General features: G+C 64.9%; 46 protein-coding genes and 2 riboswitches (2 of these 48 cut by a window edge). Of the genes, 29 read left to right on the top strand and 17 right to left on the bottom strand.

Going from position 1 to position 57,671, the window contains the following annotated elements:
* The 12 genes from AC19YR_RS03235 to AC19YR_RS03180 form a co-directional block, all read left to right on the top strand.
* Positions 1 to 131, top strand: the 3' portion of a protein-coding gene (locus AC19YR_RS03235) for an ABC-F family ATPase (RefSeq protein ID WP_095108530.1). 1,459 nt of this gene lie to the left of the window's left edge; 131 of the gene's 1,590 nt are visible here — the last part of the coding sequence; its start codon lies off the left edge, out of view; its stop codon occupies positions 129 to 131.
* A gap of 336 nt (positions 132 to 467) precedes the next feature.
* Positions 468 to 2,723, top strand: a complete 2,256-nt coding sequence (locus AC19YR_RS03230; RefSeq protein WP_500597113.1) for a TonB-dependent receptor — start codon at positions 468 to 470, stop codon at positions 2,721 to 2,723.
* A gap of 254 nt (positions 2,724 to 2,977) precedes the next feature.
* Positions 2,978 to 3,745 (top strand): ABC transporter permease, encoded by a 768-nt coding sequence (locus tag AC19YR_RS03225; RefSeq protein ID WP_500597112.1) that lies wholly within the window; start codon positions 2,978 to 2,980, stop codon positions 3,743 to 3,745.
* A gap of 9 nt (positions 3,746 to 3,754) precedes the next feature.
* Positions 3,755 to 4,516 carry an ABC transporter permease gene (locus AC19YR_RS03220; protein WP_095108533.1) on the top strand — a complete coding sequence of 254 codons (762 nt, stop codon included), beginning with the start codon at positions 3,755 to 3,757 and terminating at the stop codon, positions 4,514 to 4,516.
* An 11-nt stretch (positions 4,517 to 4,527) separates the two neighbouring features.
* The gene (locus AC19YR_RS03215; RefSeq protein ID WP_095108534.1) at positions 4,528 to 5,334 is read left to right on the top strand and encodes an ABC transporter ATP-binding protein; all 807 of its coding nucleotides are present in this window, start codon (positions 4,528 to 4,530) and stop codon (positions 5,332 to 5,334) included.
* Positions 5,335 to 5,945: 611 nt separating this feature from the next.
* Positions 5,946 to 8,996 (top strand): formate dehydrogenase-N subunit alpha, encoded by a 3,051-nt coding sequence (gene fdnG, locus AC19YR_RS03210; RefSeq protein WP_095108535.1) that lies wholly within the window; start codon positions 5,946 to 5,948, stop codon positions 8,994 to 8,996.
* A 12-nt stretch (positions 8,997 to 9,008) separates the two neighbouring features.
* Entirely contained in the window at positions 9,009 to 9,902 is an 894-nt protein-coding gene (fdxH, locus tag AC19YR_RS03205; RefSeq protein WP_095108536.1) for a formate dehydrogenase subunit beta, read from the top strand.
* Positions 9,899 to 10,546, top strand: coding sequence for a formate dehydrogenase subunit gamma (locus AC19YR_RS03200; RefSeq protein WP_500597107.1), 648 nt, complete (start codon positions 9,899 to 9,901; stop codon positions 10,544 to 10,546). The genes fdxH and AC19YR_RS03200 overlap by 4 nt, the downstream gene beginning before the upstream one ends.
* Positions 10,543 to 11,454: a formate dehydrogenase accessory protein FdhE gene (fdhE, locus tag AC19YR_RS03195; protein ID WP_500597106.1), complete on the top strand. Its 912-nt coding sequence runs from the start codon at positions 10,543 to 10,545 to the stop codon at positions 11,452 to 11,454. The genes AC19YR_RS03200 and fdhE overlap by 4 nt, the downstream gene beginning before the upstream one ends.
* 194 nt (positions 11,455 to 11,648) lie before the next feature.
* Positions 11,649 to 12,455 carry an ABC transporter substrate-binding protein gene (locus AC19YR_RS03190; RefSeq protein ID WP_095108539.1) on the top strand — a complete coding sequence of 269 codons (807 nt, stop codon included), beginning with the start codon at positions 11,649 to 11,651 and terminating at the stop codon, positions 12,453 to 12,455.
* Positions 12,456 to 12,536: 81 nt separating this feature from the next.
* Positions 12,537 to 13,265, top strand: a complete 729-nt coding sequence (locus AC19YR_RS03185; protein WP_095108540.1) for an amino acid ABC transporter permease — start codon at positions 12,537 to 12,539, stop codon at positions 13,263 to 13,265.
* Between the two features lie 3 nt (positions 13,266 to 13,268).
* Entirely contained in the window at positions 13,269 to 13,952 is a 684-nt protein-coding gene (locus AC19YR_RS03180; protein WP_095108541.1) for an amino acid ABC transporter permease, read from the top strand.
* A 635-nt stretch (positions 13,953 to 14,587) separates the two neighbouring features.
* On the opposite strand, the gene AC19YR_RS03175 is transcribed toward AC19YR_RS03180, so the two are convergent.
* The 3 genes from AC19YR_RS03175 to AC19YR_RS03165 all read right to left on the bottom strand — a co-directional run bounded on the left by AC19YR_RS03175 (position 14,588) and on the right by AC19YR_RS03165 (position 18,654).
* Positions 14,588 to 17,074: a TonB-dependent siderophore receptor gene (locus AC19YR_RS03175; protein ID WP_500597104.1), complete on the bottom strand. Its 2,487-nt coding sequence runs from the start codon at positions 17,072 to 17,074 to the stop codon at positions 14,588 to 14,590.
* A 102-nt stretch (positions 17,075 to 17,176) separates the two neighbouring features.
* On the bottom strand, positions 17,177 to 18,136 hold the full coding sequence (locus AC19YR_RS03170) for a FecR domain-containing protein (protein WP_500597103.1): 960 nt from the start codon (positions 18,134 to 18,136) through the stop codon (positions 17,177 to 17,179).
* Positions 18,133 to 18,654, bottom strand: coding sequence for a sigma-70 family RNA polymerase sigma factor (locus AC19YR_RS03165; RefSeq protein ID WP_095108544.1), 522 nt, complete (start codon positions 18,652 to 18,654; stop codon positions 18,133 to 18,135). Before AC19YR_RS03165 ends, AC19YR_RS03170 begins: the two co-directional genes overlap by 4 nt.
* A gap of 201 nt (positions 18,655 to 18,855) precedes the next feature.
* Between AC19YR_RS03165 and AC19YR_RS03160 the strand changes: the two genes are divergently transcribed.
* Positions 18,856 to 20,784, top strand: coding sequence for a DNA topoisomerase III (locus tag AC19YR_RS03160; protein ID WP_500597101.1), 1,929 nt, complete (start codon positions 18,856 to 18,858; stop codon positions 20,782 to 20,784).
* Between the two features lie 20 nt (positions 20,785 to 20,804).
* Here the strand turns inward: AC19YR_RS03160 and AC19YR_RS03155 are convergent, their stop codons facing one another.
* On the bottom strand, positions 20,805 to 21,452 hold the full coding sequence (locus AC19YR_RS03155; RefSeq protein WP_218192048.1) for a helix-turn-helix transcriptional regulator: 648 nt from the start codon (positions 21,450 to 21,452) through the stop codon (positions 20,805 to 20,807).
* A gap of 92 nt (positions 21,453 to 21,544) precedes the next feature.
* Here AC19YR_RS03155 and AC19YR_RS03150 point away from each other — a divergent pair, with 92 nt between their 5' ends.
* Genes AC19YR_RS03150 through AC19YR_RS03140 form a run of 3 tightly spaced genes read left to right on the top strand, consistent with a single transcriptional unit; the run spans position 21,545 to position 23,965 of the window.
* Positions 21,545 to 22,999 carry an MFS transporter gene (locus tag AC19YR_RS03150; RefSeq protein WP_500597099.1) on the top strand — a complete coding sequence of 485 codons (1,455 nt, stop codon included), beginning with the start codon at positions 21,545 to 21,547 and terminating at the stop codon, positions 22,997 to 22,999.
* A gap of 1 nt (position 23,000) precedes the next feature.
* A complete protein-coding gene (locus AC19YR_RS03145; RefSeq protein ID WP_095108548.1) occupies positions 23,001 to 23,486 on the top strand; it encodes a DUF2165 family protein in 486 nt (161 codons plus the stop codon).
* 50 nt (positions 23,487 to 23,536) lie between these two features.
* Entirely contained in the window at positions 23,537 to 23,965 is a 429-nt protein-coding gene (locus AC19YR_RS03140; RefSeq protein WP_095108549.1) for a GNAT family N-acetyltransferase, read from the top strand.
* 182 nt (positions 23,966 to 24,147) lie between these two features.
* Here AC19YR_RS03140 and AC19YR_RS03135 read toward each other — a convergent pair whose 3' ends face one another.
* From AC19YR_RS03135 to AC19YR_RS03125, 3 genes are all read right to left on the bottom strand, one after another.
* Positions 24,148 to 26,508: a DNA polymerase II gene (locus tag AC19YR_RS03135; protein WP_500597097.1), complete on the bottom strand. Its 2,361-nt coding sequence runs from the start codon at positions 26,506 to 26,508 to the stop codon at positions 24,148 to 24,150.
* Positions 26,509 to 26,519: 11 nt separating this feature from the next.
* Positions 26,520 to 27,053, bottom strand: coding sequence for a DUF3087 family protein (locus AC19YR_RS03130; protein ID WP_095108613.1), 534 nt, complete (start codon positions 27,051 to 27,053; stop codon positions 26,520 to 26,522).
* 110 nt (positions 27,054 to 27,163) lie between these two features.
* Positions 27,164 to 28,093, bottom strand: coding sequence for a LysR family transcriptional regulator (locus AC19YR_RS03125; RefSeq protein WP_500597095.1), 930 nt, complete (start codon positions 28,091 to 28,093; stop codon positions 27,164 to 27,166).
* Between the two features lie 52 nt (positions 28,094 to 28,145).
* Between AC19YR_RS03125 and AC19YR_RS03120 the strand changes: the two genes are divergently transcribed.
* A complete protein-coding gene (locus AC19YR_RS03120) occupies positions 28,146 to 29,567 on the top strand; it encodes an MFS transporter (RefSeq protein WP_500597093.1) in 1,422 nt (473 codons plus the stop codon).
* Positions 29,568 to 29,571: 4 nt separating this feature from the next.
* Here AC19YR_RS03120 and AC19YR_RS03115 read toward each other — a convergent pair whose 3' ends face one another.
* Positions 29,572 to 30,906, bottom strand: coding sequence for an MFS transporter (locus tag AC19YR_RS03115; RefSeq protein WP_095108552.1), 1,335 nt, complete (start codon positions 30,904 to 30,906; stop codon positions 29,572 to 29,574).
* 136 nt (positions 30,907 to 31,042) lie between these two features.
* On the opposite strand from AC19YR_RS03115, the gene AC19YR_RS03110 reads away from it, so the two are divergent.
* The 3 genes from AC19YR_RS03110 to AC19YR_RS03100 all read left to right on the top strand — a co-directional run bounded on the left by AC19YR_RS03110 (position 31,043) and on the right by AC19YR_RS03100 (position 34,905).
* A complete protein-coding gene (locus AC19YR_RS03110) occupies positions 31,043 to 31,999 on the top strand; it encodes a LysR family transcriptional regulator (RefSeq protein ID WP_500597091.1) in 957 nt (318 codons plus the stop codon).
* A 177-nt stretch (positions 32,000 to 32,176) separates the two neighbouring features.
* Positions 32,177 to 33,799, top strand: a complete 1,623-nt coding sequence (locus tag AC19YR_RS03105) for a hypothetical protein (RefSeq protein WP_500597089.1) — start codon at positions 32,177 to 32,179, stop codon at positions 33,797 to 33,799.
* The gene (locus tag AC19YR_RS03100) at positions 33,796 to 34,905 is read left to right on the top strand and encodes a hypothetical protein (protein WP_500597087.1); all 1,110 of its coding nucleotides are present in this window, start codon (positions 33,796 to 33,798) and stop codon (positions 34,903 to 34,905) included. Before AC19YR_RS03105 ends, AC19YR_RS03100 begins: the two co-directional genes overlap by 4 nt.
* A 4-nt stretch (positions 34,906 to 34,909) precedes the next feature.
* Here AC19YR_RS03100 and AC19YR_RS03095 read toward each other — a convergent pair whose 3' ends face one another.
* Positions 34,910 to 35,134, bottom strand: coding sequence for a hypothetical protein (locus tag AC19YR_RS03095; RefSeq protein ID WP_095108556.1), 225 nt, complete (start codon positions 35,132 to 35,134; stop codon positions 34,910 to 34,912).
* A gap of 108 nt (positions 35,135 to 35,242) precedes the next feature.
* Between AC19YR_RS03095 and AC19YR_RS03090 the strand changes: the two genes are divergently transcribed.
* The gene (locus AC19YR_RS03090) at positions 35,243 to 36,352 is read left to right on the top strand and encodes a hypothetical protein (RefSeq protein WP_500597086.1); all 1,110 of its coding nucleotides are present in this window, start codon (positions 35,243 to 35,245) and stop codon (positions 36,350 to 36,352) included.
* 149 nt (positions 36,353 to 36,501) lie between these two features.
* Complete coding sequence (ppnN, locus tag AC19YR_RS03085) at positions 36,502 to 37,875, top strand: nucleotide 5'-monophosphate nucleosidase PpnN (protein WP_095108558.1); 1,374 nt, start codon at positions 36,502 to 36,504, stop codon at positions 37,873 to 37,875.
* A gap of 4 nt (positions 37,876 to 37,879) precedes the next feature.
* Here ppnN and AC19YR_RS03080 read toward each other — a convergent pair whose 3' ends face one another.
* The 4 genes from AC19YR_RS03080 to cobW all read right to left on the bottom strand — a co-directional run bounded on the left by AC19YR_RS03080 (position 37,880) and on the right by cobW (position 44,505).
* On the bottom strand, positions 37,880 to 38,482 hold the full coding sequence (locus AC19YR_RS03080) for a vWA domain-containing protein (protein ID WP_500597208.1): 603 nt from the start codon (positions 38,480 to 38,482) through the stop codon (positions 37,880 to 37,882).
* Between the two features lie 53 nt (positions 38,483 to 38,535).
* A complete protein-coding gene (locus AC19YR_RS03075; protein WP_500597084.1) occupies positions 38,536 to 39,540 on the bottom strand; it encodes a magnesium chelatase ATPase subunit I in 1,005 nt (334 codons plus the stop codon).
* Positions 39,541 to 39,660: 120 nt separating this feature from the next.
* Positions 39,661 to 43,434, bottom strand: coding sequence for a cobaltochelatase subunit CobN (gene cobN / locus AC19YR_RS03070; RefSeq protein ID WP_500597083.1), 3,774 nt, complete (start codon positions 43,432 to 43,434; stop codon positions 39,661 to 39,663).
* Positions 43,435 to 43,437: 3 nt separating this feature from the next.
* A complete protein-coding gene (gene cobW / locus AC19YR_RS03065; RefSeq protein ID WP_095108562.1) occupies positions 43,438 to 44,505 on the bottom strand; it encodes a cobalamin biosynthesis protein CobW in 1,068 nt (355 codons plus the stop codon).
* Between the two features lie 101 nt (positions 44,506 to 44,606).
* Positions 44,607 to 44,816, bottom strand: a riboswitch (cobalamin riboswitch).
* A gap of 68 nt (positions 44,817 to 44,884) precedes the next feature.
* Positions 44,885 to 45,108, top strand: a riboswitch (cobalamin riboswitch).
* Positions 45,109 to 45,230: 122 nt separating this feature from the next.
* On the opposite strand from cobW, the gene AC19YR_RS03060 reads away from it, so the two are divergent.
* The 4 genes from AC19YR_RS03060 to cobM all read left to right on the top strand — a co-directional run bounded on the left by AC19YR_RS03060 (position 45,231) and on the right by cobM (position 47,377).
* On the top strand, positions 45,231 to 45,425 hold the full coding sequence (locus tag AC19YR_RS03060; RefSeq protein WP_095108563.1) for a CbtB domain-containing protein: 195 nt from the start codon (positions 45,231 to 45,233) through the stop codon (positions 45,423 to 45,425).
* An 11-nt stretch (positions 45,426 to 45,436) separates the two neighbouring features.
* Positions 45,437 to 46,138, top strand: coding sequence for a CbtA family protein (locus AC19YR_RS03055; protein WP_095108564.1), 702 nt, complete (start codon positions 45,437 to 45,439; stop codon positions 46,136 to 46,138).
* The gene (locus AC19YR_RS03050; protein ID WP_500597082.1) at positions 46,135 to 46,560 is read left to right on the top strand and encodes a cobalamin biosynthesis protein; all 426 of its coding nucleotides are present in this window, start codon (positions 46,135 to 46,137) and stop codon (positions 46,558 to 46,560) included. Before AC19YR_RS03055 ends, AC19YR_RS03050 begins: the two co-directional genes overlap by 4 nt.
* A gap of 70 nt (positions 46,561 to 46,630) precedes the next feature.
* Entirely contained in the window at positions 46,631 to 47,377 is a 747-nt protein-coding gene (cobM, locus tag AC19YR_RS03045) for a precorrin-4 C(11)-methyltransferase (RefSeq protein ID WP_095108566.1), read from the top strand.
* 101 nt (positions 47,378 to 47,478) lie between these two features.
* On the opposite strand, the gene nfuA is transcribed toward cobM, so the two are convergent.
* Positions 47,479 to 48,063: a Fe-S biogenesis protein NfuA gene (gene nfuA, locus AC19YR_RS03040; RefSeq protein WP_095108567.1), complete on the bottom strand. Its 585-nt coding sequence runs from the start codon at positions 48,061 to 48,063 to the stop codon at positions 47,479 to 47,481.
* 136 nt (positions 48,064 to 48,199) lie between these two features.
* Complete coding sequence (locus AC19YR_RS03035; RefSeq protein ID WP_500597080.1) at positions 48,200 to 50,491, bottom strand: fatty acid cis/trans isomerase; 2,292 nt, start codon at positions 50,489 to 50,491, stop codon at positions 48,200 to 48,202.
* A 155-nt stretch (positions 50,492 to 50,646) separates the two neighbouring features.
* Here AC19YR_RS03035 and metH point away from each other — a divergent pair, with 155 nt between their 5' ends.
* On the top strand, positions 50,647 to 54,357 hold the full coding sequence (metH, locus tag AC19YR_RS03030; protein WP_095108569.1) for a methionine synthase: 3,711 nt from the start codon (positions 50,647 to 50,649) through the stop codon (positions 54,355 to 54,357).
* A gap of 97 nt (positions 54,358 to 54,454) precedes the next feature.
* Here the strand turns inward: metH and AC19YR_RS03025 are convergent, their stop codons facing one another.
* Positions 54,455 to 55,738, bottom strand: a complete 1,284-nt coding sequence (locus AC19YR_RS03025) for an arsenic transporter (RefSeq protein WP_095108570.1) — start codon at positions 55,736 to 55,738, stop codon at positions 54,455 to 54,457.
* A gap of 93 nt (positions 55,739 to 55,831) precedes the next feature.
* Positions 55,832 to 56,389: an NADPH-dependent FMN reductase gene (locus AC19YR_RS03020; RefSeq protein ID WP_095108571.1), complete on the bottom strand. Its 558-nt coding sequence runs from the start codon at positions 56,387 to 56,389 to the stop codon at positions 55,832 to 55,834.
* A 184-nt stretch (positions 56,390 to 56,573) separates the two neighbouring features.
* Between AC19YR_RS03020 and AC19YR_RS03015 the strand changes: the two genes are divergently transcribed.
* Positions 56,574 to 56,810 carry a hypothetical protein gene (locus AC19YR_RS03015; protein ID WP_095108572.1) on the top strand — a complete coding sequence of 79 codons (237 nt, stop codon included), beginning with the start codon at positions 56,574 to 56,576 and terminating at the stop codon, positions 56,808 to 56,810.
* 87 nt (positions 56,811 to 56,897) lie between these two features.
* Positions 56,898 to 57,671: the 5' portion of a LysR substrate-binding domain-containing protein gene (locus AC19YR_RS03010; RefSeq protein WP_500597077.1), read on the top strand. The gene runs 120 nt beyond the window's last position; the window shows 774 of its 894 coding nt (coding positions 1–774); the start codon lies at positions 56,898 to 56,900; its stop codon lies beyond the right edge, outside the window.

Here is a 57,671-nt window from a genome sequence, read left to right as displayed (position 1 = left end):
TTTTCGTCAGCCACGACCGCGAGTTCGTTTCGTCCCTGGCCACGCGCATCATCGAGCTGAGCCCAAGCGGCGTGATCGACTTCAGCGGCACCTATGACGACTACCTGCGTAGCCAAGGTGTGCTGATCTAGGCCAGCCACGACAAGCCTTAAGCGGTAAGCTCTTGGCTCGCCGCGCGCAACTTGCAGCTAAAAGCTAGAAGCTTGCGGCTCCACGAAAGCCCTGTCCTGGTGACAGGGCTTTTTGCGTCTGGGGTGGCCGGGTTGTTGCTCCAGCAACAGTGGGCAAGCAGTGGCTGTTGGATTTGCTGAGGGCCAAAGGCTTCGCCACAACGTTTCTAGAAACCAGTAAAAGCATTATTTATCAGTCGCTTATCACCCAATAGCCGGCTCAAAAAACAGCCATTTTTCCCTTGGCACGATCTCTGCTCTAGCCCCTTCAGTGAATTTTTTCCGGGGGAGACAGACATGCACCAACTTAATCCGATTACCAAGGGCCTGTGGCTCAGCCTGTTATTGGCCGGGGGCGCGGCCAGCGATCTGGCGCTGGCCGCCGAGGCGCTGGGCAGTGACGCGGCAAGCAACGAGCCGGCACTCAAAACCGTGACCGTGACCGCCCAGCACCGCGAGCAAACCTTGCAGGAAGTGCCGGTGGCCGTGTCCGCCGTGCAGGGCACCCGTATCACCGCCGACGGCGTGCGCGCCATGGGCGATATCACCACGTTCATTCCCAACGCCTCGGCGAAGAACCCCGACGGCGACGGCCGCCCGCGCTGGTACATCCGTGGCCTGGGCACCGGCGATACCGGCGCGGCCACGGTGTTCCCGGTGGGCATCTATGCCGACGACGTGTACCTCAACGCGCCGATTGCCGGGGGCGGCCCGCTGTTCGACCTGGAACGCATCGAGATCCTGCGCGGGCCCCAAGGCACCCTGTACGGCAAGAACACCACGGCCGGCGCGGTCAATGTGATCTCGAAAAAACCCACCTTCGACACCGACGGCTACGGCACGCTCGGTGTTGGCAGCAAGAACGAACGCATCCTCAGCGGCGCCCTCGGCGGTGCCCTGGTGGACGAACGCCTGGCGGCGCGGGTGGCGTTGTATTCCGAGGAGCGCGACGGCTTCCAGAAGAACCTCGACGACGACCACAGCTACGGCGACGTCAACAAAAAAGCCGTGCGCGTGCAGTTCCTCGCCCAGCTCAACCCGGACTTGCAAGCCCTGCTGAAAATCCACAGCCGCGAACACAAGGGCGACGGCAGCAACGGCTCGCTGCCGGTGGGCCGCTACTACAACGTCGGCTACCAGCGCCCCCATGGCCGCGACAACGACCTGAACGTGGACGAAGACGCCAAGCTCAACCACGACGGCACTTCCCTGACCCTCAACTGGAACCTGGGGGACTACACCCTCACCGCCATCAGCGCCTACGACCACCTCCGCGGGCAGTCGGTGAGCGACGCCGACTACACGCCCTACGAAGTCAACGGCGCCGCCGACAACGACAACCAATACACCCAGTATTCCCAGGAGCTGCGCCTGGCCTCGCCCCAGCAGGAAACCCTGCGCTGGCTGGTGGGCGCCCACTACTTCCACGAAGACCTGGACAGCAGCAGCGTGCGCACCATCACCCCAGGCCCGACGCCCAATGGCAGCGGCTCCAACCAAACAGGCGGCGCCACGGTTTTTCGTGACCTCAACTACGACCACCAAACCGACAGCTACGCGCTGTTCGGCAACCTGACCTACGACTTCACCGACAACTTCACCGTCACCGGTGGTCTGCGCTGGACCCAGGAAAAGAAAGACATCGACCTCAACCTCACCCAACTGACCCGCGCCAGCGCCAACGGCCCGTTGATTCCCCTGAGCGCCGCTGGCAGCAACGGCAGCCGCGAGGACAACAAAACCTGGGAAGCCTGGACCTACGACCTCACGCCCGAATACCGGATCAACGACAACGTGCGGGTGTTTTTGCGCTACGCCCACGGTTTTCGTTCCGGCGGCTTCAACACCGGGCTGTCCACCAGCCTGGCGCAGCTGACCTCGGTGGATCCGGAGCAACTGGACGCCTACGAAATCGGCGTCAAGTCCGAGTGGTTCAACAATCGCCTGAGCGCCAACGCGAACATTTTCTACTACGACTACAGCGACATTCAGGTCAACCTGCTGACCGTCAACAACGGCGTGCTCACCACGGCCCTCACCAACGGCGCCAAGGGCAAGGTCAAGGGCGCGGAGCTGGAACTCGAAGGCCAACCCACCGACTACCTGCACCTGCGCGCGGCGGTGTCGTTCCTGGACACCGAATACACCGATTTCAAGAACACCAACCCCAACACCGGCGACTACAGTGGCAACCGCTTCGTGCGCTCGCCGCGCCATGTGGTGTCCCTGGGCGCCGACTACACCATCCCCCTGCAGGTGAGCGGCAAACTGGTGGCCGGCGGCGACGTCAGCTACCGCGACAAGGAGTTCTTCCTCGCCGACCGCCAGGGTGGCGGTGCCGACAAAACCCTCAACCAACCCCACTACACCTTGGCCAACACGCGCCTGACCTGGTTCAGCCCGGACGAAAAACTCAGCGTCACGGGGTTTGTCAACAACGTCACCGACCGCCGCTACCAGGTGCACGGGCGGCCCAACGGCCCGGTCGGCCAGTACGTCATCACCTACGGCGACCCGCGCACCGTGGGCCTGAGTGTGACGAGCCGGTTCTGATTTCCTGGCTATTTGTAGGTAGCACGCGAGCCTGGTGACGGGCTGCTGATGGGGTGTTGCTCCAGCAGCAGTCGCGGCCCCCTCCCGCTATGTGTGGGAGCGGGCTCGCCCGCGATAGCGGCCGGCCAATTCCCCATTTTGGCCGCTGACACCGTGCAATCGCGGGCGAGCCTGCTCCCACAGGGCCATAGGTACACGGCCCTGGCACAGCTCTTGCGATAGCCCCCCGGTACTTCGCTCATTTAAGGCTGACCATGCCCAATCGCCCTCGCCGTTTACTGCTTGCCCTGACCTGGCTGATCTCGCCCCTGGCCCTGCTTGCCCTGTGGGCGGCGGTGGCGGCCGCCGGTGTGTTCCCGCGCAACCTGTTGGTGCCGCCGCTGGCGGTGGTGCAGACCTTCGCCGAGCTGCTGGCCAGTGGCGAACTGCAAGAACACCTGCACAGCAGCCTGTCGCGCCTGGGCCTGGGCTTTGCCTTTGGCGCCCTCGGTGGCCTGGGGTTGGGGGTGTTGATGGCGCTGTCGAAAACCGTCGACGCCTATTGCGGGCCGCTGTTCCACACCCTGCGCCAGATCCCCAGCATCGCCCTGATCCCGATGTTCGTGTTGCTGTTTGGCATCGACGAAACCTTCAAGATCATCATCGTCGCCAAGGCCGCGTTCTTTCCCGTGGCCCTGGCCGCCAGCGAAGGGGTACGGGCGATCCCGCGCAGCTATTTCGAGGTGGCCCAGGTGTATCGCTTGCCCTGGCCCACGTTCGTCTGGCGCATCGCCCTGCCCGCCGCCACGCCGCCGATCATCACCGGCCTGCGCATCAGCCTGACCCGCGCCTGGGTGGTGCTGGTGGCCACCGAGTTGCTGGCGGCCGACAGCGGCCTGGGGCAGATGATCGAGATGAGCCGGCAGATGCTGCGCATCGACATCGTGATGGTCGGGGTGGTGGTCACCGGCGTCGTCGGTTTTGCCCTGGATTTTTCCTTTCGCACCCTCGAACAGCGCTTGTTGCGCTGGCAAACCCGCTAGGAGGCGCTGATGCCCACATTGCTTGAAAGAACCCGCGGGCTCTTGCTGCCGCTGCTGTTGCTCGGCGCCTGGGAATACGCCTCGCGCCAGGACGCCGCCGGGGCCTACGCCTTTGTACCGCTATCGACCATCGGCGCCGCCCTGTTGGAACTGCTGGGCAACGGCGAGTTGCTGGTCAACCTGCTCGCCAGCCTCGCCCGCACATGCACCGGCCTGGCCGTGGGCATTGTCGCCGGCGTCGCGCTGGGGGTGGCCATGGCCCTGTCGGCACGGGCCAATCGCTTGATCGGGCCGCTGTTTCATGCGATCCGCCAGGTACCGATGCTCGGCTGGATCCCGCTGATCGCCATGTGGTTCGGCAATGGCGAGTTTTCCAAGGTGCTGATCGTCTCCCTCGCCGCGTTCTACCCCATGGCGCTCAACACCTACCAGGGTTTTCATCACGTCGAGCAGCGCTACCGCGAGGTGGGCCAGGTGCTGGTGCTTAGCCGCCGCCAGCAGTTTGTCCATGTGCTGTGGCCCGCCGCACTGCCGAGCCTGTGCACCGGGGTGCTGCATGCACTGGCGTTTGCCTGGGTGACAGCGGTGGGCAGCGAGCTGTTCCTGGCCTCCGGCGCCGGCCTGGGCAACCTGATGATGAACGCCGAGGCCGGCTCGCGCATGGAGGTGATCGTGCTGTGCGTGCTGTGCATCGGCCTGCTCGGTTATGTGATGAACCTGTTGTTTACCCGTTTGAGCCGCCACCTGCTGCGCTGGCGCCCGACCCGTTGAGAGGCCTGCCCATGAACGCCATCGCCCCATTCGCCACACATACCGGCGCACCTGCCGCGCTGGCCGCCGCCAGCGGCGCCGTGCAGGTCCGTGGCCTGAACAAGACCTACCGCCTGCAGGGCAAGGCCCTGCCGGTGCTTGCCGACATCGAGCTGGACGTGCGCCCCGGCGAGTTCGTCAGCATTGTCGGCGCCAGCGGTTGCGGCAAATCCACCCTGCTGCGCCTGATCGTGGGCCTGGAGGCCGAGTACGAGGGGCAGATCCGCCTCGACGGCGCGCTCATTACCGGCACCAGCCTGGAGCGCGGCATCGTGTTCCAGGACCACCGCTTGTTCCCCTGGATGAGCGTGGCCCAGAACATCGCCCTGGCCCTGAAAAACCACGCCCTGCCCCAGGCCGAGAAGGCGCGCCTGGTGGCCGAGCACATTGCCCTGGTCAACCTCGACGGCTTCGCCGACGCCTACCCGCACCAGCTCTCCGGCGGCATGGCGCAGCGCGCGGCCATTGCCCGGGCGCTTATCAACAAACCCAAAGTGCTGCTGCTGGACGAACCCCTGGGCGCCCTCGACGCCCTGACCCGGGTGCACTTGCAGCACGAGTTGCAGCGCATCTGGGTGCAACAGCGCTGCACGGTCATCATGGTCACCCACGACATCGAAGAAGCCCTGTACCTAGGCGACCGGGTGATCGTGATGGACGCCCACCCAGGGCGGATCAAGCGCCAGATCCACGTCGACCTGCCCCACCCCCGCGACCGCGCATCGCCCGTGCTGCAAGGCTACAAGGAGCAATTGCTGGAGGAGTTGGTGGGTCATTGAGCCCGAGAGGGCTGTGGGAGGACTCTCTGTAGCGGGAACTGCCTGTGGGAGCGAGCCTGCTCGCGATAGCGGCCTGTCTGTTACACCGCTATCGCGAACAGGCTCGCTCCCACAACCTCGTCCCCACCGTGAGGCGGTTATTGCCTGAGCAAACTTTGCGACACCCCAAGCACAACTTCTTATATATAAATTGACCCAGATCAACAAAACCAAACTTAATTAACTTTCCAGCCTCAGAAACAGCAAAAACTTGTAGGCCAGCAACTTTCTATCGCCATCATAGACGCTATCGATAATACTATCGACAAGCTTGATTGGCACCCAAAAAACTTCGCACTTACACTGCGCACCTTGTAAACCGGGGCTTGGCGCCCATACCGCTACCACCAAAGTCGTATATACGCCAAATAACTCAGTGTTTTAATGGGTTATCCGCCACTACCAACTACCCTCTGCAAAACGCCCGCCGAATAACTAATAACCTCACGGCGCGCGCTCGGTATTTGTCCGGATTTTGTATTAACCGTGAATAAGAAATCCTTGCGGGGGTTACCTCGTTATATAGGCGCTTGCCTGATGAGTCGTAACGCCGCCTGAACCAGGAGATTTAAATGGACCTTGGCAGAAGACAGTTCTTCAAGCTTTGTACTGTCGGCGTGGCTACGGCTACGACCGCGACCCTGGGCTTTGCCCCTGGCGTGGCGCAGGCAACGCAGTCGCGCCAGTACAAGCTGCTGCGGGCCAAGGAAACCCGCAATAACTGCACCTACTGCTCGGTCGGCTGCGGCATTTTGATGTACAGCCTGGGCGACGGCGCGAAGAACGCCAAGGCGCGGATTTTCCACATCGAAGGCGACCCCGATCACCCGGTCAGCCGTGGCTCGCTGTGCCCCAAGGGCGCGGGCCTGGTGGACTACATCCACAGCGAGCAGCGCCTGCTGTTCCCTGAATACCGCGCGCCGGGTTCCGACACTTGGCAGCGCATCAGTTGGGAGCACGCCATCGAGCGCATCGCGCGCCTGATGAAGGACGACCGCGACGCCAACTTCATCGAGAAAAACGCCAAGGGCACCACGGTCAACCGCTGGCTCAGCACCGGCATGCTTTGCTCCTCGGCGGCCAGCAGCGAAACCGGCTCGCTGGACCAGCGCTTCACCCGCGCCCTGGGCATCCTGGGCACCGACAGCCAGGCCCGGGTGTGCCACGCGCCGACGGTGTCGGCCCTGGCGCCGACCTTTGGCCGTGGCGCCATGACCAACAACTGGGTGGACATCAAGAACGCCAACGTGGTGCTCATCATGGGCGGCAACCCCGCCGAGGCGCACCCCGTGGGCTTTAAGTGGGTGATCGAAGCCAAGATCCGCAACGGCGCCAAGGTGATAGTCGTGGACCCGCGCTTCAACCGCAGCGCAGCGGTGGCCGACATCTACTCGCCGATCCGCGCCGGCTCCGACGTGACCTTCCTCATGGGCATGGTCAACTACCTGATTACCCACGACAAAATCCAGCATGAGTACGTGCGCGCCTACACCAACGCCAGCCTCATCGTGCGCCCCGACTATGCGTTCGACGATGGCCTGTTCAGTGGCTACGACGCGAAAAAACGCAGCTACGACCGCAGCTCCTGGACCTACGAACTCGACGCCCAGGGCTTTGCCAAGCGCGACCCGACCCTGAGCCACCCGCGCTGCGTGTGGAACCTGCTCAAGGCCCACGTCAGCCGCTACACCCCGGAAATGGTCACCAACATCTGCGGCACACCCAAGGACGACTTCCTGAAGATCTGCGCGATCCTGGGCGAAACCAGCGCCCCGGACAAAACCGCGACCTTCCTCTACGCCCTGGGCTGGACCCACCACACCAACGGCGCGCAGATGATCCGCGGCTCGGGCATGCTGCAATTGCTGCTGGGCAACATCGGCATGGCCGGCGGCGGCGTCAACGCCTTGCGCGGCCACTCCAACATCCAGGGCTACACCGACCTGGGCCTGCTGTCGCTGCGCCTGCCCGGTTACATGAACCTGCCCTCGGACGAACAGACCGACCTGGCCACCTACCTCAAGCAAACCACGCCCACCGCGTTGCAGGCCGACCAGGTCAACTACTACAAGAACACGCCGAAATTCTTCGTCAGCATGATGAAGAGCTTCTGGGGCGACAAAGCCACCCAGGCCAACGACTGGGGTTTCGACTGGCTGCCCAAGTGGGATGACAGCTACGACATCATCAACTTCACCAACCGCATGTACGAAGGCAAGGTCAACGGCTACATCGCCCAGGGCTTCAACCCGGTGGCCGCGTTCCCGGACAAGAACAAAGCCTCGGCGGCCCTGGCCAAGCTCAAGTTTCTGGTGATTATCGACCCGCTCGCCACCGAGACCTCCAGCTTCTGGAAAAACCACGGCGAGCAGAACGACGTCGACACCGCCGCCATCCAGACCGAAGTGTTCCGCCTGCCCTCCTCCTGTTTTGCCGAGGAGAACGGCTCGATCGTCAACTCCGGGCGTTGGCTGCAATGGCACTGGGCCGGCGCCGCGCCGCCGGGCGAGGCCTGGCACGACGGCAAGATCCTCGGCCACCTGTTCCTCAAACTGCGTGAGCTGTACGCCAAAGAAGGCGGCGCCAACCCGGCGCCGATCCTCAACATGGCCTGGGACTACAAAGACCCGCTGGACCCGGCCCCCGAAGAAGTGGCCAAGGAATCCAACGGCTATGCCCTGGCCGACCTGTACGACGACAAAGGCGCGCTGATACTGCGCAAGGGCCAGTTGCTCAACGATTTTTCCCAATTGCGCGACGACGGCAGCACGGTGTGCTTCAACTGGATCTTCGCCGGTTCCTGGACCGAGCAAGGCAACCAGATGGCCCGGCGCGACAACGCTGACAGCGGCTTGGGCTGCACCCCGGGCTGGGCCTGGGCCTGGCCGCAGAACCGGCGCATCCTCTACAACCGCGCCTCGGCCGACCCCCAGGGCCAGCCATGGGACCCCAAACGCAAAATCATCGGCTGGGACGGCACCCGCTGGAGCGGCAGCGACGTACCGGACTTCCCCGTCGGCGTGGCACCGGGCACCAGCACCAGCCCCTTCATCATGCTGCCCGAAGGTGTGGGCCGGTTGTTCTCGGTGGGCGCGCTCAACGACGGGCCGTTCCCGGAGCACTACGAACCCACCGAGAGCCCGCTGCTCAACAACCCGCTGCACCCTAACGTCACCTACAGCCCCACGGCGCGCCTGTATGAGCACGACCGTTCGCGCATGGGCAAACGGGACGAGTTCCCCTACGTGGCTACCACCTACTCGATCACCGAGTTGTTCCGCCACTGGACCAAGCACTCGCGCCTCAACGCCATCGTGCAGCCCGAGCAGTTCATCGAGATCGGCGAAAAGCTCGCGGCGGAAAAAGGCATCGTCCAGGGCGACACCGTGCGCGTGAGCACCAAGCGTGGCTACATCAAGGCCAAAGCCGTGGTGACCAAGCGCATCCGGCGCCTGGCCATCGACGGCCAGGACGTGGACACCATCGGCATCCCCTGCCACTGGGGCTACGAAGGGTCGACGCGCAAAGGCTTTTTGGCCAACACCCTGACGCCCGGTATCGGCGACTCCAACACCCACACGCCTGAGTACAAGGCCTTCCTCGTCAACATTGAAAAGGTCTAACGGAGCGCCCTTATGTCCCTGCAATCCCAAGACATCATCAAACGCTCCGCCACCCACGTGCTGACCCCGGCGCCCCACGCCCGCGACCAGCAAATGGAAGTGGCCAAGCTGATCGACGTGAGCATCTGCATCGGCTGTAAGGCCTGCCAGGTGGCGTGCAACGAGTGGAACGACCTGCGCGACGAAGTCGGGCACAACGTCGGTGTCTACGACAACCCGGCCGACCTCTCGGCCGACACCTGGACCCTGATGCGCTTCGACGAAGTCGAGGACGAAAGCGGCAAGCTCGAATGGTTGATCCGCAAGGACGGCTGCATGCACTGCGCCGACCCGGGCTGCCTCAAGGCCTGCCCGCAACCGGGGGCGATCATCCAGTACGCCAACGGCATCGTCGATTTCCAGTCCGAGCACTGCATCGGCTGCGGCTACTGCATCGCCGGGTGCCCGTTCGACGTGCCGCGCATCAACAAGAAGGACAACAAGGCCTACAAGTGCACCCTGTGCGTGGACCGCGTGGCGGTCGGCCAGGAGCCGGCGTGCGTCAAGACCTGCCCCACCGGCGCGATCAACTTCGGCAGCAAGCAAGACATGCAGCACCTGGCCGGCGAGCGCGTGGTGGAGTTGCAGGGCCGCGGCTTTGCCGGCGCCGGCCTGTATGACCCGCAAGGCGTGGGCGGCACCCACGTGATGTACGTGCTGCAACACGCCGACAAGCCGCACCTGTACCACAAGCTGCCCACCGACCCGCGTATCAGCACAGCGATCCAGGGCTGGAAAGGCTGGATGAAACCCCTGGCCGCCGCCGCGTTCTTCGCCACCCTCGGCGCGACGATGTTCCACTACATCGCCACCGGGCCCAACGAAGTGGACGAGCAGGAAGAACACGAAGAGGACACCCTGGTATGAACAAGGACAAAATGATCCTGCGCACGCCGTTCCTGGAACGCGCCTGCCATTGGCTGATGGTGCTGTGCTTCATCGCGGTGGCCCTGTCGGGGCTGTCGTGGTTCTTCCCTTCGTTCAACGGCCTTAACGCCGTGTTCGGCACGCCGCAACTGGCGCGCATCCTCCATCCGTTCTTCGGCGTGGCGGTGTTTTTGGCCCTGGTGTTCCTGTTTATCCGCTTCGTCAACTACAACCTGCCCGAACCCGAAGACAAGGAGTGGTTCACCCACCTCGACCGGGTCATCAGCGCGCGCCACGACAAGCCCCTGCACATCGGCAAGTACAACCCCGGGCAGAAGCTGTTGTTCTGGGGAATCATGGGCCTGATTAGCCTGCTGTTGCTCAGCGGCGTGGTGATCTGGCGGCCGTACTTCGCGCCGCTGTTCAGCATTCCGGTGATCCGCGTCGGCCTGTTCGTGCATGCCCTGGCCGGGTTGTCGCTGATCCTGCTGGTGATCGGCCACGCGTACCTGGCGTTCTGGATCAAAGGCTCGATCCGCGGCATGGTCACCGGCTACGTCACCCGCAACTGGGCCAAGCAGCACCACGACCGCTGGTATCGCCAACTCAACGCCAAACAGCGCAAGGCCCGGGGCCCGAAATGAACAGCATCCACCTGACCCCGGTGCAGGAGCGCAGCCCCGGCATCGGCGAAATCACCGCGCTGCTGCTGCCCGAACTGGGCCGGCGCTATAGCCTGCGGGCCCAGCGCCTGCGCCACTTGGCGGCGGAGCATGCGATGGGCGACTACCTGCGCTTTGTCGCGCGCATCGCCGACGTGCAGCAGCAACTGCTCGACAGCGCACCGCTGCCCGCCGCCCTCAAGGCCTCCCTGGCCGCGCGCCTGGAGCATCCCGGCGCGCCCCTGGCCGGCAACGCCGACCTGAGCGAGCCCTACTGGCAAGAACTGCTGCGCCACCTGTGCGAAGCGCTGTACATCGACAGCTCGCCGACCATCCGCGCCACCCTCGATGCCGTCACCGCGCTGGACGCCGCCGCCCTGCACGCCAAGGCCCAGGCCCTGCTGGCGGGGCGTTTCGCCGAGGTCGACAGCGGCCAGGCACTGTTTATCTGGGCGGCCCTGGCGCTGTACTTCACCCAACTGGCGGCGCATTTGCCGGCCTCGGCCAAGGCCTGTGTCGGCGAGCACCGCCAGCATTGCCCGGTGTGCGCCAGCACCCCGGTGGCCAGCCTGATAATGAGCGGCGCCCAGGCCGGCCTACGCTATTTGCACTGCGGCCTGTGCGAGAGCCGCTGGCACATGGTGCGGGTCAAGTGCAGCAACTGCGAAGCCACCGGCAACCTCGACTACTGGAGCCTGGAGCAGCACAACGCCGCCGCCAAGGCCGAGAGTTGCGGCGACTGCCACAGCTACCTGAAGGTGTTCTACCCCGAGCACGACAGCGCCTTGGAGCTGGTGGCCGACGACCTGGCCAGCCTGGCCCTGGACGGCGAAGTCGAACGCCAGGGCTTTGCCCGCAGCGGCCTCAACCCGTTTTTGTTCCCCGGCTGAAAAAAACCGCTGCGGCGTTTTGCCCCTTGCCCCCACGCAACGCCGCGAGCGCTCTGGCTCGCGGCTTTGGCGCTGAGATCAAAAAGCCACCTTATGCGATTTAGGAATCAGCAAATTCTTTTATATTCCTTTAACGTTTTGCAACAGGCTGCAAGACTCGGCACCAGAATCATCCATTAAGTGTTGAGAACCCCATGAAAAAATTGACTGCCCTCACCGCCCTCACCCTCGCCGTGCTGTCCGGCCTGGCCCACGCCGATCGCCTGGATGACATCAAGAAATCCGGCGTACTGCGCGTGGCTTCGTTCGACAGCAACCCACCGTTCGGCTTTATCGACGCCAAAAGCAAGCAGATCGAAGGCCTGGACGTGGACTACGCCAAGGCCATCGCCGACAAGCTCGGGGTGAAGCTGCAACTGCAACCGACCAACCCGGCCAACCGCGTGCCGTTGCTGGTGGCTAACAAGGTCGACCTGGTGCTGGCCAACTTCACCATCACCCCCGAGCGCGCCGAGCAGGTCAACTTCAGCATTCCTTACTTCAGCTCCGGCCAGCAGTTCATCGTCAAGAAAGGCACCCTCAAGTCCCCTGAAGACCTGAACAAATGGCGCGTCGGCGTAGACAAAGGCACCGTCAACGAAGGCGTGCTGCGCGACAAGTTCCCCGGCGCCAAAGTGATCGCCTATGACGACACCCCGTTCGCCTTCACCGCCCTGCGCAACGGCAACGTGCAAGCCATTACCCAAGACGGCCCGAAACTCATCGGCCTGCTGGCCAACGTGCCGGACAAGGACAAGTACGAAGTACCGCCGTTCACCATCTCCAACGACCTGATCGGCGTGGGCGTGCCCAAGGGCGAAACCGCCCTGACCGAAGTGGTCAACCAGACCCTGCTGGAGCTGGAAAGCAAAGGCCAGGCGCAGAAGATCTACGACACCTGGTTCGGCCCCGACACCAAGACCCCGCTGACCCGCCTCTACAAGATCGGCGACAAGAGCTGAGCCCAGCGCTGTGTAATGCCACCAACAGCCCGCAGCGGATCACCGCGCGGGCGTTTTTGATTCTGCATGGACACTGCTGTGATGTTCGGTGAACTGCTCGGCCCGCAATACCTGCACTGGTTGTTCGATGGATTTGTCCTGACCCTGGCCCTGAGCGCCGTGGTTTGCCTGGTGGCCACAGCCCTGGGTTTCGTGGTCTGCCTGGCGCGCCTGTCGCCCTCGCGGCTGCTGGCCTGGCCGGCCCACGCCTACCTGGCGCTGTTTCGCAATACGCCGCTGCTGGTGCAGCTGTTTTTCTGGTACTTCGGCGTCAGCGCCCTGCTGCCCGAAGCCCTGGTGATGTGGTTGAACATGCCCCACGAGATCAGCCTCGCGGGCTGGGTCATCGGTTGGCCGTCCTTTGAGTTCATCGCCGGTTTCTGGGGCCTGACGCTCTACACCGCGGCTTTTATCGCCGAAGAATTCCGTGCCGGCATCGCCTCGGTACGCACCCAGCAGCGCGAGGCCGGTTTCGCCCTGGGCCTGCGCAGCGCCCAGGTGTGGCTGTACGTGGTGTTGCCGCAAGCCTTGCGCACCGCATTCGGGCCGCTGTTGGGGCAGTACATGAACGCATTGAAGAACTCGTCCCTGACCATGGCCATCGGCTTGGCCGAGTTGTCCTACGCCTCGCGCCAGGTCGAAACCGAAACCTTCAAGACCTTCCAGGCCTTCGGCTTCGCCACCCTGCTCTACGTGCTCAGCATTGCCCTGATCGAAGCCATCGGGCAGTGGGTGCAGCACAGCAAGCGCTATCGCCAGGGAGCGGCTTGAGCCATGGACTTTTCCGTCATTAGCGACAACCTCGACTACTTCCTGATTGGCGCCTACCCCAACGGCCCCCTTGGCGGTGCAGCGCTGACCCTGGTGCTGAGCCTGCTGTCCGGCACCATCGCCGCCGCCCTGGGCCTGGCCTTGGGCTTGGGCCTGACCCTGCTCAAAGGCTGGCCCCGGGGCGTGTTGCTGGCGGTGCTGGGCTTTTTACGGGCGATCCCGGTGCTGATGCTGATTTTCTGGAGCTACTTCCTCCTGCCCATCGTCTTCAAGGTGGACGTACCGGCCCTGGCCACGGTGGTCTGCGCCCTGTCGCTGATCGGTGGGGCCTACCTGGCGCACTCGGTACACGCCGGCATCCAGAGCCTGCCCACAGGCCAATGGGCCGCCGCCCGCGCCCTGGGCATGCAGCCTTGGCAGGTGCTGCGCCTGATAATCCTGCCCCAGGCCCTGCCGATCATGCTGCCCTCGTTCCTCAACCAGTGGATCAGCCTTATCAAGGACACCTCCCTGGCCTACGTCATTGGAGTGGGTGAGTTGTCGTTCGTCGCCACCCAGGTCAGCAACCGGGTCATGGTCCATCCCACGGAGATCTTCCTGTTCGTGGCCCTGGTGTACTTCCTGTTCTGCGCCAGCCTCGACCTGGCCGCCAACTGGCTGACCCGCAAACCCACCCGCGCGTCGTAGCAAGCGGAGCACCGCCCGGCCCGCTCCCACAGCGGAGCGGCGGGCCAGCCAGCATAAGTGATCGACACCAGAGTGGGAGCGAGCCTGCTCGCGATGGCGGTATTCCAGCCTCGATAACTGCATGGCCTGAACCGGCCTCATCGCGGGCAAGGCCCGCTCCCACCGTTGGAATGGTGGGTGTTCCTCTGTAGGAGCGAGCCTGCTCGCGATGGCGGTATTCCAGCCTCGATAGCTGCATGGCCTGGACCGGCCTCATCGCGGGCAAGGCCCGCTCCCACCGTTGGAATGGTGGGTGTTCCTCTGTAGGAGCGAGCCTGCTCGCGATGGCGGTATTCCAGCCTCGATAACTGCATGGCCTGAACCGCCCTCATCGCGGGCAAGGCCCGCTCCCACCGTTGGAATGGTGGGTGTTCCTCTGTAGGAGCGAGCCTGCTCGCGATGGCGGTATTCCAGCCACGATAACTGCATGGCCTGGACCGGCCTCATCGCGGGCAGGGCCCGCTCCCACCGTTGGAATGGTGGGTGTTCCTCTGTAGGAGCGAGCCTGCTCGCGATGGCGGTATTCCAGCCACGATAACCGCATGGCCTGGACCGGCCTTATCGCGGGTAAGGCCCGCTCCCACAGGGGATGGGGCTTAGAACGCGGCCTTGACCGAGACCATGAAGTTGCGCGGTTCGCCGTAGAAGTTGCCGAAGTTCTCCGTGCCGATGGTGGCGTAGTAGCGCTTATCGAACAGGTTGTTGCCGTTCAGCGCCAGCGACCAGGTGTCGTCGATGCGGTAGCCGATGCGCCCGTTCCAGATGGCGTAGCCGGCCTGGTTGAACTTCTGCCCGGTGGCCGGCGAGGCGCGGAAGTTGTCGCTTTGTGCGTTGACGCCGGCGCCGAGGGTGAAGCGCTCCAGCGACCCGCCCAGGCTGTAGTCGCCCCACAGGCGCAGCATGTGCCGGGGCACGTAGGTGTTGAAAGCCACGCCGTTTTTCGTGGTGTCGATGTCGTCCAGGGTCTTGGTTTGGGTGTAGGTGTAGCCGGCCAGCAGTTGCAGGCGTTCGAGCACCTGGCCGCTGACTTCGGCTTCAAAGCCCTGGGCGCGGACTTTGCCGGCGTTGAGGTAGCAGTAACCGTCCGGGGTGGCGCAGTCGGAGGAGGCGTAGTCGGTTTGCGCCTGGTCTTTGCGCAGGGTGCGGAACAGGTTCACCGAGCTGTTCAGGCGCCCGTCCAGCCACTCGCCCTTGATCCCCAACTCATAGCTCTGCCCCACCATTGGTTTGAGGGAGGCGCCGCTGTCGCTGCGCAAATTGCCCTGCGGGGTAAAGATGTCGGAATAGCTGGCGTAAGCCGTGAGGTGCTCGTTGAGGTCCAGCAGCACCTCGGCGAACGGCGTGACCTGGCCGGTTTCCGTGCTGTTGGACACTTCACGGGTTTGCGAGCGCAGGTAGAACGAGTCGGTATCGGATTTGTACCAACTGACCCGGCTGCCGACGATCAGGGTCAGCGGGTCGGCCAGTTTCAGGCGCAGGGTGGAATACGCGCCGTACTGCTTGGTCAGCGAGTCCACCGGGCCACCACGGGTGGAGTTGTCGGTGAAGTAGTCATCGCTGGGTTCGATGATGTTTTTGTCCGGGTGCAACACGTTTTGGTTCTGCGGCACGAAGGCCACGGAGTAGAAGTCGTCCTTGTGGGAACGGCTGGCGTTGACCCCCACGGTCAGTTCATGTTGCTGGCCCAGGGCATCGAATTTGCCGTCCAGGTAGGCGTCGAAGCCGTAGTCGACCTGGTCGTAGTCATAGAAGCTGCCGAGCATGCGGGTTTCGTTGACGCCCGGGGTCACCGCGCCTGAGGCGAAGGCGTATTTGATGTCTTGGGTGTTCTTGGTGTACACGCCGGCCACTTTGAGCGCCCAGTCGTCGTTGAGCTGATGCTTGATGTCGCCGAACGCCGTGGTGCGTTTGCTGCGCCAGTTGTTCCACGCCGGGTCCAGGCAGGTGGAGCGGCGCAGCTTGAGGTCGCTGCCGTCCTTGTAGCGCGGCAGGCCGCCCCAGCACGGGGTGGCGTCGAGGTCTTCATAGGCCAGGCCGACGCCCAGGGTGGTGTCGGGGCTCAGGTCGAAATCCAGGGCGCCGTAGTAGGTCTGGTCGCGGCGCTCGGCGTTGTCGTAGAAGTAGCGCCGCGACTGCTCGGCCACCACCGCCCGGCCGCGCACGGTGCCGGCGTCGTTGAGGGGGCCGCCGGTGTCGACCTGGCCACGGTAGTTGTCCCAGGTGCCGCCACTGAGCGACAGCTCGGTGTGGGCGCTGCTCTGCCCGCGCTTGCGCACAAAGTTGACCGCGCCCGAGGTGCCGCCCGCGCCTTTCATCATGCCCGCTGCGCCGCGCAGCACTTCCACGCGGTCGAAGTAGGCCATGTCGCTGCTGAAGCTGTCGGCCTGTACGTAGTTGTTGCCCATGTCCAGGGGCACGCCGTCGTACTGGTACTGGCCGAGCATCTGGAAGCCGCGGGAATAGAAGTATTTGCCGCCCATGGGCGAGTCGTAGACGGTGATGCCGGGGACTTTTTCCATCACCTGGTCGATGGTGGTCAGGTTCTGGTCGTCAAGCATCTTGCGGGTCATGACGGTGAGGGACTGGGGCGTGTCCTTGAGGCTGTGGGCGCCCTTGCCGATGGTCACCGCGCCCGTGGTGTAGGAGCCGCTGTTCTCGGTGGTGGCCCCCAGTTGCTCGGCGGAAATGGTGGTGGCCCCCAGTTCCAGGGCCGCGCCGTCGGCCGCCACGGCCCGCAGCACGTAGCTGCCGTTGCTTTGCGCCTCGGCCTGCAAGCCGCTGCCCTGCAGGATGCGGGCAAAACCTTCGGCAACGCCGTAGGCGCCCCGCAGCCCGGCCGAGCGGCGGCCTTCGGTGTAGCGGGCGTCGAATGACAGCGCCACCCCGGCGGCACTGGCAAAACGGCTGAGCACTTCGGCCAGGCTGCCAGCGGCGACGTCGAACGTGCGCGCCGCACCCTGTTCCTGGGCGACCTGGGCCGCCGCCGGCAAGGCCAACCCGGTGCTGCCCACCACCATGCCCAACAGCGCGATCTTGACCCCGTGGGCCAAGCGCCCCGCCCGCGGTTTTTGAATATGAGACATGCGTGCCCTTCCCCGATAACGATTATTAAACTCACTGGGGGATAAGCCGAGCGATGGGCGGTAAAAGTGCAAAGGCCGCAAAAAAATTTTGCCGCGGTTTTTTCAGGCGCTAACGCTGACCCAATAGCGGGTGTAGCGCGTGATGTTGAGGCCAAAGGCGCTGTGCAGCGCGGCCAGGGCCAGGTCGGTGTCGTCCAGCGGGAACGCGCCAGAGACTTTGAGCCCGGCAATCGCCGGGTCGCAGCGCAACACGCCCACCCGGTAACGCGCCAGTTCGGCCAGCAACTCGCCCAAGGGCCGGTCGATGGCAATCAGGCTGCCCTGCTGCCAGGCGCCCACCGACGCATCGTTGGCCCGCACCGGCCCCAACCCCTGCGCTTGCAGGGCCACCCGTTGCCCCGCTTCCAGGCGCAGCGCCGTACGCTGCCCCGCCAGGCTGACTTGCACGGCTTTGTCCAACACCGCCACTTCACCGCCCGCGCCCTCGGCGCGCACGATAAACCGCGTGCCCAGGGCCAGCACGCGGCCCTGGCGGGTCTCGACGCGAAACGGCCGGCGCAGCGGGTCGGCGGCGGTGCTGACGAGGATTTCCCCGGCCAGCAGGTGCAACAAGCGCTGCTGGCCATCGAAGCGCACATTGACCGAGGTATTGGTGTTAAGCAGCAGCGAGCTGCCGTCCGCCAGGCGCACTTCGCGGCGCTCGCCGACGGCGGTGTGGTAATCGGCAAAGCGCTGTTGCGACGCCTCGCTGCGCCAGCCCAGCCAACCCACGGAGCCAGCCGACGCCAGCACCAGCACACTGCGCAGCACCTGGCGGCGCGAGCGCTCGGCCCCGCGCAGGGCTGGCGCCGCCAACTTGCCCGGCACCCCGGCCAGTTGCTCGCGCACCGATTCCATGCGCTGCCAGGCCTGTTCGTGCAGCGGGTCGGCGCCGCGCCAACGGTGCCAGGCCTGCTGGTCTTCGGCCGTGGCAGTGCCGGACTCCAAGCGCGCGAACCACTGCGCCGCGGCACTCAGGGCGGCCAGTTCGGCGGCGGGCAAAGACGACAACAAACGGCTCATGGCGCCTGCACCTGCAGTTGCATCAGGCAGCAATGCTCCATGGCCCGGGCCATGTGGTTGTTCACGCTGCGCACCGAGATACCCAACTGCGCGGCGATCTGCACGTAGGTCAGGCCATCGAATTGGGACAGGATGAAGGTCTGGCGCACTTTCGCGCCCAGGCCTTCGAGCATGCGGTCGATGTCCACCAGGGCCTGCACCATGATCGCCTGCTCCTCGAGGGACGGCTGCTCCCACTGCGGCGCACTGGCCAGCACTTGCAGATAGGACTGCTCCAGGGAGCGGCGGCGGAACAGGTCCACCAGCAAGCCCTTGGCCACCCGCGACAGGTACGGGCGCGGCTCGCGGATGTCCAGGGCATTGCGCGCCTTGATGATGCGCACGAAGGTGTCCTGCACCAGGTCCGCCGCGTCGCTGCCGTTACCCAGGCGCTGGCGCAACCAGCCGTGCAACCAACCCTGATGGGTGCAATAGAGGTCGTTGACGGCACTGCGCAGGGACAACTCGTCGGAAGGCATAACGGCAAAAAGTCGTGAGTGATAATGACTCGCATTGTCGAGTAGAGTCCCGACAATGGCAATAGCCAAGCGCTATCAACCCGCTTTCTACACAGGGCGGCGAAACACCTTTATCTGTATATCCATACAGATAAAGGTTGCCCGATGCGCCATCTCTGGCCATGCTGTAGGCCTGCGCAAACGTTGCAAATGAGGGTGGTTATGCGGCTGTTCCTATGTGAGAAACCTTCCCAGGCCAAAGACATCGCGGCGGTGCTCGGCGCCACACGCCGGGGCGACGGCTGCTGGGTGGGCGCCACTGCCACCGTCACCTGGTGCATTGGCCACTTGCTGGAAACCGCCCCGCCGGACGCCTACGACGAACGCTACAAACGCTGGGTGCTGGCCGACCTGCCTATCGTCCCGGCCCAATGGAAAATGCGCGTCAAACCCAAGACCGCCAGCCAGTTCAAAGTGGTCAAACGCCTGTTGGGCGAGGCCCAGGAACTGGTGATCGCCACCGACGCCGACCGCGAAGGCGAGATGATCGCCCGCGAACTGGTGGAACATTGCCGCTATCGGGGGCCGATCCAGCGCCTGTGGCTGTCGGCCCTGGACGACGCGTCGATCCGCAAGGCCCTGGGCGCCCTCAAGCCCGGCGCCGAGACCTTCAGCCTGTACCACTCGGCCCTGGGCCGCTCCCGCGCCGACTGGCTGATCGGCATGAACATGAGCCGCTTGTTCACCTTGCTGGGGCGCCAGTCTGGCTACCAAGGCGTGCTGCCGGTGGGCCGGGTACAGACTCCGACCCTGCGCCTGGTGGTGGACCGCGACCGCAGCATCGCTGACTTTGTGCCCGTGGCCTACTGGGCCATCGACGTGCAGTTGCGCCATGCCGACACCCTATTCACCGCCCAGTGGCGCGCCCCCGGCGATGCCTGCGACGACCAGGACCGCTGCCTCAACCAGGCCCTGGCCCACAACGCCGCCCAGGCCATGGCCAACGCCGCCAGCGCCCGGGTCACCAAACTGCGCACCGAACGCCTGCGCGAAGTGGCGCCGCTGCCGTTCGACCTGGGCACCCTGCAGGAAATCTGCTCGAAGAAACTCGGCCTCGGCGCCCAGGAAACCCTGGATGTGGCCCAGGCCCTGTACGAAACCTACAAGGTCATCACCTACCCGCGCAGCGACTGCGGCTACCTGCCCCTGAGCCAGCACGGCGAGGCGCCGGCGATCCTCGCTGCCCTGGCCGCCGCCGACCCGGCGCTGGCGGCTTTGGCCCCGCACCTGCGGGCCCAGCGCCGCTCGCGGGCGTGGAACGACGCCAAGGTCAGCGCCCACCACGGCATCATCCCCACCGCTGCGGCCGGCCAATTGGCGCGCCTGAGCGGCAAACACCACGCGGTGTACACCTTGATTCGCGCACGGTATTTGGCGCAGTTCCTCCCCGACCACGAATACGACCGCACCCAGGCCGATTTCGACTGTGCCGGCCACGCCCTGCGAGCGGTGGGCAAAGTGATCGTGGAGCCGGGCTGGAAACGCGCCCTGCCCGAAGCCCTGGCCCCGGCCAAAGGCCGTGAAGCCCCGGCGCCCCAGGCCTTGCCGGCCCTGGCCGAAGGCCTGGACTGCGCGGTGGCCAAGGTCACCCCCAAAGACCTGTGGACCCAACCGCCCAAGCCCTACACCGAAGGCGACCTGATTAAAGCGATGAAAAACGTCGCCAAACTGGTGCAAGACCCACTGCTCAAGCAAAAGCTCAAGGACACCACCGGCATCGGCACCGAAGCCACCCGCGCGGGGATCATCCAGGGCCTGCTGGACCGCGGCTACCTGAGCAAGCACGGCAAGGCCCTGGCCGCCACCGCGCCGGCGTTCAGCCTGATCGATGCCGTGCCCCGGGCCATCGCCGACCCCGGCACCACCGCCATCTGGGAACAGGCGCTGGACATGGTGCAAAGCGGGGAAATGAGCCTGGAGGAATTCGTCACCAAACAGGCCGGCTGGATGAGCAAGCAAGTGGCCCGCTGCGCCGGCCTGAGCCTGACCATCAGCGGCCCCGCCAGCCCCGGCGCCACGCCGTGGAAAAACAAACGCAAAAGCCCCAAACGCAAAACCCCGGCCAAGAAGCCACGCCCCGCGTCGGTGTAGCAACCAGGGTCGCCCGCGTGCTACACCGACGCGGGTAATGGGGTGATGCGGTAAACGCAGCGCCGGGATTCGTCCAGCAGGTGTTCTTCACGGTGCACCAGGGCCTGGGGGCCGGCGACTTCCTGGAACAGTTGCAGCTCGGAGCGGCAAAAGCCCTGGCAGGTGCGGGCCGCCGCGCAGATCGGGCAATGGTCTTCGATCAAGCGCCAGGCGTCGCCGTCGCGCTCGACCCGGGCCATGTAGCCTTCTTCGGTGCGCACCCGCGCCAGTTGCTCCAGGCGTTCGGCCAGGGTCTGGCCGTTGCAGCGCTGCTGGTAGGTGGCACGGGCTTCGCATTCGCGCTGGCCGATCAAGCGGTCCAGGCCTTCTTCGCCGAACAACTGGCGGATCGAGCCGATCAACTGCACCGTCAACTGCGCGTGGGCATCGGGGAAGCGCCGGTTGCCCGCCTCGGTCAACGCCCAGTTCTGCCGTGGCCGGCCGACGCCGGAGGTGGTGTCCTGGTGGCCTTCGATCAGCCCCGCGGCCAGGAGTTTTTGCAGTTGCTGGCGCGCCGCCTCGGCGGTCATGTCCAGGGCCTGGGCGATCGCCGCATTGGGCAACGGGCCACGGGTTTTGAGCAGAAACAGGATGCGTTCTGACGTAGGTTGCCCCTGTGCTTTATCCAAGCTTTCACTTGTGTAACTCAATGTATCCCCCTAATATCCAAGCCAACGCTTGGATATTAGGCGCCGGCCGCTCACCTGTCGAGGAAACCCTGATGCACACAGACCCAACCCCCACCGCCACTTGGGGCGAATTGTTCAGCGGGCGCAATGGCCTGCTGGCCCTGGCTTTGGTCGGCGGCGTGGCGCTACACGCGATCAACGTGCACATCGTCACCACCGTGCTGCCGTCGGTGGTGCGGGACATCGGCGGCCTCGCCTGGTACGCCTGGAACACCACACTCTTTGTGGTGGCCTCGATCATCGGCGCCGCCCTCTCGGTATGGCTGCTGGCGGCGGCGGGCAAGCGCGGGGCCTGTGTCACGGCGCTGGCGGTGTTCGCCCTGGGCTCGGCGATCTGCGCCCTGGCGCCTTCGATGCCCTGGATGTTGTTCGGGCGCAGCGTGCAGGGCCTGGGCGGCGGTACGCTGGCGGCCCTCAGTTATGCGCTGATCCGCCTGGTGTTCGAGCCGCGCCTGTGGCCGCGGGCGGTGGCGCTGGTGTCGGGCATGTGGGGCGTGGCCACCCTGTGCGGGCCGGCCCTCGGTGGCCTGTTCGCCCAGGCCGGGCACTGGCGCTGGGCGTTCTGGACGCTGCTGCCGGTGGCGTTGCTGCAAGGCCTGCTGATCGTGGTGCAACTGCGCCCCGCACCCGGCCAGGCCCGGGGCAGCGATGGCCCGGTGCGCATTCCCTTTGTGCAGATCGCCCTGCTCGCCGCTTCGGTGTTGGCCATTGCCGCGGGCAGCCTGTCGCCACAACTGCTCTGGCAAGGGCTGGGTGTGGTCGGCGGCTTGCTGCTGGGGCTGGCGGCGGTGCGCCATGACCGCCGCGCCGAGGTGCGCATGCTGCCGCGCGGCGCCACGGCGCTGACCACGCCACTGGGCGCGGTGTACGCCAGTGTCGCCCTGCTGCTGGTGGGCACTACCTGCGAGATTTTCGTGCCGTACTTCCTTCAAACCCTGCACGGCCACACCCCCCTGGCGGCGGGTTACCTGACCGCTGCCATGGCCGGTGGCTGGAGCCTGGCTTCGGTGTTTTCCTCCGGGCGCAGCGGCGCCAGCGCCGAGCGCTTGCTGCGGGTTGGCCCTGCCCTTTGCGCCCTGAGCCTGGCAGCCCTGGCGCTGCTGATGCCCACGGCCGGGGTGTTTTCGCCAGCGATTGTGACCCTGCTTTGCGGCCTGGCCCTGGCCGGTGCCGGCGCGGGTGTGGGGATTTGCTGGCCGCACCTGCTGACCCGCGTCCTGACCCTGGCCCCGGCCGGCGAAGAGGGCATGGCCTCGGCGGCGATCACCACGGTGCAGTTGTATGGCATGGCGGTGGGTGCGGCAGTCGCCGGGCTGGTGGCCAACGCCGCCGGGCTCAACAGCCCTAACGGCGTCGCCGGTATTCAATCGGCCGCCCTATGGTTGTTCGCCACCTTTGCCCTGGCGCCGGTGTTGAGCTTCCTGCTGGCGCGGCGCATCAACCCCAAGGCTGCGGCCACCAACGCGGCCACGGCCAAGGAGTGCTGAGATGAGTACGCAATTGAGTGTCTGGATATTCCAAGCAATCAACGCCGTAGGCTTGAGCCTGTGGCTGCTGATCGCCGCGCTGAATAACTGCAAAGGCTTTGCCGGTTCCGTCGGCGCGGTGGGCGCCACGCTGTCGATGGCACCGCTCAAAGAGGCCCCTGCCATCGATACGCCGCTGTTGGGCCGGGCCTTGGCGGCACCGTGGTGGCCACGCCTGGCGCTGGGGGGGGTGCTGGCGCTGCAAGTGTTCGCCGCCCTCGCCTGCCTGGTGGGCACCTATCAGTTGTTGGTGGGCGGCGACCTGGCCGCCGCCCGGCCTTGGCTGAACCTGGCCCTGAGTGGGTTCGCCGGGTTCATCTTCGCCATGCACCTGGGCGGGTTGTGGTTCGGCTACTGGATTCGCCAGGAAGGCTTGCAACTGACCCACCTGGCGCTGCTGATCTGGGTCAGCCTGGCATTTTTTCTCTTTAACCTGTCCTTGGCATAAGGCGCGCGCTGCGCCATTCTGGGCGGCCACATCGTCCCTAGAAAACAAGGATGCGTATGCGTATCGAACGACTGGACCAACCCACGGATCAAGATCGCCTGGCGATCCTCAACCCGCTGTTGGCCTACAGCGAAAGCAAGGTCAACAACCCTTACTTTCAAAACTTCGCCCTGGTGGTGCGCGACGAACACAGCGACGAAATCCTCGGCGGCCTCTATGCCAAGATTTCCTACCAGTGGCTGTACGTCGAGCTGCTCAGCGTGCCGGAACAGGCCCGTGGCCAGGGCGTGGGTACGCGGTTGATGCACATGGTCGAAGAGCTGGCGCGGGAGAAGGACTGCACCGGCATCTGGCTCGGCACCTTCGACTTCCAGGCCCCGCAGTTCTACAAAAAACTCGGCTTTACCCAGTACGGCCAGATCGACGACTACCCGCCAGGGCATCGTCAGCACTTCTTCCAAAAGCGCCTCAAACCCTAAGCCCCAGTGCCTCCCCCCTGTAGCCAGCACCGCCCCACCGTCAGTGGGCGCGGGCCGGTGGGTTTTGGTGCGAGCCTGCTCGCGATAACGCTGGCCCAGGCAATGAAGATGTCGGCTGTGCGACCGCCCTCGCGGGCAGGCCCGCTCCCACAGTGATGGCCGCAGCTTGGGTGGGGCGCGGCTTAAAACAACCCCAACTGCCCACCCACCAGGGTCGAGAAATCGTCGCCGACAAAGGGCAGGATCGCGTCGGCCACCGGTTGCAACTGGCGGACCACGTAGTGCTCGTAGTCGATGGCGCCAGTGCGCACTTCCAGGGGTTCGGGGCCGGCCTGGGTCATCACGTAGCTGATCCAGCCACCGTTCTGGTACTGGCGCGGGCGGCCCTGGCGGTCGTTGTAGGCGTCGGCCAGGCGCGCCGCGCGCACGTGGGGCGGCACGTTGCGCTCGTAGTCGTCCAGGCGTCGGCGCAGGCGCTTGCGGTAGATCAGCAATTCATCCAATTCGCCTGCCAGGGTGCGTTGCACAAAATCGCGCACATAGCCCTGGTGCGGCTGGCGGTTGAAGATGCGCAGGTACAGCTCCTGCTGGAACTGCCGGGCCAGGGGCGACCAGTCGCTGCGCACGGTTTCCAGGCCCTTGTAGACCATCTCATCGCTGCCATCGGCGCGCCGCACCATGCCGGCGTAGCGCTTTTTGCTGCCCTCCTCCGCGCCGCGGATGGTGGGCATGAGGAAGCGCCGGAAATGGGTTTCAAACTGCAACTCCAGCACGCTCTCCAGGCCCATTTCGGCCCGCAGGTGCTCGCGCCACCACTGGTTGACCTGGGCCACCAGGGCCTGGCCGATGCGCGCGGCGTCCTCTTCGCTGTGGACGCTGCCGAGCCAGACAAAGGTGGAGTCGGTGTCGCCATAGATCACCTGATGGCCCTGGGCTTCGATCAGCTTGCGGGTCTGCTGCATGATCTGGTGCCCGCGCAGGGTAATGGATGAGGCCAGGCGCGGGTCGAAGAAGCGGCAACCGCTGGAGCCGAGCACGCCATAGAAGGCGTTCATGATGATTTTCAGCGCCTGGGACAGCGGCCCGTTGTGCTCGCGCTTGGCCACTTCGCGGCCTTCGGAGACCTGCGCGACGATGGCCGGCAGGCAGTGGCGGGTGCGCGAGAAACGAGCGCCACGAAAGCCCGCCACCGACTCGCTGTCATCGGGGTGGCGCAAACCTTCGACCAGGCCCAAAGGGTCGATGAGGAAGGTGCGGATGATCGACGGGTACAGGCTCTTGTAGTCCAGCACCAGCACCGACTCGTATAGGCCCGGGCGCGAGTCCATGACAAAACCGCCGGGGCTGGCCTGGGGCGGCAACGTCCCCAGGTTCGGCGCGACGAAGCCTTGGCGGTGCATCTGCGGAATGTACAAATGGCAGAACGCCGCCACCGAGCCGCCGCTGCGGTCCGCCGGTTGCCCGGTGACACTGGCCCGTTCCAGGAGGAAGGTGAGCAGCTCGGTCTTGGCGAAGATCCGCGTGACCAGTTCACAGTCCTTGAGGTTGTAGCGGGCCAGGGAGGGTTTGTCCTCGGCGAACATGCGGTCGATTTCGTCCATGCGCTGGTACGGGTTGTCGATGCACTTGCCTTCGCCGAGCAGGGTCTGGGCGACGTTTTCCAGGCTGAACGAGGGGAAACTCCAAGTGGCCGAACGCAGCGCCTCGATGCCATCGATAATCAGCCGCCCGGGGGCCGAGGCGAAGTAGTGGTTTTTGCGGTTGCCGTGCTCGCGCCATTCCATTTCGCCACCGTTGCGCCCCAGCAGCAGTGGCACGCCGAGGCGCCGGGCGTGTTCGTGGAGCACCCGCAGGTCGAACTGCACCACGTTCCAGCCGATGATGGCGTCGGGGTCGTGGCGCGCCAGCCACTGGTTGAGGCGTTCGAGCAACAGCACGCGGCTTTCGCAGTACGCCAGGTTGAAGCCCAGGGCCGGGTCGTTGTCTTCGCCGCGCCCGAGCATGTACACCTGGCGCTCGCCACAGCCTTCAAGGCCGATGCAGTACAGCTCGCCGAAGGCGTTGGTCTCGATGTCCAGGGACACCAGTTTCAGCGCCGGGCGATAAGCCGGCGCCGGTTTGAGCTGAGCGTCGGCGAGCAGGCCCGAAGCCTGGGCGACGCCGCTGAAGGCCACGGGCGCGGTGATGAAACGCTCCATCAGGTAGCGCTCGGGCGGGCGGATGTCGGCCTCGTAGACTTCCACCCCGGCCTTGCGCAGCACCTTGTCGAGGTGGATCAACTGGCGGTGCTGGCGGCAGTACAGGCCCAGCACCGGGCGGTGGTGAAAGTCCACCAATTGCAGCTCGCGCAGCTCCACCTCACGCTCATCCGCCAGCAACGCTTCACAGGCCCCACGCTGCTCGGCCAGGACAAACGCCACCGAGGGCTGCACCGCCAGGCGCAGCAGGCGCGGGCCACGGTCGGTGGCCAGCCAGAATTCCACCTCGGTCCCGGCCGGCGTGTCGCGCCAATGGCGGGTCAGGATAAAACCCTGTTCGAGCACGCTGTTCACCTTTATCGGGCGGCCGGAATCTGTTTGACGTGGGCCAGCCACTGCGGGTTCAGGGCGATTTGCTCGGGCTCCAGGCCCAGCTCCAGCATGCGCTCGCGGTGGCGGTCGATCTCCTGCACCGACTGGCTCAGGGCGCTGGTGTTGGCGTCGAGCAGGTGCATCTGGGTCAGGCCCAGGTGATAGAAGCGCAGCAGTTTCATCGCTGTTTCATCCCCCGCCGCGACACCGGCCGTGACGTGGTGCATGACGTTGGTCACCCGCATCAGGTTGCGCTTGAGCTGCCAGCCATAGGCCGCAGACGCCATCCACGGCTGCGACCAGAACTTGAAACGCACCAGCGCCGCACACACCAGCACCGAAGCAATCACACCGCCCAGGTTGTAGCGGAAATTGTCGCCGCCCGGCTCACCCAACAGCTTCACCGCCAAACCCGACAGCACCAGGCCCAGCAACACGAACACCACGGCTATCACCAGGGTGCTGCGGCGGGTTTCGCGCCGGTAAAGGATGGGGTCCTGGTGTTTGATCTCGAACATCATGGCAAAGGCGTCCAGTAGGGGGAGGAAAGAAAGCGGCGGGCATTATCACCGCTATGGCGGCCGACAGACACCGGCAATGACCCGATCAGGGCGGCTATTGCGCCAGATCAGGCTAATGCCTCACTTGACCCCGCTGGCGACAGGCCGGCGCACACCTCACGCACACAGCCGCGCAACCAGCGGTGGCCAGGGTCGGCGTCCAACCGTGGCGGCCAGAGCAGCGAGACAGTGATCGGCGCCAGCTCCAGCGGCAGGGCAAAGCTGTGCAGGCCCTGGCGCAGGCCGGTGGTGTGGTGCTCGGGCACGCTGGCGATCAATTCGCCGCTGCGCACCAGGGCCAGGGCGGTGGAAAAGCCGCCGACCACCGTCACGATGCGCCGTTGCAAGCCCAGGGTTTGCAGGGCCAGATCGATGGCCGCAGGCCCGTTGTGCAGGCCCGGGCGCGACACGCCGATGTGGCGGCCCTGGGCGTAACGGGCAGCGCTGACGACGCCCTCGGCCAGGGGATGCTCAGGGCTGACCACGCCGATAAAACGGTCGCGGAACAACCCTTGGGCGATCAGCTCCGGCGCGGTGCCGGGGCCCACTACCGCGGTTTCCAGGTCCACATCGCCGTCGCGCATCGCACTGCTGTCCTTGTTCGGTTTGCCGACGAAGCGCAACTGCACCCCCGGCGCCTGGGCCGCGACCCGGGCCAGCAGCGCCGGGCCGAAGGTTTCGACAAAACCGTCGCTGCTGCGCAAGGTGAAAGTGCGCGCCAGTTGCCCCAGGTCCAGCACCGTGGCCGGGCGCAGCACCGCTTCGGCGTCGCGCACCAATTGGCTGACCTGCTCGCGTAGCGCCAACGCCCGGGGCGTCGCTACCAACCCGCGGCCGGCGCGCACCAGCAAGGGGTCGCCGGTGGTGGCCCGCAGGCGCGCCAGGGCCCGGCTCATCGCCGAGGGGCTCAGGTGCAGGCGCTGGGCGGCACGGGTCACGCTGCCTTCGCTGAGCAAGGCATCCAGGGTGAACAGCAGGTTGAGATCAGGTTTCGTCATGGCCGGACGATAGCACGTTGCCCATCGAGATATGGCGCTCCATGCACAGGTGATGTGCAACCCATGCGTCTTCCGCCCTACCCCGGCGCGCCTTAGGCTGCTGCATGCGCCCACCCCGGGCGCGCCTCAGGAGCCCCATGTGAACCCGACCCCCGCCCTCGCCAGCTTGGCGCTGACCCTGTTGCTGTGTGCCCTGGGCACCAGCATTGCCAACGTCGGTTTGCCCGCACTGGCCCAGGCTTTTGCCGCCCCGTTCGGCCAGGTGCAGTGGGTGGTTTTGGCCTACCTGCTGGCCATCACCTGCCTGATCGTCAGCGCCGGGCGCCTGGGCGACCTGCTGGGTCGGCGCCGGGTGCTGCTGGCCGGGGTCGCGCTGTTCAGCCTGGCGTCGGCCCTGTGCGCGGTGGCGCCCAGCCTGGGGATATTGATCGGCGCACGGGCCCTGCAAGGTGTCGGCGCCGCGCTGATGATGGCCCTGACCCTGGCCATGGTCGGCGACACCGTGGGCAAGGCCCGCACCGGCAGCGCCATGGGCCTGCTCGGGACGCTGTCGGCCATCGGCACCGCCCTGGGCCCGACCCTGGGCGGCGTGTTGATCGACGGGTTCGGCTGGCGGGGGCTGTTCGTACCCTGCGCTGCCCTGGGCCTGCTGACCCTGGCCCTAGGCTATCGCTACTTGCCCGCCGACCCACCCAGGACCGCACCCAGCGGCTTCGACCCCTTCGGCACCCTGCTGCTGGCCCTGGCGCTGGGCGCCTATGCTCTGGCCATGACCTTGGGGCGCGGCAGCCTGGGCCTACTTAATGCCCTGCTGTTGCTGGCGGCGGCGCTGGGCGCGGCGCTGTTCCTGTGGGTCGAGGCACGGGTGGCGGCGCCGTTGGTTCATTTGCCGCTGCTGCGGGCGCCATTGATGAGTACCAGCCTACTGCTCAACGTGCTGGTGGCGATGGTGATGATGGCCACCCTGGTGGTCGGCCCGTTCTATCTGACAGACGCCCTGGGCCTGGCCCCGGCCAGCGTGGGCCTGGTGATGTCGGTGGGGCCGCTGATGGCCGCGTTCAGTGGGGTGCCGGCGGGCAAACTGGTTGACCGCTGGGGCGCGCTGGCGGTGCTGCGCCAGGGTTTATTCACCCTGGCCCTGGGCGCATTGGCCCTGGGCTGGCTGGCGCCGTGGCTGGGGGTGGTGGGTTACCTCGTGGCGTTGGCGATCCTGACGCCGGGCTATCAGTTGTTCCTCGCGGCCAACAACACGGCAGTCATGCAGGATGTGCCCGCCGCGCAACGTGGCGTGGTGTCGGGCCTGCTCAACCTGGCCCGCAACCTGGGCCTGCTGAGCGGCGCGTCACTGATGGGCACGGTATATGCCCTCACCGCACAGCACGGTGGCGCCGGCCAAGGCCTGCAATGGACCTTCACCGGCGCCACCGTGCTGTTGGGGCTGGGCTTGGCGCTGGCCTGGCGCCTGCGCCGGTAGGCGATCAGGCCTTGGTCGCCACGCCTTGTACCTGTGCCGAGGGCTGCGCCGGGGTGCGCAAGGTCCACAGCAGGTAGACGCCCACCAAACCGGCGGCCGAGAGCGACAACATCCCCGCCCGTGGGTCGGTGAACCAGATCTCCATGTTGGCCTTGAGCATCGGCGCGACGAAACCGCCGATGTTGCCCATGGAACCGATCAAGGCAATCCCTCCCGCCGCCGCCACGCCGCCCAGGTAACTGGTGGGCAGGGTCCAGAACAGCGGTTGCACGGTGACGAACCCCGCCGCCGCAAAGCAGAACGCCAACAGCACCGGGCCGAAGCTGTTGAGCAAAGCCGAGGCGGCAATGCCGATGGCGGCCAGGGCGAGCATGCACATGGCCATTTTCAGGTGCGAACCGTGGCGGTCGGCGTAGCGGGTAACGAAGTACATGGCGATGGCCGCGCACAGCCAGGGCACGGCAATCAGCATGCCCACCTTGAACCCCACCGTGGTGCCCAGCAGCTCGGCGATGCGCGTGGGCAGGTAGAAGATCACCCCGTAGACACTCACCTGCACGCTGAAGTAGATCAGGATGAACTTCATCACCCGGGTGTTGCGCAGCAGGTCCAGTAACGTTTTCGGGCCGTGGCTGACCTTGAGTTTGTCCTCGGCCTGCAACTCCAGGCTCAGCGCGGCTTTCTCCTGCGCGGTCAGCCAGTTAGCCTCCTCGGGCTTACTCTTGAGGTAGAACAGCGCGATGATCCCCACCACTACCGCGGCCAGGCCTTCGACCAGGAACATCCACTGCCAGTTGGTCAGGCCGAACATGTCGTGCATTTCCAGCAACCACCCCGACAGCGGGCTGCCGAGCATCAGCGCCAGTGGCAGGCCGAAGTAGTAGATGCCGATCGCCTGGCCACGGCGCTGGGCCGGGAACCAGTAGGTCAGGTAGAGGATCACGCCCGGAGAGAAGCCCGCCTCGGCCACGCCCAGCAGAAAGCGCAGCACGTAGAACGTGGTTTCGTCGCGGGTGAACATCATCGCCGCCGACACCAGGCCCCAGGTAATCATGATCCGGCTCAGCCAGACCCGCGCCCCAACCCGGTGCAGCATGAGGTTGCTGGGCACCTCGAAAATCGCATAGCCGATGAAGAAAATCCCCGCGCCGAGGGCGAACGCCGCGTTGCTCAAGCCGATATCGGCTTGCAGCGCGGCCTTGGCGAAGCCGACGTTGGAACGGTCGATCATCGCCAGGGCGAACATCAGGGCAAGGAATGGCAACAGCTTCCAGCGGCACTTGGCGAGGGCGCTTTCGATGGCGGCCAGGTGGTCTGATCGTGTCTTTTCTGGGGTCATGGTATGAGCCTTATTATTAGATTTTTCCGCTATCAGCAGCGCTGACCCCGGCACGCTAGTGCAGCCCACCGATAAATCCCAATGACATATTTTCAACCTTTGATATCGTTTCGTTATCAATGCCTCGGGGTGCCCTATGGAAAACGACGAAATATCCTACGCCAGCGTCAGCAAGTGGCTGAAAATCAAACACCTGCTGCTGATCGACACCCTGGCCCGGACCCGCAACATGCACACCACCGCCGAGCTGATGAACCTCACCCAACCGGCCATCAGCAAAATGCTGCGCGACATCGAGCGGCTACTGGGCTTTGCCTTGTTCGAGCGCCAGACCCGCAGCATGGCCCTCACCGAACTGGGGGAATTCGTGGTGCGCTTTGCCCGTATGACGTTGCACGACACCCAGTCGTTCGTCGACCAACTGAACAAAGTGCGCAAGGGCGGCCACGGCCATTTGAAGATCGGCGCGATCTTCGCCGCCACCTCGGTGGTGCTGCCCGAAGCCATCACCCGCATCAAGCGCGAGCGGCCACGGTTGTCCATCGAAGTGATCGAACAAACCAGCAACCAGTTGCTGGAGATGCTGGAACACAAAAAACTCGACCTGATAATCGCCCGCTTCACCGACGAGCGTTACCAGACCCCTTACGACTTCCGCCCCCTGGGCCACGAACCGTTCTGCCTGGTGGTCAACCGCGAACACCCGCTGGCGCGTTTCGACACGGTGGCCATCGCGCAACTGAGCGACTGGCCGTGGGTCATGTACCCCTTCAACGCGCCCCTGCGCCGGCAAATGGACGCCGCCTTCGCCCGCTTCAACCTGCCCACCCCCACCGACACGGTGGAAACCATCTCCATGCCCACCTTCCTGCACCTGCTGCAATCGGGCCCGATGCTGGCCATGCTCCCCGAGTCGATGGTGCAACCCCAGGTGCAAAGCGGCTTGCTCAAGGTCCTCGACACCCCCTTCAAGGTCGAACCCCAGGACTACGGCATCATCACCCGCAAAGACGAACTGCCCAGCGAAGCGGCGCGGGTATTTGTCGAGATCCTGGTGGCGTTTGCGCGGGAGCGGGAGGGGCAAATGGGTTAACGGGTCAGCTGCAGGGCAGTAGGCGGGTTCACCCCAGGCTATCGCCCCTCACGGCTGGCGCTCGCTGCGGTCATGAATTGTCGTAGGCCGATTCCCACCAATCGCGTCCGTTTGGTCTGATTTCGCGCAATAAATTGCCTCGCTAGCATCGCGTTTTGTCCTGCGCGAGTGCGTGCCATGCCGCCATCCTCTCCCCCAGAACCCACTGTCCCCGCCGACAACATGCGCGTCGCCCTGGCGTACATCACCGGTGCCCCGGAAAAACTCTTCGACGCCAGTGTCGATACCGCCCTCTGGGTGTGGGAGGCGATCCAGGGGGACTTCAACCAAGACCGCAGCACCGGGCAAATCGCCTTCGACGCGGCGGTTTCCATGGTGCCCTTGGTGGACCAGGTCTGCGACATGCGCGATTTGGTCGCCAACTGCCGCGAACTGCAAAAAGACCACAGCAACACCTGGGCCTGGGTCGGCCTGTGCCTGACCCTGATCGGCCTGTTTCCGGTGCTCGGTTCCCTGGCCAAGGGTGTGCTGAAAATCTTCTTCCTGTTCATCCGCCGCTCGGGCGGCCATGCCGTGGAGCAGGCCGTGGACGAGGCGATGACCTGGGTCATTACCTTGCTGCGCAAAAAGGAAGTGTTGAAGTACTGGCGTGGCATGAAATGGGGCCAGGTGTTCAAGGAACTGGCTGACGCCATCAAGAAGGTGCGCAACCAGATAGACGTCTTGAGGTTGCTGCACGCCTTCGACCGGGGCATTGCCCTGCTCAACACTTTGCTGGGCAAAGTCAAATACGTCCCTGGGGCCGCCGCCAAGGCCGAGCAAACCCTGAACATGGTCAAGGCCGTGCGTTTGCAAGCCAATGCCCATATCGGCAAAGCCCTGCAACCGATACGCGACGCCCTCGACATCGTGATCCGCCGGCTGGAAATGGAACACCTGATGCAGCATCGGGCGATCTTGAACACGGTGAATGTGCACTTTCACGGCGGATTGCCCGAGGCGCGGGCGGTGAAATTGATGCGGGATGCGAAGCCGTTGCCGGGGTGGTTGAGTCGGGGGAAGCCGAGGGAGTTGAAGCCGCTGGATTTAGAGGAGGGCATCAAGATCGTCAACAAAGAAGTGGCAAGGGGTTTTCCAAATCTTGAAGAGAAACACATCGTGAGTTTTGCCAAGGGCTTGGAGGCGGCTGAACTCAAAGGCCCCCTACGCCTTTACCGGATCATAGGCCCCGGCAGTGTCGCCGGCGCCCAGGACTGGGTCACGGAAGCCGTGTTCAAGCAAATCATGGATTCAGCCAACCCCAAGTCTGCCTGGCGCAAGTACCTGGCGGTGTGGCCGGACTGGAACGTCAATGGCCAGTTCGTGGTGTACGAACTCAAGGCCGGGGAAACCCTCAAGGTCTGGAAAGGCCCTGCGGCGTCCCAAGTCAAGGATGGGGAAATGGAACTAGGTGACCGCTATCTGGAAGGCGGCTGGGAGCAAATCAAGTTCGATTCCAAGTTCATCCGTAATAGCGCCGGCGAAAGTACCGCTGAAGCCTTCGACACCCTGACCTACTACCGCGTGGATCGCCAGACCGGTCGCATGGAACCTGCCCCGGACATGAACTACGAGCGTTACAAGAACCTGTCGCCACAAGAACAGGAGTTCTATGAGTGCCTGCGTGAAAAAATCAATCACCCCGCCATCAGCGGCCCCTTTGATACCACCTGGGGCATGACCGACTTTGATACCCAACTTAATAACGTGCGCCTCGGCCTGCCCAACTTACCCGGCCAAGTAACGGAGTTTAAAAAATGAATCCGCTTTATCCGATGACCCCAACTTATCACCTGTCGCTTTGGCAAAAACGCCAGGCAGCAATGCTCTATTACTACTCGTCGCAAAGTTACTTGGACGCGTTGTTGCCGAAGATCGAAGAGTTGATCGTCATGGCCGAGATGCTTTTAGAACGCCGTTCGATTCTCGACCCCCTGATGGTCAGCGAACGCTGGGGTGTACGCGATACCGCAGCCAACTGGAGCACCGGCGGTTTTCCAGCCTTGATTGCCTATCGGCAAAGCACAATGTGGCATATGGCCAAACGCGCCGACCAGTGCTACGGCATCACAGGAACCTACCAATGTGCCCATATGCTGGGTGAGTTTTCAATGCAATGGGCTACTGCAGAGCAGGAGGCAGAGTTCCGCGATAGAGCAAGACAGGTGTTCAGGTACGGTTTCAAAATTGACGGCATCATGCGCCAAAGTTGGCGCGATAGTACCTTTTGGTTCGCTTGGGAAGAAGCCAAGGCGTATTTTCCTCGCCTGCCAAAATTGAAAGTTCATATGGATATCGAAGGAGAAACCGGGAAAATTCCGCCACGTACCGGCGTTTATATACCTCAGGACGATCCATATGGAGCTTTGCAATTTGCGTGGACCGGTGGGGGGGAAGGGATGTTTGAACCACTCAAAGAGTGTCCAACGTTTAACGACCTAGGCCTTGATGTGTTGAAAACAGTTGGCCGAGCAGGTTTGTGGGGAGACGATGATGCTTTGATGAAGTTCATGCAGCAACCTCGTTACGCGAACATCTTTCCCCACCCTAAAGATCCGGCTTACTACCAAGTAATGAACAAAGCCTTCACCGAACGCCCCTGCAAGTGGTGCTTCGTCGAACTTCTCGAAGGCGAGTTTGAAGACAGCGACCCCGACGCCATGGCCGACGCGCCCGGCAGCGAGCCGCAGCACCCGCCGCGCAAAGCCAGCGGTGAGCCTTGCCCCCACGCCGGTTGGTGGTTCAGCCCCGCCCGTGAAGGTTCGCGGCAGTATTTCCGTGATGGCGCAATTTTTCCCAAACTGGAAGGCGACTACGGCTACACCTTCTGGCTCTGGAGCCCGGACCAGTCCAGGCCAACACTTTGACTGCTCACAGGCGATAGTCCTTGAACAACTCCTCCTTGATGATAAGTAGCGCGTCTTCGTAGTAACGCTCACCCCGGGCCTCGCTTAGTGGCACCGAGCGCACGCTGGGCGGGGCGCCTTTGGGCAGGTGTTCGCAGGTGAGGAAAAACTGTGCGGTGACGGGTTCGAATTCCAGGTAGTAGAACAGCTCGCGACCTTCTTTATTCCAGTAACCGATTTCTCTACGCATCGAAGCCTCCGGGCCCAGGTTGAACGCGGGTGATCGTGCGGGCTTCAGCTTCGCCTGTCCAGGCCGATAGGTTGGGCGACCGCACGCCTTTACCCAGGAGACGCCCTTTTGCGAACCGCCCTTGTTGCCCTGCCCTTCGCCGCCGCGCTGTTCAGCAGCCCGACCCAGGCCGCCGAGCCTTTTGCCCTGTACGACGTGACGCTGGGCAGCGGCTTCAATGAAGCCGCCGCTCACCTGCAAAACCTTTGCCCCCGTGGCTGCCCGGCGTACACCAGCCAGAACGCCACCGGCATTGCGGAGCTGCAGGTATTCATCAAGTTCGCCACGGTGTATTTCTCCAACACACGGCGTACTGAAGTGGACCGCGCCAAGCCCTATGAGGCGGTCATCATCACCACCGGGCCGGGCAAGAAAGTCATCTCCATCACCGGCGAGGTGTACAGCGACCCGCTGACGGCGCGCACCTACGCCGACAAAATGGCCGCCCGCGCGCCGATGCCGTTGCAGGCGTTCAGCGAGATGAACAAAGACACGCGCATCGACCTGCGCGCCGATGCCAGCACCGACCACGCCCTCAACCTCTACGCCCCCTACCTGCGCGGCCAGCGCATGCAGATCAGCCATTGGCAAACGCGCCCGGGCACCGCCATCGCCCGGGTGATGCTGATGGATTTCGACGCCATGAGGCAGTTGGAAGCGAGCAACCCCCAGGCCTTTGCGCAGCTGCGCAAGGCCCACCATTTACCGATGCGCCGCCATGGCACTGAGGGCCTGGCGCCCCGTGTCGGCAGTTCCCTGGAGTTGAGCCGCGCCCCGGGCTATCCCTCTGCGGCGGGCACGCCCGTGACCAAGCTGGTAGACGGCCGCGACAGCCTCAAGGTGGTCGCCGAGCAGACCGAGGGGCCGAACAAGGCGCCGAGCCAGCTTATGGTCAATGGCGTGGTAGTGGCCAAGGCTGCGCTGTTCGATGACGGCATGACGTTCGAGGGCGTGCAAAAACTCGACCAGGCCCCGGGCCTGTACCGGGTGCACGCCAGTTGGTTCGGTAACGGTTGCAGCGCCCAGCAGGAACTGCTGCTCAACGTCACCGACGGCAAGGGCTATTTGTCCGAACCCTTTGGCCGTTGCAACACTCTATTGACGGTCAACAACGGCGCGTACTACTTCAGCTATGAGGCTGACGAGTACGAATCGGCTACCACCCTGGTCGTCCAATGACGGTATAAGGGTAGGTGGCGTCCGTGCCAGAGCTGTCTAGGCTTAAGCCAGGCATCCCGCACGGGGCCCCATGCCAGTCACCGGCTCTTTCTGTTCAAGAGGTTGCTGCTCGTTCGCGGCGCGGCCACCTCGTTTTCTGGAATCCCTGCATGACCCAACGACACGTCATCAACGCCTCGGTTAGCCCCAAAGGCAGCCTCGAAACCCTGTCCCAGCGCGAAGTGCAGCAACTGAGCGAAGCCGGATCGGGCAGCATCTACACCCTCTTTCGCCAATGCGCCCTGGCCATCCTCAACACTGGCGCCCACGTCGATAACGCCAAGACCATCCTTGAGGCGTACCACGACTTCGAAGTGCGCATCCACCAGCAGGACCGCGGCGTGCGCCTGGAATTGCTCAACGCCCCCGCCGACGCGTTCGTCGATGGCGAAATGATAGCCAGCACCCGCGAGATGCTGTTCAGCGCCCTGCGCGACATCGTCTACACCGAAAACGAACTGGACAGCCAGCGCATCGACCTGAGCAGTTCCCAGGGCATCACCGACTACGTTTTCCACCTGCTGCGCAACGCCCGCACCCTGCGCCCGGGCGTGGAGCCGAAAATCGTCGTGTGCTGGGGCGGGCACTCCATCAGCACCGAGGAATACCAGTACACCAAAAAAGTCGGCCATGAACTGGGCCTGCGCAGCCAGGACATCTGCACCGGGTGCGGCCCCGGCGTGATGAAAGGGCCGATGAAGGGCGCGACCATTTCCCACGCCAAGCAGCGCATCAGCGGCGGGCGCTACCTGGGCCTGACCGAGCCGGGCATCATCGCCGCCGAAGCGCCGAACCCCATCGTCAACGAACTGGTGATCCTGCCCGATATCGAAAAACGCCTGGAAGCCTTCGTGCGCGTGGGCCACGGCATCATCATCTTCCCCGGCGGCGCCGGCACCGCTGAAGAATTCCTGTACCTGTTGGGCATCCTGATGCACCCGGACAACGCCGGCCTGCCCTTCCCCGTGGTTCTCACCGGGCCGCAAAGCGCCGCGCCGTACCTGGAGCAGTTGCACGCCTTCGTCGGCGCCACCCTGGGCGAAGCGGCCCAGGCCCATTACCAGATCATCATCGACGACCCGGCCCAGGTGGCGCGGGAGATGGTCCAGGGGCTCAAGGCCGTCAAGCAGTTCCGTCGCGAACGCAACGACGCCTTCCACTTCAACTGGTTGCTGAAGATCGACGAAGGCTTCCAACGCCCCTTCGACCCGACCCACGCCAACATGGCGGCCCTGCAACTCAACCACCAGTTGCCACCCCATGAGCTGGCGGCGAACCTGCGGCGGGCGTTCTCCGGCATCGTCGCCGGCAACGTCAAGGACAAGGGCATCCGCCTGATCGAAGAACACGGCCCCTACGAAATCCACGGCGACGCGGCGATCATGGGGCCGCTGGATCAACTGCTCAACGCCTTCGTCGCCCAGCACCGGATGAAACTCCCCGGCGGCGCGGCCTATGTGCCGTGCTACCGCGTGGTGACCTGAGGCGTCACAGCGCGTCGATGTGCCGGTAGTCCAGGCCCAGGCCTTGCGCCAGGGCTTGGGCGCGGCCCAGCAGGATCGGGCCGCGTTCAATGTCCACCAACAGCCCCGGGCAATCGAGCCGGGGCAGCCCCTGCCAATCCTTGACCCGACCGTCGGTCAACAGCAATAGGCGTTGCCGCTGCGCCGGCAGGCGTTTGCGCCGCACTGCCAGCCATTGCCCGGCCTCGGCCAGCGCCGCCAACAACGGCGTACCACCCGCCGCCCCCAACGCCTGCAACCAGCCCTGCAACCCGGCACTGGCCTTGAGCCCTTGCACCTGCCAGTGCGGCGCGGCACCGCTGGCCGTCAGTAGCGCCAAACGCGCCCGTTGCCGGTAAGCCTCATCGAACACCTGGGCCAACAGCCCCTTGGCATCGCTCAAGGCCTGATGGCGACGGGTGGAGGCCGAGGCGTCGACGATCACCAGCCACACCTCATGGGGCGCACGGCTGCGGGCCTGATACAGCAAATCGGCGCGGCTGCGTGGGCGGCCCTTGAGCAAGGTGCCCGGCCAGTTGACCGTGCCGCTTTGCGCGCTGCGGCTGCGCCCTTGGCGGCCCTGATCCAGCAGCCCGGCGCGGGGCTTGGCATCCGCCCCCGCGTCAGGTCGGGGGCGGATGCCTAGGGCTTTTTTGGCCAGCTCGGCACCTCACGGCGCGCGCCCACCGGCACAGCCTGGGCAGGCATTTCGCCCCACTGGCCCTGGGCGGACGACGCGGGTGTTGGTGCGCCCGAGGCCGGCGGTGGGCTGGCTGCGGGCGGGGTGCTGGCGGCCGGGTCGCGGCGGCGGTGGCGCAGGGCAAAGTCGGCCACTGCGTCAATATCCACGCCCTCAATGGCCGTCGCCCCGCGCCACGCCGCGTGGGCCCGGGCCGCGCGCAGCCACACCAGGTCAGCACGCATACCATCCACCCCGGCGGCAAAACAGCCCTCGGTGATGTGCGCCAGCGCCGCGTCGTCCAGGGGGATCTGCGCCAGCGCCGCGCGGGCCTGTTGGCAGCGTTGGCGCAAGGCTTGTTGCGCGCTTTCCCACTCGGCGCAGAAGCCTTGCGGGTCGCTGTCGAACGCCAGGCGTCGGCGGATGATCTGCCCACGCTCGGCCGGGAGCGGTTGGCCGCTGAGGGCGACGTTAAGGCCGAAACGGTCGAGCAATTGCGGACGCAACTCGCCCTCCTCCGGGTTCATGGTGCCGATCAGCACGAAGCGCGCCGCATGCCGGTGGGAGATGCCGTCGCGCTCGACCAGGTTGGTGCCGCTGGCCGCCACGTCCAGCAGCAGGTCGACCAAATGGTCAGGCAGCAGGTTGACTTCATCCACATACAACACACCGCCATCGGCCTTGGCCAACACCCCCGGGGAGAACCGCGCCCGGCCCTCGGCCAGGGCGGCATCGAGGTCGAGGGTGCCTACCAGGCGTTCTTCGGTGGCGCCCAGGGGCAAGGTAACGAACGGGCCACCGGCCAACAGGTCCGCCAGGCCCCGGGCCAGGGTGGACTTGGCCATGCCCCGCGGGCCTTCGATCAATACCCCGCCGATCTGCGGGTCGATGGCCGTCAGGCACAGCGCCAGTTTCAACGCATCGGCCCCGACCACGGCGGCGAGGGGGTAATGGGGGGTGTCGGTCATGTCAGGCGTCTCGTGGAGGGGTCGTTTTTTTGTACAACGCAAAACTCTTGTGGGAGTGGGGCATCCTCAGAAGAGGAGGCATTCCCAGAGGGCAAGCCGATAGGCGCGGGTTTCATTGGCTCAGCCCTCTTCTTCGATATCCAGCAGCATTTGCTCCAGAGCCTCGCGATAGGCCCCTGGCTCCTGCCATAAGCCGCGTTGCTGGGCTTCGAGCAGGCGTTCGGTCATGTCCCGCAGGGCATGGGGGTTGTGCTGGCGGACGAAGTCGCGGGTGTCCGGGTCCAGCAGGTAGGCCTCGGCCAGCAAGGCGTATTGATGGTCGTCGATCAGCCCCGAAGTGGCGTCGAAGGCGAACAGGTTGTCGAGGGTCGCCGCCATCTCGAATGCGCCTTTGTAGCCGTGGCGCTTGACCCCGTCGAGCCATTTGGGGTTGGCCGCCCGGGCGCGGATCACCCGGTTCAGCTCTTCTTTCAAGGTGCGCACGCGCGGCCGGTCGGGTTGGCTGTGGTCGCCGTGGTAGCTCGCCGCCGGGGCGCCGCCGAGGGTTTCGACCGCCGCGAGCATGCCGCCCTGGAACTGGTAGTAGTCGTTGGAATCGAGCAGGTCATGTTCGCGGTTGTCCTGGTTTTGCACCACGGCCTGCACTTGGCTCAAGCGCTGGGCGAACTGGCTGCGGGCGGCGGTGCCCTCGTCGGCACCGCCATAGGCGTAGCCGCCCCAGTTGAGGTAGACCTCGGCCAGGTCGGCGCGGGTTTGCCACAGCCGCCCGTCGATGGCGCCCTGCACGCCCGCGCCATAGGCCCCGGGTTTGGCGCCGAAGATCCGCCAACCGGCCTGGCGCGCCGCCGCGTCCGGCGCGGTGCCCGCCGCCAGCAACGCCGCGCGTTCATCGCGCACTTTGGCCGCCAGGGGGTTGAGGTCGTCCGGCTCGTCCAGCGCGGCCACCGCTTGCACCGCCGCGTCGAACAGACGGATCAGGTTGGCGAAGGCATCGCGAAAGAACCCCGACACCCGCAACGTCACGTCCACCCGGGGCCGGTCCAGCAGGCTCAGGGGCAGGATCTCGAAGTCATCGACCCGTTGGCTGCCGGTGGCCCACACCGGGCGCACGCCCAGCAGGGCCATGGCCTGGGCGATGTCGTCGCCGCCGGTGCGCATGGTGGCGGTGCCCCACACTGAGAGGCCGAGTTGGCGCAAATGGTCGCCGTGGTCTTGCAGGTGCCGCTCCAGGATCAGGTTGGCCGAGGCAAAACCGATGCGCCACGCAGTGGTGGTGGGCAGGTTACGCACGTCCACCGAGAAAAAATTGCGCCCGGTGGGCAGCACGTCGAGGCGGCCCCGGCTCGGCGCGCCGCTGGGCCCGGCCGGCACGAACCGCCCGCCCAGGGCCGCGAGCAAGCCATTCATCTCGGCCGGGCCGCAGGCGTCCAGGCGCGGCGCGACCACCTCGCGCAGGTGCGCCAGGATTGCGTTGACCTCCAGCCACGGCTCCCCGGCAAACGGCGCGTCGGCCACAGCCAGGGCCTGTTCCACCACGGCCAGGGCGAACAACTCGAGGCGCTCGCGGGTGTCGCCCGCGGTGCGCCAGGGCTCGTGGCTGGCACCTTGCAACTCAACCGGGCGCGGCCCGTTCCAGGGCTCGCCTAAATTGCAGTCCAGGGGATCAAAACCCAGGGCCAGGGCCTTGGCCAGCGCCCGCAGCAAACTCGACTGAGCGCCGCGGCCGTCGCCCCGGGGGATGCGCAGCAGCGCCAGCAAGGTGTCCAGGCGCAGGCGCCCGGCGGGGGATTCGCCGAACACGTGCAGGCCATCGCGGATCTGCGATTCCTTGAGGTCGCACAGGTAGGTGTCCAAACGCGGCAGCCAGATCGCCGCGTCGGCCTCGCTGTCCAGCGCAGCGTCCAGTTGCAGCTCGCGGTCGATGTGGGTGTCGCGCACCAGGGCGAGGATGTCTTTTTGCAGCTCGCGGGCACGGCGCGGGTCGAGCAATTGGGCGTCGTAGTATTCGTCGGCCAGGCGTTCGAGGTCGCGCAGTGGGCCGTAGGTTTCGGCGCGGGTCAAAGGCGGCATCAAGTGGTCGATGATGACCGCTTGGGTGCGGCGCTTGGCCTGGGCGCCCTCGCCCGGGTCATTGACGATAAAGGGGTAGATGTTCGGCAGCGGCCCCAGCAGCGCATCCGGCCAGCACTCAGGCGAGAGGCCCACACCCTTGCCCGGCAGCCATTCCAGGTTGCCGTGCTTGCCGACGTGGATCACGGCGTGGGCACCGTAGGTATGGCGCAGCCAGAAGTAGAACGCCAGATAACCATGGGGCGGCACCAGGTCCGGGTCGTGGTAGACCGCGCTGGGGTCCACTTGGTAACCGCGCGCCGGTTGAATGCCGACAAAGGTCAGGCCCAGGCGCAGGCCGGCGATCATCAGGCGCCCGGCGCGGTGCATGGGGTCCTGCTCGGGGGCGCCCCAGCGGGCCAACACGGCCTGCTGGTTGGCCGCCGGCAGGGCCTGGAACAGGGCCTGATAGGCGTCCAGCGCCAGGCTTTGCTGGCATGGGCGCAGGTCGAGGCTGTCGAGGTCGTTGCTGACCCCGCCGAGCAACGCCTGAATCAGCGCCGTACCGCTGGCCGGCAGCTCCGCGGGCAGCGGATAACCTTGCGCGTGCAGGGCCCGCAGGATATTCAGCGCCGCCGCCGGGGTGTCCAGGCCCACGCCGTTGCCGATGCGCCCATCGCGGGTCGGGTAGTTGGCCAGGATCAAAGCGACGCGTTTGTCGCCGTTACCCAGGCGCGCCAGGTCCACCCAGCGCCGCGCCAGTTCGGCGACAAAATCCATGCGCTCGGGCTGGGCGCGGTAGCAGACCACATCGGATTGGCTGCGCTCGCTGCGCCAGGCCAGGTCCTTGAAGCTGATGGGGCGGCTGATGATGCGCCCGTCGAGTTCCGGCAAGGCGATGTGCATTGCCAGGTCTCGCGGCCCCAGGCCCTGCTCGCTGGCGCGCCACCCGGGCTCGTTGTCCTGGGCGCAAATGGCCTGGATCACCGGGATATCGCGGCGAAACGGGCGTAAATGGGGGGCTTCGGGGCTCGATTGAGCGAACCCGGTGGTGTTGAGGATCACCGCGGCTGCGGCCTCGTCCAACCAACCTTCCACTGCCGCCAGGCAACCGGGCTCCTTGAGGCTGGCCACCGCGATGGGTAAGGGGTTGAGGCCCGCCGCCTGCAAGCGCTGGCAGAACACATCGATGAACCCGGTGTTCGCCGCTTGCAAGTGGGAGCGGTAGAACAGCACCGCCGCCACGGCTTGCCCGGGCTGCCAGTCGGTATGCCATTGGCTTAGGCTGGCGTGGCCATGGCGAGGGTGGTAGATGGCGCTGCGCGGCAGCACCTGGGGCTCGCCCCACGAATAGTCGCGGCCCAGCCAGCCACTGGCCAGGCAGCGGTAGAAATCCAGGGCATTGCCCAAACCGCCCTGGCGCAAAAACTGCCACAGGCGATCGCGCTCGGGCGCGGCCACGGTGCTCAGGTCGCTCAGCTCCGGGTCGGGGCGGTCGTCCCCCGGCACCAGAATCAGTTGCACGCCGCGCTCGGCCAGTTGCACCAGGCGTTCGATGCCGTAGCGCCAATAGCCGATGCCGCCGTGCAGGGATATCAGGATGACCTTGGCGTGTTGCAGCACCTGCTCGACGTAGAGGTCCACCGAGGCGTGGTTCTGCACCTGCATCGGGTTGGCCAGGCGCAGGCTGGGGTAATCCTCGGGCAGTTGCCGGGCGGCTTCGGCCAGCAGTGCCAAGCTGGAATCGCCGCTGCACAGGACCACCAGTTCGGCGGGGGTTTGCCCCAGGTCGGCGATGTTGTCATCGGCGACGAAACCACCGGGTTGGGTCCTGAGCAGGTGCATGGGTCAGGCGCCGAGAGCGGCGCGCAGTTGCGCTTCGAGTTGGGCGGCATCCAGGTCTTGGCCGATCAACACCAGGTGGGTGGTGCGCGGCTCGTCGCTGCGCCAGGCGCGGTCGAAGTGCTTGTCGAAACGGCTGCCCACGCCCTGGATCAGCAAACGCATCGGCTTGCCCGGGATGGCGGCAAAACCCTTGACCCGCAAGATGCCGTGCTTGACCACCAACTCGTTAAGGGCGGCCAGCAGCAAGCTTTCGTCGGCCTGGGGCAGCTCGATGGAAATGGAGTCGAACGCGTCGTGATCGTGGTCATCTTCGCCGCCATCGCCGTGATGGTGGTCGTGGTGGCTGTGGCGCCCGTCGATGTGCTCTTCGGAACCGGCGCCCAGGCCGATCAGCACGTCCAGGGGCACGCGACCGCTGCTGGCTTCGATGATCTTCACCGCCGGCGGCAGTTCTTCGGCCACTTCCTGGCGCACGCGCTCCAGGTCTTGCGGGGCGATCAGGTCGGTTTTATTGAGGATCACCAGGTCGGCGCTGGCCAATTGGTCGGCGAACAACTCGTGCAACGGCGACTCGTGGTCCAGGTTGGGGTCGAGTTTGCGCTGGGCGTCCACCTGGTCGGGGAAAGCGGCAAAGGTGCCGGCGGCCACGGCCGGGCTGTCAACCACGGTAATCACCGCATCGACGGTGCAGGCGCTGCGGATTTCCGGCCACTGGAAGGCTTGCACCAACGGTTTGGGCAGGGCCAGGCCGGAGGTTTCGATGAGGATGTGGTCCAGATCGGCGCGGCGCGCCACCAGTTCGCGCATCACCGGGAAGAACTCTTCCTGCACCGTGCAGCACAGGCAGCCGTTGGCCAGTTCATAGACGCGGCCGTTGGCTTCTTCTTCGGTGCAGCCGATGGCGCACTGCTTGAGGATTTCGCCGTCGATGCCCAGCTCGCCGAACTCATTGACGATCACCGCGATACGCCGGCCCTGGGCGTTGTCGAGCATGTGGCGCAGCAAGGTGGTTTTGCCCGAACCGAGGAACCCGGTGACGATGGTGACGGGGAGTTTGGCCAGTGTTTTCATCGGATGCCCTTTGGCAAAGGGGGCGGGCATACGGGACGGCTGGCCGGGCGCGGGGGGCGCCAAGGCAGATTTCGCCACCGGATCACCCCGCCCGGTTGAATGTGAGAATCAGTGACGAGGCAGGTCTCCTGGCTGACGGTGGGCCAGTCCTTGGACTGGCATTCGCTGCGCCTTCCCGCTTGGCCCGAAGGCATCAGCAGTGGCGTGGCAGCGAACAGCACCGTTCACAGTTGCGGGGGCAGCCGCGGCATTGACCGCGTTCCCTTCTTAGCTTCGGCACGGGCCGAAGAACCTCGAACGCGCAAGGCTACGCAGTGCGTAGGGGCGGGTCAATGCCGGGCGCCTCGGGCATTTGACGCCCCGCCCTCGCCCATGCTCTCCTACGCACCTTGTTACAGGTGCCCTTGACAGGGTGAAACGGGAAACCGGTGGATCATGTGCTTTACTCAAGCCCTTGATGAATCCGGTGCTGCCCCCGCAACGGTAAGCGAGAGAGGAATCACAGCCACTGTGCCAACCGGCATGGGAAGGCGATTCCAGCAGGCCACGGCGCAAGCCCGGCCCCTCGCAAGCCCGGAGACCGGCCAGTGACACGACAGTGCGCCCCCACGGCCACTTTCACCCAACAAACCCGCGGTGGGCGGGCGCTGTCTGAAGCCCTGCGGGCCCGCCTCGCAGGGGTTTGCATGCGCTCGATCCGCCCTGACACCACAAAGGGAAGCGCCATGTCGATCATCAGCAGCACTCGCCATACCGGCACCGCCAGCAGCACCGCCACCTTGAGCCAACGCCTCACTGCCGCCATCGGCGCGTCGATTTTGGGCGCGTGCCTGGTGTATTTCGCCGGGTTCTCCCACATCGAAGCGGTGCACAACGCCGCCCACGATACCCGCCACAGCGCCGCGTTCCCGTGCCATTGAGACCTGCCGCCATGATTAAGCGCATCGCCCAAACCGCAGGTTTCACCGGCCTGCTGGCCGCCCTGCTGCTGACCCTGCTGCAAAGCTTCTGGGTCGCGCCGTTGATCCTCCAGGCCGAAACCTATGAAAGCGCCCCGGCGGCCCAGGCCCATGAACACGCCGACAGTGCCGGCGCCGCCCACAGCCACGACGCCGAGGCCTGGGAGCCCGAAGACGGCTGGCAGCGCGTGCTGTCCACCACCGGCGGCAACCTGGTGGTGGCAGTCGGTTTCGCCCTGATGCTGGCCGGGCTCTACACCCTGCGCGCGCCCAACAGCACCGTGCAAGGCTTGTTCTGGGGCCTGGCCGGTTATGCGACTTTCTGCCTGGCGCCGACCCTGGGCCTGCCACCGGAATTGCCGGGCACCGCTGCCGCCGACCTGGCGCAACGGCAGATGTGGTGGGTCGGCACCGCCGCGTCCACTGCCGCGGGCATCGCCCTGGTGGTGTTCGGCAGGCACTGGGCGCTGAAAATCCTCGGCGCGGCGATCCTGGCCGTGCCACACGTGATCGGCGCGCCGCAGCCAGAAGTGCATTCGATGCTGGCCCCCGAAGCCCTCGAAGCGCAGTTCAAGATCGCCTCGCAACTGACCAATGCCGCGTTCTGGCTGGCCCTGGGCCTGATTAGCGCGTGGTTGTTCCGCCGCAAGGGTGGCGCCTCATACCCGGCGTGAGCCGCCCCAGCCCGGCGCCGATCCTGGTGATCGGCCTGGGCTGTCAGCGGGGCTGCCCCGCCAGCACGCTGCGCGCGTTGCTCGACCAGGCCCTGCAAGCCCACCGCATCGACCTGGACGCGGTGCAAGCCCTGGCCAGCATCGACCTCAAGCGCCACGAACCGGGTCTGCTGGAACTGGCGGCGCAATTGGGCTTGCCGTTGACCTGCTTCAGTAGCGTGGAACTGGCCACCTATCAAGATCAACTGAGCCATCAATCTCAGATCGCTTTCGAGCGCACCGGGTGCTACGGCATCGCCGAAAGCGCCGCCCTGGCCCTGGCCGAGCGCCTGGCGCAAGAGCCCTCCAGCCTGGTGATTCGTCGGCAGAAATACGCCCAGGCCACCTTTGCATTGGCGCGGGCCACGCAAAAGCGCCGATAATCGCCGCCCCGATCATGAGCAATCTTCATCTGCAAGCCTGCTCGCCCCCTCTTTTGCCTAGGACACCGCCATGACGGTCTACTTTATCGGTGCCGGCCCCGGCGACCCGGAACTCATCACCGTCAAGGGCCAGCGCCTGATCCGCCGTTGCCCACTGATTATCTACGCCGGCTCCCTGGTGCCCGCTGCGGTGCTCGAAGGCCATAACGCCGAACAGGTCATCAATAGCGCCGAACTGCACTTGGAACAGATCATCGAGCACATCAAGAGCGCCCACGGCAAAGGCCAGGACGTGGCCCGCGTGCACTCCGGCGACCCGAGCCTGTATGGCGCCATCGGCGAGCAGATCCGCTGCCTGCGGGAATTGGCCATCCCCTTTGAAATCATCCCCGGCGTCACCGCCACCGCCGCTTGCGCCGCGTTGCTGGGGGTGGAACTGACCCTGCCGGATGTGGCGCAAAGCGTGATCCTGACCCGCTACGCCGACAAAACCGCGATGCCGCCCGGTGAAACCTTCGCCAGCCTTGCCGCCCATGGCACCACCATGGCTGTGCACCTGGGAGTCAACCATCTGGAAAAAATCGTCGCGCAGCTGCTGCCCCACTACGGCGCCGACTGCCCCATCGCCGTGGTGCACCGTGCCAGTTGGCCGGATCAGGACTGGGTGCTCGGCACCCTCGACGACATCGTGGGCAAGGTCCAGGCCAAGGGTTTTCGGCGTACGGCGCTGATCCTGGTGGGCCGGGTGCTGGCCAGCGACAGCTTTGGCGAATCGTCCCTGTACCGGGCGGGGCATGCGCACCTCTATCGGCCGTAGGAAGGGCGCCACAAGCTGCAAGCTTTAAGCTTGTAACTGCGCTTTTTGGGCATAAAAAAACGGCGCTCACGGGCGCCGTTTTTGGTGTGCAGCGAACGCCTTTAGTAGTAGGCGTTTTCTTTCTGCGTGTGGTCGGTCACGTCGCGCACGCCCTTGAGCTCCGGGATGCGCTCGAGCAGGGTGCGCTCGATGCCTTCGCGCAGGGTCACGTCGGCCTGGCCGCAGCCTTGGCAACCGCCGCCGAACTTGAGCACCGCGATGCCGTCGTCGACGACGTCGATCAGGCTGACCTGGCCGCCATGGCTGGCCAGGCCTGGGTTGATTTCGGTTTGCAGGTAGTAGTTGATGCGCTCGTTGACCGGGCTGTCGGCGCTGACCATTGGCACCTTGGCGTTCGGCGCCTTGATCGTCAACTGGCCGCCCATGCGGTCAGTGGCGTAGTCGACGACCGCGTCATCCAGGAAGGCTTCGCTGAACGAATCGATGTAGGCGGTGAAGCTCTTGAGCCCCAGCGCGGTGTCTTCGGGTTTTTCTTCCCCGGGCTTGCAGTAGGCAATGCAGGTCTCGGCGTACTGGGTGCCGGGCTGGGTGATAAAGACGCGAATGCCGATGCCCGGGGTGTTCTGCTTGGACAGCAGATCAGCCAGGTAGTCGTGGGCGGCGTCGGTGATGGTAATGGCAGTCATAAAAACTCCTCGCAGGCGTGCGGGGAGTTTACGCCAATCAAGGCCTCGGACAAAGTCCTAGTATTTTTGTCGGAAACAGGAGGCGGCTGAGAGCCGCCAGCGGCAAGCTACAAACGTTGAACTTGCCGCTTGCCGCTCAAAGATTCCCATACCGATTCATATCCAAAACTCCCTCTTCCACCGGGTCTGTTTCCTGGATGTAGCGGCTCAGGTCGTGGAAGTACTGCCAGAACTGCGGATGGCTGCGGCGCACGCCCCAGCGTTCGACAATCTGCTCGAAGCGGTAGCGGTCGCGGGCGTTTTCCATCTGCTCGACGAAGGCCGGCACTTGCTCGGCCGGGATGTTGAACATGAAGTTGGGGTAGCTGCTCAGTACCCCCGGGTAGAGGGTCAGGGTGTCCAGGCCCGGTTGGTAGCGCATCGACTCACCCAGCAAAAACGCCACGTTGCTGTGGGCGCGGTTGCGCAGCAGGCTGTACACAGCGCGCGTGCCGTCGCGGGTTTCGATGCGCAGCATCGTCGCCTCGGGCAACTGGTCGATGACCTTGAGCCCCGCGGCCGGGCGCGACACCAAGCGGCTGAGGGCCTGTTCGGCATGTTGCAGCGCCGGGTCGATGTTGGGCCGCGAGCAGTAGGCGTTTTCGCAGCGGTTGATCGGGTCGGGGTTGGCATTGAGCTCGCCGTAGCGCGCCAACAATTGCTGGGCGAAGTCGCGCTTAGGGTCGCGGGCATCGAGTTTCAGGGCGCTGGCCTTGTCGTTATCGATGCTTTCGTAGTCGAGCCACATCTTGACCTTGCCACTGTTCTGGTACCAATCGTCGAGGTAGGCATCCCGGGAGTTGGCCGGCATCAGGCGCAGGAAATTCTGCTCGGCGCCGTTGCGGATCAGGTCGAAGTACAGGCGCGTCTGGGCCTGGTGGGAGACGTTGCCGAACACATCGAAATTGACCGCCAACTGATAGTAGGTGCGCTCCAGCAGCGGGAAATCGAACAGCCACAGCGTCTGCGGCACTTCACCGATCAGGCCTTTGGTCACCGAGGCGCTGTCGAAGTGACGGAAGATGCTCAGCAGCGCGTTGTCGTTGCCGGCCCACAGGCTCGACCAGCTCGGTGCCGGGGCGTCGGCGTAGGCGCCGCGGCGCAGGGCTTCGTATTCATTGCGCTTGTCGCGGTAGGCGTGCCACAGGCTCAGGACACTGCCGACGTCGTCGTTCTGCCCGGGCATGGCCAGCAGCGGCGTGGCGTGGCCACGGTAGTTGGGGTCGGTGATGTAGAGGTCGTGTTCGGGGGCCTGGAACAGCGCCCAGAAGTTATCGCGGATCACGTCCGTGGCGATCTGCCCCCGGCACACCGGGCCGCGAATAAAGGTGCGCACGAAGTATTCGGCGTTATCGAGCATGAACTGATAACGCGCCGCCGCAGGGATCGCCTCGAAGGTCTGGAACGGGTTCTCCCGCCGTGCCGGCCCGTAGCCCGGCAGCGCCGTGACCTGCCAGTTGCCGCTGTAGAACAGGGTTTTGATCCGCGCCAGTTTCGCCGCGCTCAGCGGGTAGGTGATGTGGGTCTTGTGCACGATCACCCCTTGCACCGGCCACAAGCGGTAGTACACCCGCGTGCCCGGGTCGTCGTTGGGGCGACGCGTGGCGATCAGGTCGATGGGTTGGCCGGGCGGCGTGCGCGAACGCACCCACTGAAAGAAATGCCCCGGCTCGCCGCCCTTGAAATACACATGGGCCAGGAACAGGTGCTCATACAACCAGCGCGCCACCAGGCTTTCCCGGGCGCCGGGGGCGTTGAGCAGGCTCTCCCATTGGATGATCTGCCCCGCTTCCTCGGCGGTGGGTGCCAAGGCCTGTTGGTCCAGGGGCGCGCCAGAGGCCAGCCAGCCTTGCAGGGTTTGGTATTGCGAGTCGCTCAGGCCGGTGACGGCCAGCGGCATGCCCTCCTTGGGGTGGGTGCTGGCGTAGGCGGCGAACTCCCCGGGCTGCGGGCACATGTTTTCGCGGTTCAGGCCCAGGACGATCTCTTCGGGCAACTTGGCGTTGGGCTGCAACGGCGCGCTGTGGCCCAGTTCCAGCATCCGCGCCATCAACCCGGCCTGGCTGCTTTGGGTGTCGAGCACCGAGGTAAACCCCTTGTCCTGCCACGCCGCTTTGCCGAAGGCGTCGTAGAACAAACGGGTAGGCATTTGCGCCTGGCTGCGCTCGCCGTTGTACACCGGCAGTTTCGTCGCGCCACGGGCCGCGCCCTCCGCGCTGCCCAGGTTGAGCTGGCAGGCGGCGTCGTTGCAGGCGTGGCAGGCCACGCACTTCTCGGTGAAGATCGGCTGCACGTCGCGGGTATAAGAAATGGCCGGCTCCGGACGTTGGGCCAGCGCCAGGGTGCTGAACAACACCAGCACAGCGCTGATGGCGAGGCGATACGGCATGTCACGGGTCCCGAAGATAAAAAAACGTCGCGATTCTACCGGGCCACGGCCCCGGCCAACATGAGCGATATTCATGCAAAAGCCGTTCATGATTAAAAAGCATGCCGGTTTGCTATGATCGCCGCTCTTTTGTGTTGGCCTTACCAGGTAGTCCTATGTCCGATCGCAGCGCTCGCCTCCAAGCTCTTCATCAAGCTCTCAAAGAGCGCATCCTGATTCTCGATGGTGGCATGGGCACGATGATCCAGAGCTACAAGCTCGAAGAGCAGGACTACCGTGGCAAGCGTTTCGCCGACTGGCCCAGCGACGTCAAGGGCAACAACGACCTCTTGGTGCTCAGCCGCCCGGACGTGATCGGCGCAATTGAAAAGGCCTACCTGGACGCCGGCGCCGACATCCTGGAAACCAACACTTTCAACGCCACCCAGGTGTCTCAGGCCGACTACGGCATGCAGGCCCTGGCCTACGAACTCAACGTAGAAGGCGCACGCCTGGCGCGTAAAGTGGCCGACGCCAAAACCCTGGAAACCCCCGACAAACCGCGCTTCGTCGCCGGCGTGCTGGGGCCTACCAGCCGCACCTGTTCGCTGTCGCCGGACGTGAACAACCCCGGTTATCGCAACGTCACCTTCGATGAACTGGTGGAAAACTACACCGAGGCCACCAAGGGCCTGATCGAGGGCGGCGCGGACCTGATCCTGATCGAGACGATCTTCGACACCCTCAACGCCAAGGCCGCGATCTTTGCCGTGCAAGGCGTGTATGAAGAGTTGGGCGTGGAGTTGCCGATCATGATTTCCGGGACCATCACCGATGCGTCCGGGCGCACCCTGTCGGGGCAGACCACCGAAGCCTTCTGGAACTCCGTCAGCCACGCCAAGCCGATTTCCGTGGGCCTGAACTGCGCCCTGGGTGCCAGCGAACTGCGCCCTTACCTCGAAGAACTGTCGAACAAGGCCAACACCCACGTTTCGGCCCACCCCAACGCCGGCCTGCCCAACGAATTCGGCGAGTACGACGAACTGCCGGCCGAAACGGCCAAGGTCATCGAGGAGTTCGCCCAGAGCGGCTTCCTCAACATCGTCGGCGGCTGCTGTGGCACCACCCCGGGGCACATCGAGGCCATCGCCAAAGCCGTAGCCGGCTACGCGCCGCGGGCCATCCCGGACATCCCCAAGGCTTGCCGCCTGTCGGGCCTGGAGCCGTTCACCATCGATCGCAGCTCGTTGTTCGTCAACGTCGGCGAACGCACCAACATCACCGGTTCCGCCCGTTTCGCCCGCCTGATCCGGGAAGACAACTACACTGAAGCACTGGAAGTAGCCCTGCAGCAGGTCGAGGCCGGCGCCCAGGTGATCGACATCAACATGGACGAGGGCATGCTGGACTCGAAGAAGGCCATGGTCACCTTCCTCAACCTGATTGCCGGCGAGCCGGACATCTCCCGCGTGCCGATCATGATCGACTCCTCCAAGTGGGAAGTGATCGAGGCCGGCCTCAAGTGCATCCAGGGCAAGGGCATCGTCAACTCCATCAGCATGAAAGAAGGCGTGGAGCAGTTCATCCACCACGCCAAACTGTGCAAGCGCTACGGCGCGGCGGTGGTGGTGATGGCCTTCGACGAAGCGGGCCAGGCCGACACCGAGGCACGCAAGAAAGAGATCTGCAAGCGCTCCTACGACATCCTGGTCAACGACGTCGGCTTTCCACCCGAAGACATCATCTTCGACCCGAACATCTTCGCCGTGGCCACCGGCATTGAAGAGCACAACAACTACGCCGTCGATTTCATCAACGCCTGCGCCTATATCCGCGACGAACTGCCCTACGCCCTGACCTCGGGCGGGGTGTCCAACGTGTCGTTCTCGTTCCGTGGCAACAACCCGGTGCGCGAGGCGATCCACTCGGTGTTCCTGCTGCACGCGATCCGCAACGGCCTGAGCATGGGCATCGTCAACGCCGGGCAACTGGAGATCTACGACCAGATCCCCGCTGAGCTGCGCGACGCGGTCGAAGACGTGGTGCTCAACCGCACCCCCGAGGGCACCGACGCCCTACTGGCCATCGCCGACAAATACAAGGGCGACGGCAGCGTCAAGGAAGCGGAAACCGAAGAATGGCGCGGCTGGGACGTCAACAAGCGCCTGGAACATGCGCTGGTCAAGGGCATCACCACCCACATCGTCGAAGACACCGAAGAGTCGCGCCAATCCTTCAAGCGCCCGATCGAAGTGATCGAAGGCCCGCTGATGTCGGGCATGAACATCGTCGGCGACCTGTTCGGCGCCGGCAAAATGTTCCTGCCCCAAGTGGTGAAATCGGCGCGGGTGATGAAGCAGGCCGTGGCCCACCTGATCCCGTTCATCGAGCTAGAAAAAGGCGACAAACCCGAAGCCAAGGGCAAGATCCTGATGGCCACGGTCAAGGGCGACGTGCACGACATCGGCAAGAACATCGTCGGCGTGGTGCTAGGTTGCAACGGCTACGACATCGTCGACCTGGGCGTGATGGTGCCGGCGGAAAAAATCCTGCAAGTGGCCAAGGAACAGAAGTGCGACATCATCGGCCTCTCCGGCCTGATTACGCCGTCGCTGGATGAGATGGTCCACGTCGCCCGCGAGATGCAGCGCCAGGACTTCCACCTGCCGCTGATGATCGGTGGCGCCACCACCTCCAAGGCCCACACGGCGGTGAAGATCGAACCCAAGTACAGCAATGACGCGGTGATCTACGTCACCGACGCCTCCCGCGCCGTGGGCGTGGCCACCCAATTGCTGTCCAAGGAACTCAAGGCCGGTTTCGTCGAGAAAACCCGCCTGGAATACGTGGAAGTGCGCGAACGCACCGCCAACCGCAGCGCCCGCACCGAACGCCTGAGCTATGCCGCCGCGGTGGCGAAAAAGCCGCAGTTCGACTGGAGCACCTACACCCCGGTGAAGCCGACCTTCACCGGCGCCCGAGTGCTGGACAACATCGACCTCAAGGTGCTGGCCGAGTACATCGACTGGACGCCGTTCTTCATCTCCTGGGACCTGGCCGGCAAGTACCCGCGCATCCTCACCGACGAGGTGGTGGGCGAAGCGGCCACGGCACTGTTCGCCGATGCCCAGGCGATGCTGGCCAAGCTGATCGACGAAAAACTCATCAGCGCCCGCGCAGTGTTCGGCTTCTGGCCGGCCAACCAGGTGCAGGACGACGACCTGGAAGTCTATGGCGACGACGGCCAACCCCTGGCGCGCCTACATCACCTGCGCCAGCAAATCATCAAAACCGACGGCAAACCCAACTTCTGCCTGGCCGACTTCGTCGCGCCCAAGGCCAGCGGCATCACCGACTATGTGGGCGGCTTCATCACCACCGCCGGCATCGGCGCCGAAGAGGTGGCCAAGGCCTACCAGGACGCCGGCGACGACTACAACTCGATCATGGTCAAGGCCCTGGCCGACCGTTTGGCCGAGGCCTGCGCCGAATGGCTGCACCAACAGGTGCGCAAGGAGCACTGGGGCTACGCCCGGGACGAGGCGCTGGACAACGAGGCGCTGATCCGCGAGCAGTACAGCGGCATCCGCCCTGCCCCCGGCTACCCGGCGTGCCCTGACCACACCGAAAAAGGCACCCTGTTCCAGTTGCTCGACCCCCAGGCCCAGGAAATGCAACCGGGGCGCAGCGGCGTGTTCCTCACCGAGCACTACGCCATGTTCCCGGCAGCGGCGGTCAGCGGCTGGTACTTCGCCCATCCCCAGGCGCAATACTTTGCCGTGGGCAAGGTGGACAAGGACCAGATCGACAGCTACACCGCCCGCAAAGGCCAGGACCTGAGCGTGACCGAACGCTGGCTGGCGCCGAACCTGGGCTACGACAACTGAGCCTGGGCCGCGGCCCTTCTAGTGGCAAGCGGGCTTGCCCGCGCTCGGGCGCGAAGCGGCCGTAAGCGGCACCCCACCGCCGAAGGCCGCCCGCGTGCTACCAAGTCAGGCGCAGGGCCAGGGCCGCGAGGGTCAACAGCAACACCGGGACGGTGAGGACGATGCCGACCTTGAAGTAGTAACCCCAGCCGATGCGGATGCCCTTGCGCGCCAGTACGTGCAGCCACAGCAAGGTGGCCAAGCTGCCGATGGGGGTGATTTTCGGCCCCAGGTCGCTGCCGATGACGTTGGCGTAGATCATCGCTTCCTTCACCGGGCCGACCGCGTGGCTGGCGTCGATGGACAAGGCGCCGATCAGCACCGTGGGCAAGTTGTTCATCACCGACGACAGCAGCGCCGTCAGCACCCCGGTGCCCATGGCCGCGCCCCACACCCCATAGCTGCCAAACCAGTCCAGCCACTGCGCCAGGTGCCCGGTCAGCCCAGCGTTGCGCAGGCCGTAGACCACCAAGTACATGCCCAGGGAAAAAATCACGATCTGCCACGGCGCGTCCTTCATCACCTTGCGCGTCGAGATCTTGTGCCCGCGCGCGGCAATCGCCAGCAGCAGTGCAGCGCACAGGGCCGAAATGGCGCTGATGGGGATCCCTAGCGGCTCCAGGGCAAAACACCCCACCAGCAGGATGCCCAGCACCCACCACCCGGCGATAAAGGTGGCACGGTCGTGGATCGCGTGTTCCGGGCGCTCCAGTTGCTCGGGGTCGTAGGCCACCGGAATGTCACGGCGGAAGTACCACAGCAACACCGCCAGGGTGGCGGCAACGCTGACCAGGTTCACCGGCACCATCACCGCCGCGTACTGGTTGAAGCCGATCTTGAAAAAATCCGCCGAGACGATGTTCACCAGGTTCGACACCACCAGCGGCAGGCTCGCGGTGTCGGCGATAAAGCCTGCGCCCATGACGAACGCCAGGGTCGCGGCGGCAGAAAAACGCAGGGCCAGCAGCATGGAAATCACAATGGGCGTGAGGATCAGCGCCGCGCCGTCATTGGCGAACAACGCCGAGACCATCGCCCCCAGCAGCACCATGTAGGCAAACAGGCGCCGCCCGCTGCCTCGCCCCCAACGGGCCACATGCAGGGCGGTCCAGGCGAAGAACCCGGCCTCGTCCAGCAACAGGCTGATGATAATCAGTGCCACGAAGGTACCCGTGGCGTTCCAGATGATTTGCCACACCAGCGGGATGTCACTCAACTGCACCACGCCGCACAACAGCGCCAGCACCGCGCCCAGGGTGGCGCTCCAGCCTACGCCCAGGCCTTTGGGTTGCCAGATCACCAGGGTAATGGTCAGCAAGAAAATCAACGACGCGATCAACATCTAAAAACAGCCTTGGCTAAGCAAAAGAACGGGGCAGCACCGCGACCGAAAGCGGCCGCCAGCAATGCCCGAGGAAAAGAAAGGGAGCGCGGATCAGGCTTTCTTGTGCTGCTCGACCCAAGCGCCAAAGGCGTTGATAAAACCTTGCAGGAAAGGTTGGGTGGCCTCGGACAGCTTGCCCGCGTCGTCGAACACCGCCCCGGCACCGCCCAGGTAGGCTTCCGGTTGCTGCATGCACGGCACGTTGAGGAACACCAGGGACTGGCGCAAGTGATGGTTGGCGCCAAAACCGCCGATCGCGCCGGGGGACACGCTAATCACCGCGCCGGGCTTGCCGCTCCAGGCGCTCTTGCCGTAAGGCCGGGAACCGACGTCAATCGCGTTTTTCAGCGGTGCCGGCACCGAGCGGTTGTATTCCGGGGTGACGAACAGCACTGCGTCGGATGAGGCCACGCACTGACGGAAAGTGCTGTAGGCTGCCGGCGGCGTAACATCGATATCCTCGTTGTAGAGCGGCAAATCGCCGATTTCGACAATGTTCAGCTTGAGGTTGGCCGGCGCCAGGTCTGCCAGTGCCTTGGCGACCTTGCGGTTGATCGACTCTTTTCTCAAGCTGCCGACCAGGACTGCAATCGTATAAACCGTGCTCATGGAGAATTCCCGACTATCTGGCTGAAAGAGCCCGTAGTTATAGATGATTGGGGCCCCGTGGAGCCAGCGGGTTTCACAGAATCTGTGGGCAAGACTATTTTTTATCTGTAGGAAAACTAACCTGGCTCGACCGGGGTCTACAGAACCGCAACTTGCGTGTTTTATTTCCAGAGGTTCTAAGCAGATGGCAGCAGTACTTGTCGGTCAGTTCCATGCCAGAGACGCCGAAGGGCGTGTCTACTCCGTGCATGAGTTCCAGGAATCCACCCCCGCGCCCGACCAGCAGGCCGGCTCGGACCCCGTCACCACCTATCGCCTGGCCATTGGCGACCGTGTCAACAAGGTCGACGACAACCAGTTCACCCTGGTCCAGTCGGGCATCATCCTCCTTCGCGAACCCGAGACCACGGCCTCCTCATAACGCTCTGTTATGAGCGCAAGTCAGATCAGCGGACTTGGGTTAGGATTCAGCGATGGATCCGCCACCTGCTGAACATGGACTTCACGCATGCGTCTACGCCACATCGAAGTGATTCACGCGCTCTTGCACACCGGCCACCTCGGCACGGCAGCCGAATGGCTGCAATTGCCGGTCAGTGAAGTGGAAAACACCCTGCGCGATGCCGAGGCAACGTTGGGGTTCATGTTGTTCGCCAGTGTGCGCGGGCGTTTGCAGGCGACCCACGAAACCCGGCAACTGCAAGGGCAAATGGGCCATCTCTACCAGGCGTTAGAGCCCTTGCAGCGCCTGGCCAGCAGCCTGCGCCAGTACCAGAGCGCGCCGCTGCGCATCCTTTGCACCCCGCCCCTGGCCCAGCAGCTGTTGCCCCAGAGCATCGCCAGCCTGCGCCGCAGTTTCGCCGATACCCCATGCAGCTTGGCCAGCCACAGCAGCGCCGAGATCATCAAGACCCTGTTACTGCGCGAGGGCGACCTGGGTTTGAGCCTGCACAACCCCGAACACCCGGACATCCACTGCCAGCCATTGGCCCAGGGCAAGCTGCAACTGCTGGCGCCCCACGGCTGGCTACAACCGCGGCAGAAGTACATCGCCGTGCAGGACCTGGCCGGGCAACCGCTGGTTGGCCTGGAAGGCCATGACCCCCTCAGCGCCCTGCTCGAGAGCAAATTGCAGAACCTGCGCCCGGCGCCGCTGATCCAGATCCGCGTGCAGACCCAGCAGATGATGCGCAGCATGGTGGAGGCCGGCGAAGGCCTGGCCATTGTCGACCCCTTCACCGCCCTGGGCGCCAAGGCCGCAGGCCTGGACGTGTGCCCGCTG

The organism is Pseudomonas sp. MF08817 (assembly GCF_059862705.1).
Note: the sequence above shows the minus strand (reverse complement) of the source record. Positions and strands in the feature narration are given on the sequence as shown.

Coding starts and splice junctions, on each gene's coding strand:
- AC19YR_RS03140 (WP_095108549.1), top strand. CDS start 23,537: ATGCGTATGCGTATCGAACGACTGGACCAACCCACGGATCAAGATCGC.
- AC19YR_RS03110 (WP_500597091.1), top strand. CDS start 31,043: ATGGAAAACGACGAAATATCCTACGCCAGCGTCAGCAAGTGGCTGAAA.
- AC19YR_RS03095 (WP_095108556.1), bottom strand. CDS start 35,134: ATGCGTAGAGAAATCGGTTACTGGAATAAAGAAGGTCGCGAGCTGTTC.
- ppnN (WP_095108558.1), top strand. CDS start 36,502: ATGACCCAACGACACGTCATCAACGCCTCGGTTAGCCCCAAAGGCAGC.
- AC19YR_RS03075 (WP_500597084.1), bottom strand. CDS start 39,540: ATGACCGACACCCCCCATTACCCCCTCGCCGCCGTGGTCGGGGCCGAT.
- AC19YR_RS03055 (WP_095108564.1), top strand. CDS start 45,437: ATGATTAAGCGCATCGCCCAAACCGCAGGTTTCACCGGCCTGCTGGCC.
- AC19YR_RS03170 (WP_500597103.1), bottom strand. CDS start 18,136: ATGAGCCGTTTGTTGTCGTCTTTGCCCGCCGCCGAACTGGCCGCCCTG.
- AC19YR_RS03025 (WP_095108570.1), bottom strand. CDS start 55,738: ATGTTGATCGCGTCGTTGATTTTCTTGCTGACCATTACCCTGGTGATC.
- AC19YR_RS03165 (WP_095108544.1), bottom strand. CDS start 18,654: ATGCCTTCCGACGAGTTGTCCCTGCGCAGTGCCGTCAACGACCTCTAT.
- nfuA (WP_095108567.1), bottom strand. CDS start 48,063: ATGACTGCCATTACCATCACCGACGCCGCCCACGACTACCTGGCTGAT.
- AC19YR_RS03125 (WP_500597095.1), bottom strand. CDS start 28,093: ATGACGAAACCTGATCTCAACCTGCTGTTCACCCTGGATGCCTTGCTC.
- fdnG (WP_095108535.1), top strand. CDS start 5,946: ATGGACCTTGGCAGAAGACAGTTCTTCAAGCTTTGTACTGTCGGCGTG.
- AC19YR_RS03180 (WP_095108541.1), top strand. CDS start 13,269: ATGGACTTTTCCGTCATTAGCGACAACCTCGACTACTTCCTGATTGGC.
- AC19YR_RS03020 (WP_095108571.1), bottom strand. CDS start 56,389: ATGAGCACGGTTTATACGATTGCAGTCCTGGTCGGCAGCTTGAGAAAA.
- AC19YR_RS03230 (WP_500597113.1), top strand. CDS start 468: ATGCACCAACTTAATCCGATTACCAAGGGCCTGTGGCTCAGCCTGTTA.
- fdhE (WP_500597106.1), top strand. CDS start 10,543: ATGAACAGCATCCACCTGACCCCGGTGCAGGAGCGCAGCCCCGGCATC.
- AC19YR_RS03220 (WP_095108533.1), top strand. CDS start 3,755: ATGCCCACATTGCTTGAAAGAACCCGCGGGCTCTTGCTGCCGCTGCTG.
- AC19YR_RS03185 (WP_095108540.1), top strand. CDS start 12,537: ATGTTCGGTGAACTGCTCGGCCCGCAATACCTGCACTGGTTGTTCGAT.
- AC19YR_RS03015 (WP_095108572.1), top strand. CDS start 56,574: ATGGCAGCAGTACTTGTCGGTCAGTTCCATGCCAGAGACGCCGAAGGG.
- metH (WP_095108569.1), top strand. CDS start 50,647: ATGTCCGATCGCAGCGCTCGCCTCCAAGCTCTTCATCAAGCTCTCAAA.
- cobN (WP_500597083.1), bottom strand. CDS start 43,434: ATGCACCTGCTCAGGACCCAACCCGGTGGTTTCGTCGCCGATGACAAC.
- AC19YR_RS03175 (WP_500597104.1), bottom strand. CDS start 17,074: ATGTCTCATATTCAAAAACCGCGGGCGGGGCGCTTGGCCCACGGGGTC.
- AC19YR_RS03225 (WP_500597112.1), top strand. CDS start 2,978: ATGCCCAATCGCCCTCGCCGTTTACTGCTTGCCCTGACCTGGCTGATC.
- AC19YR_RS03200 (WP_500597107.1), top strand. CDS start 9,899: ATGAACAAGGACAAAATGATCCTGCGCACGCCGTTCCTGGAACGCGCC.
- AC19YR_RS03100 (WP_500597087.1), top strand. CDS start 33,796: ATGAATCCGCTTTATCCGATGACCCCAACTTATCACCTGTCGCTTTGG.
- AC19YR_RS03215 (WP_095108534.1), top strand. CDS start 4,528: ATGAACGCCATCGCCCCATTCGCCACACATACCGGCGCACCTGCCGCG.
- AC19YR_RS03105 (WP_500597089.1), top strand. CDS start 32,177: ATGCCGCCATCCTCTCCCCCAGAACCCACTGTCCCCGCCGACAACATG.
- AC19YR_RS03145 (WP_095108548.1), top strand. CDS start 23,001: ATGAGTACGCAATTGAGTGTCTGGATATTCCAAGCAATCAACGCCGTA.
- fdxH (WP_095108536.1), top strand. CDS start 9,009: ATGTCCCTGCAATCCCAAGACATCATCAAACGCTCCGCCACCCACGTG.
- AC19YR_RS03160 (WP_500597101.1), top strand. CDS start 18,856: ATGCGGCTGTTCCTATGTGAGAAACCTTCCCAGGCCAAAGACATCGCG.
- AC19YR_RS03150 (WP_500597099.1), top strand. CDS start 21,545: ATGCACACAGACCCAACCCCCACCGCCACTTGGGGCGAATTGTTCAGC.
- AC19YR_RS03190 (WP_095108539.1), top strand. CDS start 11,649: ATGAAAAAATTGACTGCCCTCACCGCCCTCACCCTCGCCGTGCTGTCC.
- cobM (WP_095108566.1), top strand. CDS start 46,631: ATGACGGTCTACTTTATCGGTGCCGGCCCCGGCGACCCGGAACTCATC.
- cobW (WP_095108562.1), bottom strand. CDS start 44,505: ATGAAAACACTGGCCAAACTCCCCGTCACCATCGTCACCGGGTTCCTC.
- AC19YR_RS03035 (WP_500597080.1), bottom strand. CDS start 50,491: ATGCCGTATCGCCTCGCCATCAGCGCTGTGCTGGTGTTGTTCAGCACC.
- AC19YR_RS03130 (WP_095108613.1), bottom strand. CDS start 27,053: ATGTTCGAGATCAAACACCAGGACCCCATCCTTTACCGGCGCGAAACC.
- AC19YR_RS03115 (WP_095108552.1), bottom strand. CDS start 30,906: ATGACCCCAGAAAAGACACGATCAGACCACCTGGCCGCCATCGAAAGC.
- AC19YR_RS03120 (WP_500597093.1), top strand. CDS start 28,146: ATGTGCAACCCATGCGTCTTCCGCCCTACCCCGGCGCGCCTTAGGCTG.
- AC19YR_RS03060 (WP_095108563.1), top strand. CDS start 45,231: ATGTCGATCATCAGCAGCACTCGCCATACCGGCACCGCCAGCAGCACC.